Source organism: Actinoplanes sp. 13 (assembly GCF_056134165.1).
Window position 1 is genome coordinate 173,015 of sequence record NZ_JBVYOQ010000003.1, and the last position, 56,355, is coordinate 229,369.

The window sequence follows — 56,355 nt, forward strand, 5'->3', positions numbered from 1 at the left end:
GCGTGGCGCTGCCGTCGAAGACCTCGGAGAACTGGGTCCTCGCGGGTGACCTGTTCACCAACGGGCTCAAGGAGGCCGGTTTCCAGGCTGACGTGCAGTACGCCGGCGCCTCCACCACGGTCGCCGACCAGCAGGCCCAGATCACCGCCATGGTGACCAAGGGCGCGAAGGTCATCGTCATCGGCGCGACCGACGCCGCGCAGCTGGCCTCCCAGGTCCAGCAGGCCAAGCAGTCCGGCGCCGTGGTCATCGCCTACGACCGCCTGATCACCAACACCGGCGACGTCGACTACTACATCGCGTTCGACAACTTCAAGGTCGGCCAGCTGCAGGGTCAGGCCCTGCTGGACGGCATGAAGGCCAAGAAGCCGACCGGCCCGTGGACCATCGAGCTGTTCTCCGGCTCGCCGGACGACAACAACGCCGGCGTGTTCTTCGACGGCGCGATGGACGTCCTCAAGCCGCTGATCGACAAGGGTGACCTGGTCGTCGGCTCCGGCCAGAAGGACGTCAAGCAGACCGCCACCCAGGGCTGGAAGGCCGAGAACGCCCAGAGCCGGATGGACTCGCTGCTGAACTCGGCGTACGCCGGCAACAAGACGCTGGACGGCGTGCTCTCCCCGAACGACACCCTGGCCCGCGCGATCATCACCTCCGTCAAGGGCGCCGGCAAGCCGGTCCCGGTGGTCACCGGTCAGGACTCCGAGGTCGAGTCGGTCAAGTCGATCGTCGCCGGCGAGCAGTACTCCACGATCAACAAGGACACCCGCAAGCTGGTGGCCGAGACGATCAACATGGTGAAGACCCTGCAGGCCGGCAACGAGGCGACCGTCAACGACACCAAGTCGTACAACAACGGTGTCAAGGTCGTCCCCGCCTTCCTGCTCGAGCCGGTCATCGTGACCAAGGCGAACGCCGCCGAGGCCTACGCGAACGACCCGAAGCTCGCCCCGCTCACCAAGTAAGCAGTCCGCATCGCCAGGGTGTCCCCGCCGCGTGCGGGGGCACCCTGCGTGTCTTTCAGGGAGGTCGTGGCCATCACGCCACAGGAGGCGATCCGCCGGCGGAACCTGGGCGCGCTCCTCCGGTACGTGCATCTTCGCGGCGCCACCTCACGCGCCGAACTGACCGCCGGGCTCGGGCTCAACCGCAGCACCATCGGCGCGCTGACCGCCGAACTGGCCGGCGCGGGGCTGATCCGCGAGGAGTCGCCACCGGCTTCCGGCCGGGCCGGACGGCCGTCGCTGGTCGTCCGCGCGGACCCCACCACCTTTCACGCGCTCGCGCTGAGCTGCGAGGTGGACCGGCTGCGTGCGGCGCGCATCGGCCTCGGCGGCGAAATCCTTTCCCGGGGTACGACCGAACTGCCGCCGGGCACCTCGTTCCCGGCCACCGTCGACCTGCTCGCCGGTCTGGTCCGGCAGCTGCGATCCCCCACCCGCGACAGCATCCTCGTCGGATACGGCATCGCGCTGGCTTGCGAGGCACGCGACACCGACGGCGCGATCCACTTCCGGCCCGCGCAGGAATGGACCGACCCGGCCCTCGGCGACGCGCTCGGCCGGGCCCTCGGCACCACCCTGCCCTGCCAGGCCGGCAACCTGGCCGACCTCGCCGTCCGCGCCGAACACGCCCGCGGCTCGGCCCGCGGCCTGCACGACGTGATCTACCTGCACGGCGACGCCGGCATCAGCGCCGGCATCCTCACCGGCGGCCGCGGCACATCCCGGTGCGGCGTCTTCGGCAGCCAGGTCGGCCACATGGTCGTCAACCCCACCGGCCGACCCTGCCGCTGCGGCTCCCGCGGCTGCTGGGAGACCGAGATCGGCGAGTCCGCCCTGCTCCGCCACTTCGGCGGCCCCAGCGGCGAGGCCGTCACCACGGCTGTGCGCTCCACCGACCCCGAAGTGCGGGCCGCCGTCCGCAGCACCGCCGAATGGCTCGGCCACGGTGTCGCCAACCTGGTCAACATCCTCAACCCCCAGGCCGTCGTCTTCGGCGGCGCCCTGCGCGAGATCTACCGCGCGGGCGCCGGCCATGTCCGGGGGCGGATGAGCGACATGACACTGCCGGCCTTCCGCGAACACCTGCGCCTGAGCGTCCCGGTGCTGGGGGACGACGCTCCACTGATCGGGGCCGCCGAGCTGGCCTTCGAGCGGCTGCTCAACGATCCGCTGAGCGCCACCCAGAACTGACCGTCCCGCCCCTTCACCCGCCGTCCGCGTCCAGGGGCCGCACGCCACCACCACTGCCGCGCGCTGCCACCGCTGTCGCCCGCGGGATGGCCGGTGGGCCGGCTCAGCTGGATGAGCGCCGGCCGGTCCGGCTTCGGAGTGTGCTGCCGGACCGGTGGGCCGGGCGGCATCTGCCAGCGGCGCCCGGCCCCGACCGGTTCCCGTGGATCAGCCGCGGGAGCGCGGCAGGCAGCACTTCTTGTACTTGCTGCCCGAGCCGCACCAGCAAGCCGCGTTCCGCTCCGGCGGCCAGGAGACCTGCGCCGCCCCCGCGGCCAGCGAGCGCGCATAGGCGGACCGGGCCGCCGGATCGGCCGGGTCGCCGTGCTTGGCCAGGCCGTCCGCCGTGCCGGTCGACAGGGTGAGTTCGGTGCGGCCGGCGGCGGCCAGCCGGACCAGCTCGCGTTCCAGGCGGGCGCGGTGCTCGTCCCAGTCCGCGCCGTACGCCTCCGGGAGCGGGGGCAGCCGGTCGAACTCGGCCCGCGGCCAGAACAGCAGGTCGCCGCCGGGCTCGGTGGCCGTGCGGGTGGCCGCGCCGGCGAGCCGGGTCTCCAGCCGATCGGCGAGGTTGTCGTGGGTGTCGTGCGGGAGGCCGAGGGTGTGGCGGATCCGGTGGCGCTGCTGAAGCAGGAACAACAGCAGTCCGGCATCGTCCGCGTCGGCCGGCTCGGCGGGTTCGTCGGAAGCGGCGCGGTCGGCGAGCGCGGTCCGCACCGCCTCGGTCAGCCACTGCTCGGCGAGCTGGTTGCGCCCGCCGACGGTCAGCGCCACGCTGATGTAGGCCGCGGCGTCCGGATAGCGGGTGAGCTGCGGGCGCAGGTCCTCCAGCTCGGCCAGTGCCTCGTCCGCGCGGCCGGACCGGAACAGGATCCGGGCCCGCAGCGCCCGGGCGGCGCCGGTGCGGTTGTCGTCGCGTTTCGCGTCCGCCTCGAGGCCCTGTTCCACATATCGGAGCGCGGCGTCGAGCCTGGACCGGCTCTCGGCGATCTCGGCGGCGAGGGTGAACGCGTACCCGGCGTCCTCGGGGTCGGCGAGTCGCCCGGACCCGGCGGCGGCGGCCAGCTCGGCGGCGAGGCCGAGCGGGTCGGCCGCGCCGAGGGCCGAACGCCGGATGTCATCTAGGTCTGCGCTGGTCGGATCAGCTCTCAAAGCCACACCGGAACGCTACTGCCACCGGCGCCCCGCGCGCTGTTGATCTGCATCTCATTACGGCGGCCGGCCTGTCCGTGGTGGACAGGCCGACCAAGGGTCAGATCGTCACCCGCGCCGGAGCCCGCCGCTGGGTGGTGGTGCCGTCGCCCAGCTGCCCGTTCTCGTTGTTGCCCCAGCACCACAGGCTGTCGTCGGTCCGGACGCCGCAGCTGTGGTAGCTGATGGCGAAGTCGTTCGCCCAGGTGCCGGTGCCGCTGACCCGGGTCGGGGCGTACCGGTTGACGGTGGTCCCGTCGCCGACCTGCGCCATCATGTTGTTGCCCCAGCACCACAGGCTGCCGTCGGTCCGCGAGGCGCACGCCGTGTTGTCGCCGGCCCGCACGTCGGCCCAGGTCGCGTCGGTGCCGACCCGGATCGGGCTGGTCTGGTACGTCGAGTTCCCGCCCAGCTGCCCGTACCCGTTCTCGCCCCAGCACCACAGCGACCCGTTGGTGCGTGTGGCGCAGGTGAAGGCGTACCCGGCGGCCACGCTGCTCCACGTCGTCTCGGTGCCGACCTGTGCCGGCGTGGTCCGGTAGCTCAGGATGCCGAGACCGAGCTGGCCCATCGTGCTGTCGCCCCAGCACCACAGCGTCCCGTCCGTACGCGTGGCGCAGGTGTGTGCGTATCCGGCGGTGACGCCGGCCCAGTTGGTGGCCGTGCCGACCTGCACCGGCGCGGTCTCGATGTAGTTGGTCCCGGTGCCCAGCTGCCCGGAGCGGTTGAAGCCCCAGCACCACAGCGTCCCGTCGGTGCGCACCCCACAGGTGTGGCTGTCGCCGCCGCTGACCGCCGTCCAGGTCGCCTGGCCGACGCGCACCGGCACGGTCCGGTTCGTGGTGGAGCCGTCACCGAGCTGGCCGCGGGTGTTGCGGCCCCAGCACCACAGCGACCCGTCGGTCTGCTGGGCACAGCTGTGCCCGGTCCCCGCCTCGATGCCGGCCCAGGTGGTGGCGGTCCCGATCCGTCCCGGGGTGCTCCGGTTCACCGTGGTGCCGTTGCCGAGCTGGCCGCTGTAGTTGCCGCCCCAGCACCACAGGCTGCCGTCCGCGGGGATCGAGCAGGTGTAGGCGTACCCGGCGGCGACGCTCGCCGGCGCCGGGGCAGCGGCGGCAGCCGGGCCGGCCGTCGCGGCGAGACCGAGCGCGGCGACGCCGAAGGTGGTCGCCGCCGCGGCCACGAGGGTCCGCACCGCACGCCGCCATCGAGCCCGTGGCCGCCGGTCCAGTTGTTCTGCCATGCCGTCTCCCAACGTCGATGCCGAACCGGGCGGCCACCACCATCCTGGGAGCGCTCCCACCGGTTGCACAGTTCATATCATCGACGACACGACATTGACCAGAAACAATGCCGAAAAAAGTCCCGGCGGGCTAAGCGGACGTCGGGGGTGGCCGATCAGGAGGGGCGGCGGGAACGCCCGGCCCGGCGGAAGCCATGGATCCCTGAAGGTCACATCCACCCGCCGGCCGGGTGCCCACGACGCCGCGCTCCGAGATCCGCGGCCTGCGGCAGGCATGGCTTCCGGGTCAACCGGGTAGCCAGCCGTCATGCGAGACGACAACTACCCGGCGCCGGTGTCCGACCCGGAGGCCGAAGGGCTGCCGGGCACCGCCGACGACGACTCCACGGCGTACGACGACGTCGACACCGGGCGCGTGGCGGACGGCCCGGACCCGGCCGCGCTGCCGGCCGAGCGCCCGCAGGCAGTCGACCGGTTCGGCACGACCGCCGAGGAGCAGCTGGCAGGCGAGTCCCTCGACCAGCGCCTGGCCCAGGAGGAGCCGGACGTGCAGCCGGAGGATCCGCTGGACTCCCCCGGCGCGCCGGCCGACGAGGCGATCGACGAGCAGGGCGCGGCCCAGGCCCGCCTGGACGCCGACGTCTACGGCGAGAGCCCGGTCTCCGACCCGAATTCGAAGGTTTCCCTGTACGACTTCGGTAAGCTCGACGGAACCACACCCGAGCCGGTCGGCCGCCTGGTCGAGCCGGACGCCGGTTCGGGGTACGACACCGAGCCGGACAACGTGGCCACCGACGCCGGAGCGGCCGGCGGTGGCGCCTCCGCCGAGGAGCTCGCCATTCACGAGACCGAGGCGCCCGGCTACCACTGAACCGACTGTCAGAGGCCGCGGTGCACCACCACGTCCGCGGCCTCCGCCAGGTTCAGGCCGCCCTCACCGGCTTTGATGCAGAGGTCCAGGTACGCGTCCTCGAAGGCGCACCCCTTCCCGGTTCTGATCATCTCGATGGCGAGCCGGATGGTGGCGCGGATGTTGAGTGCCTCGGCGTACCCGGTGACCAGCTCCCGCCCGCCGGCGTCCAGGGCGGCCAGATGGCGCTCGTCGACGGCCTCCTCACCCCCGTGCACCGAGCAGACGCCGTCGATCAGCGGCGCCATCGCCGCCTCGTCGTGGCTGAACACGTTGAGCACAGCGACGGCTTCGCCGCGCCCGGCGAACAGCGGCACCGAGACGGACGCGCGCAGGCCCATGCCGGGCGCCGCCTGGTGGAAGCCGGGCCAGTCCACGGTCGTGGCGTCGATGTCGGGCACGCCGACGGGGGTGCCGCTCCGCAGAGCCTCGACGCACGGGCCGGCGCCGTCGGCGTACTGCGCCGCGTCCACGGCTCGAATCAGGTCATCGCTGACGGCCACGGTGGTGTAGCTCTCCCCGCGCAGCGCGGTGACCGACGCGTACGCGGCGGCGGCCACCCGGGCGACGGTGAGCTTCACGATGTCCGCGAGCTGGGCGTCGACACTCGGCGAGTGGTCGGGGGTCGCCGCCAGAGTCATCATGGCGGTGGTCAGGGCGCCGTGCGCGGGCGGGTGCGGGTCCGTGTCGCGCGAGGACTGCGCCATGTCTTCCTCCCGTGGGAATCTCGGATGAGACGCCGAGATACCCGTCTCCGCCCGGACTACGCGCCCGGGTCCCAGCCGGTCAGGCCGGCACCGCGGCGGTCTCCTCCAGCAGCGACGGCCGGGAGGGACGCCAGCCCAGCACGCGCCGGGCCTTCTCCCCCGACGCCTGCTGGTCGAGGAGCAGCGCCCGGCCGAACTCCCCGAGCCGTTCCACGGTCGCCGCCGGATCCTCCGGCGTCACCCGCCCGCCGAGCCCGCGCCGCCTGCTCGCCGCCTCGCCGAGTTCCCGGACCGTCGGGTTGTGCCCGCCGCCGCCGATGAACTTCTCGCCGAGCGGCCCGCGTTCCACCGCCGCGACATAGAGCTCCGCCAGGTCGTCGACGTGCACCGTCGGCCAGTGCTGGGTGCCGTCACCGATCAGCGGCACCGCGCCGTCGACGGCCGGCGCCTCGGTCACCAGCCGGGGAATCCCGCCGCCGCCCCCATGGACGATGCCCGGTTCGATGAGCACGGCCCTGGACAGGGTCCGCTGGTCCAGTGCCGTCCGCCACGCCACGATCGGCGGCGCGGCGTTCGGTGACTGCTCGGTGATCGCCGCGCCGGGACCATAGACCCACACCCCGCCGGTACGCACCAGCACCCCGTCCAGCCCCGCCAGCACCGCGTCGGTGAACGCGGCCTCGGCCGCCGCGCTGGTCGCGTCACCGGGGCTGGCCGCGTGCACCACCCCGTCGGCCTTCGCCGCCAGCTCACGGACCAGCGCGGCATCCCGCATGTCCCCCACCACCGGCTCGGCCCCCGCCGCCCGCACCCGTTCCGCCGCTGCTTCGCTGCGCACCAGAGCCGTCACCGCATGCCCGGAAGTGATCAGAGCGGTCCGCACCGCGGAGCCGATGTAGCCGGTAGCACCCGTCAGAAGAATGTTCATGCCAGAAGCTTCGCGCCGCGAACTGATCGTGTCCAACGAATGCTCTTGATGACCACGATCGTCCACAGCGATAGGGTGTGCCGCATGGAGCAGCGCCAGTTGGAGTTCTTCATCGCGGTCGCCGAGGAACTCAACTTCACCCGGGCCGCCAAGCGAACCCACGCCGTCCAGTCCACCGTGTCCGCCAGCATCCGCGCCCTCGAACGCGACCTGGGCACCCCGCTCTTCGACCGCAGCACCACCCGCGTCGCACTGACCGCCGCCGGCCGCGCGCTGCTGCCGGAAGCCAAGACCGCCCTCGAGTCCCTGGACACCGCCCGCGCCGCCGTCGAAGGCGCCGGCCAGGGCCTGCGCGGCAGCCTGCGGGTCGGCACCCTGGCCGGCCTCACAGCCGTGGACCTGCCCACCCTGGTCGGCGATTTCCGCAAACAACACCCTGGGGTACGCCTACACCTCACCGTCGCCGCCGAAGGAAGCTCAGGCCTCCTCGACGCCCTCCGCGCGCACCGCCTCGACGTCGCCTTCGTCGGCGTCGACACCCTGGGCGTCGAAGGCATCGACCTGACCCCGCTGGCCGAGTTCCAGCCCCGGCTCCTCGTCCCCGCCGACCACCCCCTGGCCACAGCCACCCACGTCTCCCCCGGCGACCTGGCCACCGAGCCGTTCATCGACCTCCCCACCGGTTACTGCAACCGCATCCGCTCCGACAACGACTTCCGCAGAGCAGGCCTCACCCGAACCATCGTGGTGGAGGTCAGCGACCTGACGACAGTGCCGAGGTACGTAGCGGCAGGTCTAGGCGTGGCCCTGGTCCCCCCACTGCGCACCGAGACCGGAACCACCGTCATCGCCGTCAACCTCGACCCACCCGCCACCCCGTGGACCCTCGCAACAGCCCGCCCGGCCACCCTCCCCCCAAGCCGAGCCCTACAGGAATTCCTGACCCTGATCCCCGCCCACACCACAACCACCGGCGAGTACTGACAACAACGGCAACCCCAAGGGAACCGCAGTCCGGCAAGGCCCATCGTCAGCGCCGGTGCGCCAATAGGTGATCATCGCTATGAAGTCGGCGCCCGTTTACCCTCTGATCCCCGGTCTGCGTGCCGATATGATCCGCCGGGAGGGCCGATGCGGGAGACGACGCGGCGGGCGGTGCGCCTGCTCGAACAAGCGCAGACCGGCGACGCGACGACCGCGCTCGCCGAGGCCGAGGCCACCCTTCGGCAGGTGACCGGCGACATCGCCGACGGTCCGGCCTGCATGCATTTCGTCCGGGCGGTCGCGTTCCTGGCGCAGGGCGACCCGCACGGCGCCATCGCCGCGGCCGACCTGATGCTGCACGCCGCCGCCCGGGAGGAGAGCGGTGGCTGGCAGGCCGCCGCCCTGGGCACCCGCGCCTGGCAGCAGCTGCGGATCGGGGAGGCCGACGCCGCCCAGCACAACGTGGACGAGGTGCTGCGCGATCTGGTCACCGCCGAGGCGCTGGTCGCCGGCGAGCCGGATCTGGTCGCCGCGGTCAACGCCCGGGTCGCCATCGCCATCGGCTATTACGAGCTGCGGCTGTACGAGCTCGTCGAGCCCCAGTTCCGCACGGCGTACGAGATGAGTTGCGCCGACGCCGAGCAGAACGGCAACCGGGCGATGTGGCTGCTCAACCTCGCCGAGATGCACCTGCGCTGGGCTCTGGAGCTCTATCAGGTCGGCCAGGTCGCCGAGGCCGAGTCGCACACCGCCGAGGCCGAGGGGTACGCGCGGCGCGCCGCCGCCGAGGTGGACGGCGCGGATGCCGACACGTGGCGGGATAACGCCCTGCTGTTCGCCGCCTGCGCGGGCGCCGACCGGCAGGACCCGGCGGGCGCCGCGGTCGACATCGAGCGCTACACCGAGCTGCTGGTGCGGCGCGGGTTCACCGGGCCGGCGCTGACCCTGTCCCGGCCGTTCCACGCGGTGGCGCTGAGCCGTTCCGGGCGCACCGGCGAGGCTCTGCGGGTGATGGCCGAGGCGGTCGCCGCCCTGCCGCCGGACGTCGAGTGGCTGGTCGCGGCCAGCACTTTCCGCACCCAGGCGGTGCTGATGGTCAATCAGGGCTCCCGGGACGCCCGGGCCACCCTGGCGTACGGTGACACGCTCGCCGCCGCGCTCTGGCGGCAACGGTTGAACACGCTGCACGCGGCGCGCACCATGCACGACCTGGAGGCGATGCGCGAGCAGCACGACCAGATGGCGCGCGCCGCGGAGCTGGATCCGCTCACCGGCATCGCGAACCGGCGGGCCTTCGACCGGGCCCTGGCCGAGTCCCAGGCCGCCCCGGACGCCGCCGGCCACCGCGTCGCGGTGCTGATCATCGACACCGACCGGTTCAAACAGATCAACGACACGTACGGCCACCACGCCGGCGACGTGGCCCTGCGCTCCATCGCCGCCGCGCTCGCCGCGAACGTCAGCGACCGTGACGTGCTCGCCCGTCTCGGCGGCGACGAGTTCGCCGTCCTGCTCGACGACACCGACGTCCGGACCGCCGCCGGCGTCGCCGAGCGGATGGTGCGGGCGGTCCGCGACATCCCGAACTGCGCGGCCACCCTCAGCATCGGCGTGGCCGGCTGTCACGCGGCCAAGCTGGAGGACACTCTCACCCGCGCCGACCAGGCGATGTATCAGATCAAGCGGAACGGCGGGGATGGCGTCCGGGTGTGCGCCGCGGACACCGCCGCCCGCGCCGCCTGACCGCAAGTGGTCCCGCCCGCAACCCGTGTGTGAAGTTCGGGCTCGATTCAAGCCCGAACTTCACACACAGAATTCTCTGCGGCGTGGGCGGAGGAGCAGCGAGCTGGAGCTAGCCGGCCGAGCAGGAGACGATGCGCGGCCGGGCGCTGCTGTTCCCGTTCATCATCGTGGTGAGGCCGAAACTGTTCCCGCTGCCGTTCGGCCGCACGGTCACGGTGCCCCCGCTCGACGAGAACGAGCCGTTCCCCGTGGTGGTGACCTGCTGCGGTGCGGTGACAGCGACCGCCACCGTCCAGGTGGCCGAGCCGCTCACGCGGACCGTGGTGTTGTAGCGGTCCCCCCACACCGTCCCCGGCGTGATCGTGGCAGTGCATGTCGGCGTCGTCGAGGTCCAGGGACGCGACGACCCGCAGACGGGCCGGGTCGTGCACGGCAGCCACCCAGTCGTCGAGTGTGCTGGACATCGGCGTCTCCTCGGCCGGACGGAACGTCAGAGGCGGGCCTCCAGGGCCCGGTAGGTCACCAGCCTGATCTTCGCGCCCCGCCCGGCGACGCGGGTCAGATCGCCGATCTCCATCATCGCCTCGGCGGCGCGGATCAGTTCGGCGAGGTTCTCCACCGGGCGGGCCAGGCTCAGGCGCCGGCACACCGCGGACCAGACCGCCTCGGCCACGTCCGGTCCCATGCTGCGGCCGAAGTCGGCGATCAGCGTCGCCTCGGTGGGTGCGTCGTAGTTCCAGCCAGAGATCGTCACGACCCCTCCCCCAGCCCGTCAGCCCCTGACCCCGGTCATCCCATTACACCTCGCCGCAGGCTCTTGATCAGCGGGAACGCGGAACAGGGGCAGTTCGGCACCGGTTATCGGGAGCGACCGGCTGGCCCGGCGTCCGTAGAATCGCCGCATCATGGATTTTCTGCTGGGTGTGCTCGGCGCAGTCGCGCAACAGATCGCCGCCCACGCGGCGGATGCCCTGGTCAAACGACTGGGGTTCCGGGCCGGGAGCGGCGACCGTGATCACCGCGAGGTGGCCCGGGCCACCTCGAGCCGGGCCGCCGCCCTGCGCTCGCGCGAGTTGCGGGCGCTGCCCGAGCACGAGTGGCAGGCGGCCGTGCTGGCCGTGCGGGACTCGCTGCAGGCGGCCGGGCCGATCACCGAACAGACCATCCTCGCGGCCAACCTGCACGCAGACGAGTTGCGGCGGCGGATCGAGCGGGCGTCGGTGGAGGTGCGCGACCGTGCCGGGCTCAGCGACGCCGGGCTCGCCGCCTACCAGCGGATCCTGACCACGGTCTGCGCCGAGCTGATCGACCACGTCCGGCGGCAGCCGGAGTGGGAGGCGGCGGTCGAGATCGGCGTCTTCGACCGGTTCGAGCGGGTGGAGCGCACGCTGATCGAACTTCCCGACCGGCTGCGCCGGGAGCGCGACGAGGCGTCCTGGGCCTTCGAGGAGAACTATGTCGCGAAGGTGCTGCGCGAGCTCAACCAGGTCGAACTGTTCGGCGTGGCGATGGGCCGGCGGGCGGAGAACTATCCGCTCACCGAGGCCTACGTGGCGATGAAGGTCGCGCGGGCCGGCGGGCACGACGGCGACTACACCGGGTCCGGCATCGCGGTGGCCGATGCCCTGGCCACCGGCTCACGGGTGCTGCTGCGCGGCGGCGCGGGCGCCGGCAAGACGACCCTGCTGCGGTGGCTGGCGGTGACCGAGGCGGGGCGGGCCGGTGGGCGGCGCCTCGTGCCGATCTTCCTGCCGCTGCGCCGTCACCTCGGGCAGACCCTGCCCGAGCCGGACCGCATGGTGCTGGCCGCCGACGACCTGATGGCCGGCGAGATGCCGCCCGGCTGGGGCAACGCCCTGCTGCGCTCCGGACGCGCGCTGCTGCTGGTGGACGGCCTGGACGAGGTGCCGACGGGCCGCCGTGAACAGGTCAGAGCCTGGCTGAGTGAGCTGGTCGCCACCTATCCCGAGGTGCGCTGCGTGGTGACCACCCGGCCGTTCGCGGTGGAGACCGGCTGGCTGGCCGAGGACGGCTTCGTCACGTACGACCTGCTGCCGATGAGCCGGCGCGGCATCGCCGAGTTCCTGGAGTTCTGGCACGACGCGGCCGGCCGGCGTGACGGGGCCGACGGGGCCGCCCGCAAACGGCTGGCGGAGGCCCGGGAGAAGCTGGCCGGCGTCCTGGAGACCAACACCGAGCTGCGCAGACTGGCCGGCAGCCCGCTGCTGTGCGGGCTGATCTGCGCGCTCGCCCAGAAGCCGTACGCCCGGCTGCCGCAGGACCGCAAGGGCATCTACGAGGCCGCGCTCGATCTGCTCCTGGAGGACTGGGACGAGCAGAAGAAGCCGCACATCGGCCAGGGGCTGTCGCTCGAGAAGGCCGAGCAGGTGGTGCTGCTGCAGCGGCTGGCGTACTCGTTCGTCCGCAACCAGAACCTGCTGATCGGCACCGATACCGCGGTGCAGCGGATCAGCGGGCACATGGGCGGCCTGGGCTCGCACGACACCGATCCGTCGCAGGTGCTGCGGTTCCTGCTGGAGCGCACCGGCGTGCTCAGGGTGCCGGAGGACGACAAGGTGCAGTTCCTGCACCGGACGTTCCGCGACTTCCTGGCCGGCCGGGAGATCGTGGACGTCGGTGACTTCGACTACCTGCTGCAGAACGCGCATCTCACCGAGTGGTACGACGTCGTGGTGATGGCAGTCGCGCACGCACCGCGGCGGGAACGCGACCGGCTGCTGTCCGAACTGATTTCCCGCGGCGACCGGGACCCGCGGATCCGCGACCGGCTGCACCTGATCGCCGCCGCCTGCCTGGAACAGGTGGTCGTCACCAACACCGACGACGTGCGCCTCCAGGTGGAACAGGCAGCCCGGCGGCTGATCCCGCCGTCCGGCCCGGACGAGGCCGAGCTGCTGGCCCGCGCCGGTTCCTTCGTGCTGGAACTGCTGCCGGGGCCTGCGGGCCTGACCGGGGACCAGGCCGCCGCGGTGATCCGGGCCGCCGCGATGATCGGCGGCACCGGCGCCTGGGAGCTGATCAAACAGTTCACCGACGTGCCCAAGCACCGGGTCATCGACGAGCTGCTGCGGGCCTGGCGCGAGTCCGACGACCGCGCCGAGTACGCCCGCGAGGTGCTGGCCGAGGTCGACTTCGGCGACCACTATCTGGATCGGCACGGCTGGCGTGAGGTGGTGCACCTGGAACACCTGCGCCGGCTGTCGTCGGTGGCCGTCCGCGGCGACGTCAAGCAGTTGTCCCTGCTGGCCGGGATCCGCTCGCTGCGCCGCCTCAAGCTGATGCAGAACGACGTGGTCACCGACCTGTCGCCGCTGGCCGGGTGCCGGTCCTTGGAGACGCTCGAGCTGATCGGGTGCAGTGCGCTGCGGGACCTGTCCGGCACCTCGGTGCGGTCCCTGTCGGTCTATCAGACGCCGGCCGATCTTTCGACGCTGGTGGCGCCGAACCTGCGGCAGCTGTCGATCCGGCACCCGGCCCTCCGTGACGGCCTGCACGAGCTGCCCGCCGCCCTCGATCTGCGGGTGCTGGCGGTGACCAACCGGGCCGGTGACCGGCGGCTGACCGGCCTCGACCGGTTCCCGAACCTGTGCTGGCTGTCCGTCACCGGCGAGCTGGACGATCTGGACCTGGAGGCGCTCGCGAAGTCGTCGGTCTCTGTGCTCACCATCGTCCGGCCACGCTCGCTGGGACCGCTGGCGGCGCTGGCGGGCACCCGGGTCGCGGCGCTCTGGGTGATCGATCCGCCGGCGGGCGAGCCTGTCGAGGAGCTCGCCGCGGCCCTGCGGGACATCAGCGTGCACACCGGTTCGGCGCCCGCCGGCTCTCCCGGGTAGGTGTCCGGGGCGGCCGGCGTGATCATGGGCGACGGTCCTCAGGTCGGGGTCCGCCGTGCCGATGCTGGCGGCCATGAGAGCTGTGGGGTTGTGGGGAGCGGCCGCGCTGCTCGTCGTGCCGGGCGCCGCCCACGCCGCCCCGGCCCCGGTCACCGTGGGCGGGGTCCTGGAGCGCACGGTCGCCGACGTCTTTCCCGGCGGCACCGAGTCCACGGTCGTGGTGACCCGTGACGGCACGACGATCGCCGTCCCGGACGGCATGGCCGGCACCGTCCGCTCCGGCGCGCGGGTCACTGTCACCCGTGACGCGGACGGCACGGTCACCGGGGTGACCGGGCCGATCTCGATCGCGGCCGCACCCGGCGTCGCCGGGACGCATCACCTCACGATCGTGCCGCTCTTCTGGCAGGCCGGCGCCGCCCTGCCCGGCACGGCGCAGCTCGAGGCCCTGGCCGCCCAGGCCGACGCCTACTACGACTCCTCCACCGGCGGCGCCGTCCGGTTCATGGTGGACCGGATCACCGCGCCGCGGCAGGTGGCCGCACCGGCCGGCGCCTGTGACCCGGAAGCGATCCAGAGCGCCGCGCGAGCCATCGCCGGCGACACCACCGGCGACCGGTTCCACCATGTGGTGGCCTATTTCCCGGCGCAGCCGGCGTGCGGCTGGTCCGGTCTGGGCAACCTGGGACCGGGCCGCCACGGCGACGGTTTCGTCTGGCTCAACGGGACCACGAACCCGCTGGTCCTCGGCCACGAGCTGGGCCACAACATGGGCCTGCGGCACAGCAACGGCCTGGACTGCCGATCCGGCGCCGGCTCGCGGGTGCCGCTCTCCGACCACTGCGAGGTCGAGGGGTACGCCGACCGCTGGGACATCATGGGCAATCTGGCCACCGGCCAGCTGAGCGCCGCACACCTGGACACGCTCGGCGTGCTGCCCGGCGGGACCGAACAGCTCACCGGCGACCGTCAGGTGGTGCTGGCCCCGCTCACCGGCGGCACCGGGCTGCGGCAGGTGACCTACACCGCGGGCACCCGCACCTACCGGCTGGAGTACCGCGACGGCGGCGGCCTCGACGAGCGCCTCGGCACCGGCACCGGGCTGGCGGTCCGGCTCGTCGACAGCACGCTGACGGGTGGCTTCGACCGCGACCAGAACATGGTCTCGTTCCACCCGGACGAGCGGGTCCCGGTGCTACGGCCCGGGGAGGGCTGGTCGGGACCGTTCAGCCTCCGGGTCGGCGCCCCGACGGCCGCCGGCCTGCCGGTCACGTTCACCCGGGCCGTCGACACCGAGGCGCCGTCGGCGTTCACCTTGCGAGGCCCGGCCTCATCGACCACCGGCACCGTGCCGGTGAGCTGGACACCGGTGACCGACAACAGCGGCGTCGCCACGGTGTCGCTGCTGGTCGACGGCAGGACGGCACGAACTGTCCCCGGCACAGCGACGACGGCGACCGTTCCCGTGCCCGACGGCACCCACCGTCTGCAAGCGGTCGCCACCGACCTCTACGGCAACAGGGCCACCACCCCACCGGTCTCCGTCACCGTCGACGGCACCGCACCGAAGGGCGACCCCTCCCCCACCGCGCGACTGCGCCCCGGCGGCACCGCCGGCACGACAAGCCTTCCGGTCACCGTCTCCTGGGGCCTCACCGACCACAACGGTGTCGCCCGGCAGAAGATCGCGCAGCCACCGGCCGGCTGGACCACGCTCGACCCGTCCGCCCGGCAGACCACCGCGACGGTCCGGACCGGCGCCCGCACCCGGTGGCAGCTCTCCGTCGCCGACCGGATCGGCCACAGCGGCACTGTCACCGGCCCGTGGACCACCGGCACCCTGGACAGCGGCCGGACCGCCCGCACCGGGACGTGGAAGACCGTCAAGGGCAGCGCCCTGCTCGGCGGGAGCGAGCACACCACCACCGCCAGGACCGCGACCTTCACCGTCACCGGCACCGGCCGGTCGTTCGGCTGGGTCGGCACCCGCGACAAGGCCGGCAGCGACGTCGACGTCTACGCCGACGGCACGAAGATCGGCACCTTCAGCCAGTACGCCGGGCGGGCCCAGCACCGCACGGTCCTGTACGTCGTCACCTGGCCGAGCGCCGGGGCGCACACCGTCAAGCTGGTGAACCGGGCCACCGGCGGCCGGCCGAGGATGAGCGTCGACGCGTTCGCCGTGCTGTCCTAACCCACCATCGAGCGGGCGATGACGAGCCGCTGGATCTGGTTGGTGCCCTCCACGATCTGCAGCACCTTCGCCTCCCGGAACCAGCGCTCCACCGGGTACTCGCTGACGTAGCCGTACCCTCCGAGGACCTGCACCGCGTCGGTGGTGACCCGCATCGCGACGTCGGTGGCGAACAGCTTCGCCTTCGCCGCCTCCACCGAGAACGGCCGCCCGGCGTCCTTCAGCCGCGCCGCGTTCAGCAGCAGCGCCCGGGCCGCGGACACCTGCGTGGCCATGTCGGCGAGCATGAAACCGATGCCCTGGAACCGGCCGATCGGTTTGCCGAACTGTTCACGCTCCCGCGCGTACCCCGTCGCGTAATCCACCGCGGCCTGCGCCAGCCCGACCGCGCAGGCCGCGATGCCGAGACGCCCCGCGTCGAGCGCCTGCATGGCGATGGCGAAGCCCTCGTTCTCCGTGCCGACCAGGCGCTCGCGCGGCACCCGCGCGTCCTCCAGCACGATCTGCGCCGGCGCCGACGACCGCAGTCCCATCAACCGCTCCGGCTGCTGCGGCAGCAGTCCCGGCGTGCCGGCGTCGGCCAGCAGGCAGGAGATCCCCTTCGCGCCCGGCCCGCCGGTGCGCACGAACAGGTTGTAGAAATCGGCCCGGCCACCGTGCGTGATCCACGCCTTCGTGCCGTTCACCACCCACTCGTCACCCTCGGCGACGGCCCGGGTGGTCAGCGCGGCGGCGTCCGAACCGCCCTGCGGCTCGGACAGGCAGTAGGCGCCGAGCAGCTCACCGCCGAGCATGTCGGGCAGCATCTTGCGCTGCTCGTCGCTGCCGAAAGCCGCGACCGGGAAACACGAGAGCGTGTGCACACTGACGGCCTCGGCGATGCCGAGCCAGGTTCCGGCCAGCAGTTCCAGGACCTGGAGATAGATTTCGTACGACTGACCGGCGCCGCCGTCGGCTTCGGGATAAGGGAGTCCGAGCAGGCCGGACCGGCCGATCGTGCGGAGGACGTCCCGGGGGAACTCGCCGCGTGCCTCGAAGTCGTCGACCCGCGGCGCGAGTTCGCGGGTGGCGAGTTCGCGGGTGAGGTCGAGCAGGTCGTGTGCCTCGGGGGTGGGAAGCAGTCTTTCCACGGTCATGGGGTGAGCTTAACGGTCGTTCAGCGCAGCGACAGCCGCAGAAGCCGGTGTGTTGACTTCGGGCTCGCATCGCACCCGAAGTCAACACACAGTTTTGCGGGGTGACCGGGAGTCCGGCGGTTCGTCTGTGCGGCGGGGCGTGATGTTCACACGGTGGACATGCTGTTGTAATGGGAGCGCTCCCATGTGACGATGCGGGTCGATGTTGCGTCGACGTTAGGGATGACATGCGGGCTGGAGCGGCGACCGTGCTTCTGGGGTTGAGCGGGCTTCTCGCCGGGGTTGTGCCCGCGCTGGGCGGGTCGGCGGCGGTGGCCGCCGTGCTGCCCTATCAGGATCCGGCGTTGCCGGTGGCCACCCGGGTCACGGATCTGCTCGGCCGGATGAGCCTGGATGACAAGGTCGGGCAGATGATGCAGTCGGAGCGGGGTGCGACTGCCGCCGGTGACGTCACCGCGTTCCGGGTGGGCTCGATCCTGTCCGGTGGGGGGTCGGCGCCGACGCCGAACACGCCGGCCGGCTGGGCCGACATGTACGACAACTATCAGCGGGCCGCGCTGGCGACGCCGCTGCAGATACCGATCATCTACGGCATCGACGCGGTGCACGGCAACAACAACGTGCCGGGCTCGACGATCTTTCCGCACAACATCGGTCTCGGGGCGACCCGGGACCCGGCGCTGGTCCAGCGGATCGGGCGGGCCACCGCCGAGGAGGTCACCGGTGCGGGGCAGGACTGGACGTTCGCGCCGTGCGTGTGCGTGGCTCGCAACGACCGATGGGGGCGCACCTACGAGTCGTTCGGGGAGAAGCCGGAGATCGCGACGGCGATGACGACGGTGGTGGACGGCCTGCAAGGGGCGCGGCTGGACGGGCCGGCATCGGTGCTGGCCACCGCCAAGCACTACCTCGGTGACGGTGGCACCACCGGTGGGGTGGATCAGGGGGACACGCAGGTCAGCGAGGCGGAGCTGCGCGCCGTGCACCTGCCGCCGTTCGCCGCCGCGATCGAGCGGGGCGTGGGGTCGGTGATGGTGTCGTTCAGCAGCTTCAACGGCGTGAAGCTGCACGGCCACAAATATCTGGTCACCGATCTGCTGAAGGGCGAGCTGGGGTTCAGCGGCTTCGTCGTGTCGGACTGGGCGGGCATCGACCAGCTCGACGGCCGGCCGGGTTTCACCCAGGCCGAGGTGGTCACCGCGGTCAACGCGGGGCTGGACATGGCGATGGTGCCGACCGACTGGAAGACGTTCGCCGGCCATCTGCGCGCCGCGGTGCAGGCGGGGCAGATCCCGATGTCGCGGATCGACGACGCGAACCGGCGGATCCTCACCAAGAAGTTCGAGATGGGGCTGTTCGAGAAGCCGTACGCCGACCGCACCTATGCCTCGACGATCGGCAGCGCCGAGCACCGGGCGCTGGCGCGGCAGGCGGTGCGGCAGTCGCAGGTGCTGCTGAAGAACGCCGGCGGGGTGCTGCCGCTGGCGAAGACCGGCGGCAAGATCTTCGTGGCCGGCAAGAGCGCCGACGACATCGGCAACCAGAGTGGTGGGTGGACGCTGAGCTGGCAGGGTGCCAGCGGGAACACGGTGCCGGGCACGTCGATCCTGGCCGGCATCCGGTCGGCGGTGGGCAGCGGCGCCACCGTGACGTACGCCCGGGACGGCGCCGGCATCGACAGCACCTACCGGGCGGCGATCGCGGTGGTCGGCGAGACACCGTACGCCGAAGGTGAGGGCGACCGGCCCGGTTCACTGGGTCTGGACGCGACCGATCTGGCCACGTTGTCCCGGCTGCGCGCCACGGGCGTACCGGTGATCGTGGTGCTGGTGTCCGGCCGCCCGCTGGACGTCGCCGCCCAGATCGGCGACTGGAACGCCCTGGTCGCCGCCTGGCTGCCGGGCAGCGAGGGCGCCGGGGTGGCCGACGTGCTGTTCGGTGATTACGCGCCGACCGGCAAGCTGCCGGTGACGTGGATGCAGTCGGCGACCCAGCAGCCGATCAACGACGGCGACGGCAAGACACCCCTTTTCCCGTACGGCTACGGGCTCACCTACGCGGACACGCCGCCGCCCGTGGACACCAGCGCACCGGCCGTGCCCGCGGGCCTAACCTCGGCGGGGGTGACCGCCACCGGTCTCACGCTGTCCTGGTCGCCGTCCGCGGACACGGGCGGCAGCGGGCTCGCCGGGTACGACGTCTACCGGGACGGGGTGCTGATCGGATCGCCGGCGACCACCGGTCTCGCCGTCTCGGGGCTGAGCCCGGCCACCCGGTACGAGTTCACCGTGGCGGCACGCGACGGGGCCGGCAACCGGTCCGGCCGCTCGGCGGCACTGGCGGTGACCACCGCGACCGGCGGGACCTCCACGGCGTCGTGCCGGGTGCGGTACACCAGCAACGACTGGAGCTCGGGTTTCACCGGCACGGTCGCGCTGACCAACACCGGGACGGCGGCGGTCGACCCGTGGAGGTTGAGCTGGACCTTCACCGGTGGGCAGACGGTCACCCAGTCGTGGTCCGCACGGGTCACCCAGAGCGGGTCCGCGGTCACCGCCACGGGTGAGTCCTGGAGTGCCGCGCTGGCGCCGGGCGCCACGGTCAGCTTCGGCTTCAACGGCATGCATCCGGGCAGCAACCCGCGCCCGGCCGCCTTCACCCTGAACGGCGCCACCTGCGCCACCGAGTGACCGCGCGCCGAACCCGCGCCGCACGCCCTTGCGGGGAAATGCTGTTCAGCGGGAAAGGATTCTGTCTGATTCGGGACGTTTGAGCGCGGCGTTCCAGTCGCACGGCATGCGGATAATCGTTGCCATGTCGACGTCGGAAACGACGCCTGCTCCACCACCGGCGACGACGGCGCCGCATTCCGGAGCAGACGGGAACGCGCCTTCCGGCGCGCAGCAGAGCAAGCCGAAATTCACCTTTCTCGGCGTGGTCGAGGGCCTTCTGGCACTGGGCACGTTCGTCGGCGCCACCGTCTACGTGCTGATCAATGCGTTGTACGTCGAGTTCTACGACGACTTCGGGATCCGCCCGGAGGACGTCGGCTGGGACCGGCTCACCGTGCTCAGCCGCGCGGCGTGGATAGCGCTGGTCGGGATGGCGGCGGCCGGCCTGGTCGGCTGGATCTATGCGGCCTACTCGACCCGGGACCGGCACACCCGCGCCGGCCGGACGCCCGCGGCATGGCACAACCTTCGTCTGCGGCGGCTGCTCGGCGGCGCCTCGCTGGCCTTCGCCGTCCTCGTCCCGGTGGGATTCGTCCTGGTGGAGATGCAGATCGAGGAGGAGGCCGCGGAGGCGATGCGAGGGCACAGCGGGGACGGCATCAGCCTGATGGTGCCGTTCATCGACGTCCGCGCGACCCGCGCCACCGTCACCTGGCTGGGCGAGCCGGCCAGACGACCCGGCGGGCTCGATGCCGGGCACCTGATGTACCTGGGCCGGAGCCGCGAGAACGTGGCGATCCTGGCCTGCGGGCGGACCACCATCCTGGTGCCCGCCAAGAACGTCGCCGTGCATCTGCTGGTGCGCGAGAGAACCTATTCCGACGCCGAACAGGAACGTCGTTTCATGCAGGCGTGCCCGTGACGATTTCCGTGGCGCCGGCGGTAATGTGAAAAGAGCCTCATGAAGATGCGCCGTGCCTCGGCGATGGTCACCACTCTAATGGTGCTGACCTTTCCTACCGCGTGCAGTGAGAGGTTGAGCGCCGCCAACGGCTATATGTGCAAGATTCGCGAGGACACGAAGGAAGACTCGGTCAACGCGAAGGCCTACGTCGTCAAGACCGGGGCCTCCGCCACCCGGACCCTCACGGTCACGCTCGATCCGCGGACGCAGGACCGGGAGTACACCGCCACGCTGATCTACGACCTGACGGGCGGCGCCGAAGCCGCCAACCGGCTCGGCGTGCAGATCGGCTCGTGGGTGAAGCGGATCGGGCCGTCGGCCCGGGCGGCCGTGGAGGGAACCACCGGGGTGGGCTTCGCCTACGTCCGCAGGGATGAGGACGACGCCGAGGACCTGCTCGGCGAGAAGTGGCCGCCGGGCCGCTGGCACCAGCTGATCCTCAGTCTCGGCGCCCGGGCGTCCGGCCGGACCGAGCCGCTCCCGGCCGGCCTGGCCGGCCGGCTCACCTTCGACGCCCAGGCCAAGGGCCACCTCACCCTCTTCGGCGACGAAGGCTTCAGCGTCCGGCGCTCGGTGCAGGGCCGTTTCGAGGGCAAGCCGCCGGCCGAGTTCCTGAAGCATTTCGGCGTGGCAGGCGACCGCCTGCCCCGGGCCCGGAACGGGCGGTTCGCGATCGCCTACGAGATGTTCTTCGACGCCGGGGCCCGGCCCGAGCGGCTGGAGACGGTCGCCGACTGGCAGAGCGGCAAACGACTCGAACAGGTCACCCGCAAGCTGAACCTGCGCACCGAGACCCGACTCGGCGGACCTGTCGCCAGGCTGCGCCGGGACCCGTTCCGCCCGGTCACCGCCGAGCAGCTGTTCTTCCGGTCCGACCGGCTGTGGTCACGTCTCGCCGAGGCCGGCACGACGACCACCATGACGTACGACGTCGAAGCCGAGGTCGACGACTATCCGCTGGACATCGGCCCGTTCGGCATCGAATATCGGCGAGAGCGGATCAAACGCAAGCTGGTCGAATCCCGGGTCCGCGGGCACGGCGCGCGTCAGGTGTTCTCCTGCACCGGTGATCCGGTGATGCCCGACCCACCGAAGCGGAGCCGCAGGTACACCAGCATCTCCCCGGACCGGATTCCGGAGCCGCAGCCGCCCGTAAAGCCGCAACCATCGCCGAGCGAGCCGGAGACACCGCTTCTCCCGAGCGAGTTCACGGAACCGTCGGTCACTGCATCGGCCGGCGAGTCTCCCGGGACCGGCGCCTCGGAACTCCCCGAGGAATCCCCGGTTCCCACGCCGACCGGCGAGATCACGCCATCCTTCCCGGAGGGCTGACGATCGTCAGGTGTCACCCGGGGTGACCAGCCCGGTCTCATAGGCCAGCACGACAGCCTGGGCACGGTCGCGCAGCGCCAGCTTGGCGAAGATGCGGGCGACGTGTGTCTTCACCGTCGCCTCGCTCAGCGTCAGGGTCCCGGCCAGCTCGGTGTTCGACAGGCCCCGCCCGAGCAGGCCCAGCACCTCCAGCTCGCGCGGCGTCAACGCGGTCAGGTCGCGGTGCACGGCGGGTGGCTGGTCGCTGCCCGGCGACGCGAACCGCTGCACCAGCCGCCGGGTGATCGACGGCGCCAGCAGCGCGTCGCCGGTCCCGACCAGCCGGACGGCGGCCGCCAGGTGGTCCGCGGTGACGTCCTTGAGCAGGAACCCGCTCGCCCCGATCGCGAGCGCTGTGTAGACGTACCGGTCCAGGTCGAAGGTGGTCAGCATCAGCACCCGGCAGGACGGGTCGCGGGCCAGGATCCGCCGGGTCGCCTCCAGGCCGTCCATCCCCGGCATCCGGATGTCCATCAGCACCACGTCCGGGCGCAGCCTGGACGTGGCGGCGACCGCGCCGGCCCCGTCCGCGGCCTCCCCCACCACCTCGATGCCCCGGGCGGTGAGGATCAGCCGGAACCCGGCCCGGATCAACTCCTGGTCGTCGACGATCAGCACCCGGGGGCCGGTCATCGCGGCGCTCCCAACGGGATCCGGGCGCGCACCCGGTAACCCCCGCCGAGACGCCGCCGGGCGTCCAGGTCACCGCCGTAGACAGCGACCCGCTGCCGGAGCCCGAGCAGCCCCCGCCCGGCGCCGGACCCGTCACCCGGGCCGGGCCGGGGATCGCCGGTGAGCACGCTCGGCCCGGTGGTCAGCACCTCGACGCGCAGCGCATGCGGCGCGTAGCGGATGGTCACCTCGGCCTTCCCGCCGGTCCCGTGCTTGAGCGCGTTGGTCAGTGCCTCCTGCACGATCCGGTAGGCCGTCACGTCGATCCCGGACGGCAACGGCAGCGGATCGCCGGAGATCCGCACCTCGACGGGCAGGCCGGCGAAGGCGATCCGGTCCACGAGCGGGCTGAGACGCGTCAGGCTCGGCTGCGGCGCGAAGGTCGTACCCTCGCTGTCGTCGCCTGATTCGCCGTCCGCGGCCGGCGCCAGCAGTCCCAGCAGGTGCCGCAACTCGGTCATGGTGGTCCGCCCGGCGCGCTCGACCTCGGTGAGCGCGCCCGCCGCCTCGACCGGCAGCGTGGTCAGCACCTCGCGGGCCGCGCCCGCCTGCACGATCATGACGCTGACGTTGTGGCTGACGATGTCGTGCAGCTCCCGCGCGATCCGGGCCCGCTCGTCGTCGACGGCCGCCCGGGCGGCGCTCTCCCGCTCACGCTCCAGCAGCCAGCCGCGCTCGCCAAGGGCTCGCGCGTGCCGCCGGCGGGCCCGCACCAGCGCGATCCCCAGCCCGGCCGCGGCGCCGAGCGCCACCGCGAGCGCGATCGCCAGCCACACCATCCCCACGACGCCAACCTTCGCAGACGGCCGCCGCCGGCACATCATCCCCGGCGCCGAGGCGGCTACATCCCCGGGATGACGGCGCCGGCCGGCTGCACCTCCCGGTCGATGCCTTCAGCCGTACGACCTCCGTAGCGTCAGTCCCATGACGACAGACAACCCGGTGGTACGCCTGGACGGCGTCCGCAAGGAGTACGGGGACACGGTGGCCCTCGACGGAGTGTCGCTGGACATCATGGCCGGCGAGGCGGTGGCCGTGATGGGCCCCTCCGGCTGTGGCAAGTCCACCCTGCTCAACATGATCGCCGGCCTGGACCGGCCCACCGCCGGGCAGGTCACCGTGCACGGTGAGCGCCTCGACGAGATGAACGAGACGCGGCTGGCGCTGTTCCGCCGCCACCACCTCGGCATGATCTTCCAGTTCTTCAACCTCCTCGACGACCTGCCCGCGCTGGACAACGTGGCGCTCGCCGCCCAGCTCACCGGCACCGGCGTCCGCGCCTCCCGGAAGCGGGCCCTGGAGCTGCTCGACGAGCTCGGCATCGCGGACCGGCGCGACATCTATCCGGCGGCGCTCAGCGGCGGCGAACGGCAGCGGGTCGCGGTGGCGCGGGCGCTGATGAACCGGCCCGCGCTGCTGCTCGCCGACGAGCCGACCGGCGCGCTGGACAGCCGGGCCGGCGAGCAGGTGATGGACCTGCTGCTGGACCTCAACCAGATCGGGCAGACCCTGCTGATCGTCACCCACGACGAGCGCCTCGCGCACCGCTGCGCGAGCCGGCTGGTCGAGCTGGCCGACGGCCGGATCGCCCGCGAGTCCGCCCTGGACCGGGTATGAGAGCCGAGATCGTGGTGCCGGAGCCGGCCGGGACACGGCGCGCGGGTGCGGGCGGCGCCGTCTGGACCGCCGCGCGGGCCGCCGTCCGGCGCCGGCGCCTGCAGACCTTCGTGATCTTCCTGGTGGTGCTGCTCTGCACCACCACCGTGGTGGTGGCGCTGGCCCTGCTGGATGCCGCGTCGGCGCCCTTCGACCGGGCCTTCGACCGGCAGCGGGGCGCGCACGCGATCGCCGCCTACGACCCGGCCCGAGTCACCGGCGACCGGCTCACCGCGGCCGGCGACGAAGTGGCGGCGGCCAACGGGCCGTTCGGGCAGGTCGTCCTCGAACCGGAGACCGAACGGCCGATGCCGGGCGTCAACGGCCCGATGACCGTGGTGGGCCGGGCCGATCCGGGTGGCGCGGTCGACCAGCTCGACCTGTGGCGGGGCCGGTGGCCGTCCGCGCCGGGCGAGATCGTGCTGAACGAGGTGCCCCAGACCGAGGCGTTCGACCTGGGCATCATCGACGAGACGTCGACGGTGACCGCGGGCGGGACGACGTTCACCGTGGTCGGCTGGGCGCACAGCGTCAGCGGCTCGGCGGACGGCTGGGTGACACCCGCGCAGGTCACCGCGCTCAAGCCGACCGGGATCCAGATGCTCTACCGCTTCACCGGCGACGTGTCCAGCCGCGCCGCCGTCGACCAGCGTCTCGCCGGGGTGACCACGGGGCTCCCCGCCGGCGCGCTGATCGCGGCCCAGCCGTACCTGGTGATCAAGGAGCGGGTCGCCGCGCAGCCCGGCACGTACCTGCCGTTCCTGGGCACCTTCGGGGTGCTCGGCCTGCTGGTCGCGTTGATCATCGTGGGCAACGTGGTGAGCGGCGCCGTGGTCTCCGGTTTCCGGCACATCGGCGTGCTCAAGGCGCTCGGTTTCACCCCGCGCCAGGTGGTCATCGTCTATCTGACCATGGTGATGGTCCCGGCGCTGGCGGGCGCGGTGCTGGGGACGGTGCTCGGCACGCTCGCGGCCCGGCCGATGCTCACCGACACCTTCCGGGGACTCGGCTTCGGGGAGGTGGGGGTGCGGCCCTGGGTGTGGGCCGTCGCGCTGCTGGGCGTACCGGGCATGGTCGTCCTGGCCGCCCTCCTGCCCGCCTGGCGCGCCCACCGGCTCTCCGCGGCCGAGGCGATCAGCGCCGGCAGCATGCCGCGGCGCGGCCGCGCGCTGCGCATTCAACGGGCCCTTTCCGGTACGCGCCTGCCGCGCTCGGTCAGCCTCGGACTCGGCCTGCCGTTCGCCCGGCCGGCCCGCACCGCCCTGACGATGGCGTCGCTGCTGCTCGGCGTGGTCACCGTGACGTTCGCGACGGGCCTGTCCGACTCGATCATCCGGGTGGCCGAGATCGGCGACCGCTCCGGCGGGGGCATCGGGGTCCGGGCCAGCCAGCTCGGCCGGACCTCCACCGCGACCGACACGGAGACCGAGGCGATGCTGCGCGGTCTGCCCGGCGCCGCACGCGTCGCGGTGTCGCTCGGCCGGGAGGTGACGGTGCCCGGCGACAACGAGCCCGTCCTGATCAATTTCGCCCGGGGTGACGTCGCCGAGATGGGTTACCGCGAGCAGATCCTGGAGGGCCGATGGCTGGCCGGCCCGAACGAGGTGGTGGCGCCCAGCCAGCTCCTCAACGAACGCGGCCTGCGCGTCGGCGACCGGCTGACCATCGAGATGCGGGGCGTGCGCAGCGAGATGACCGTCGTCGGCGAGACGGTCCGGGGCTTTCCCGGCCCGGAAGGCTTGTTCGCGCAGTGGCGGGACTTCCCGGACGCCGAACCCGTCGACTTCTTCTATCAGGTCCAGGTGGCCGACGGCACGGACATGCAGGCGTTCGCCGCGGCAGTCAACACGGCCGATCCTGGCCTGTTCGCCTGGGTGAACAGCGGCGGCAGCGACTTCGCCGTCGTGGTGACCGCCTTCTCCACGGTGCTGGGGTTGCTGCTGGCCGCCGTGGCCGCCCTGGGCGTCCTCAACACGGTCGCGCTCAACGTCCACGACCGGCGGCGTGACCTCGGCATGCTCAAATCGATCGGGATGACACCACGGCAGGTGGTGACCATGACCGTGACGTCGATGGCGGTACTGGGCGTGGCCGGCGGGCTGATCGGGCTGCCACTGGGCATGATCGCGCACGGGGTGGTCGTCCCGCTCGCCGCGGACGCCGCGAAGATCCGCCTGCCGGAGTACGTGCTGGCAGTCTGGTCCCCCGGCACCGTCATCCTGATGCTGCTCAGCGGGGTGCTGATCGCGGTGCTCGGCGCTCTGCTGCCGGCCCGGGCGGCGGCCCGGCTGACCATCGCGCGGGTGCTGCACAACGAGTGACCCGGCCGCGTCGCGCGCTCGGCTCGCATCCGGCCGGATGCGGCGACCCCGGGGCGTGTGGACGTGCGCCTTCCGGGTATCCAGCCGCAGCGAGAATGGGGGGTGTGCCTGAATGACGGCCGGACACCAGGACACCGGGCTTCGCCAGGTCGGCGAAACCATCGCGCGGGACGGCGTGTACCTCCAGTTCGTGCCGCAGCCGGCACTCCTGGAGACGTGCTGGTACACGATCGGCCTGACCGGCCACGACCATCCTGAGCTGATCCTGTACGGATTGCCGCCGGACCTCGCGCGACCAGCCCTGCGCACCGCCGCGGGCGACGTCATCGCGGGCCGGCGGTCGTTCACCGGCGGGCAGCACGCCGACGACGTTCTCGACGGACACCCGGCCGCGTTCGTCACGGTGATCGAACCGGATCGCCACCTGCCCGTCGCCGCGCAGTTCTACGCCGGCACCGCCGTGGAGGCGCTGCAGATCGTCTGGCCGGACCGGCACCACCGCTGGCCCTGGCAGCCCGGCACGCAGGTCGCCGACATGCCGGTCCTCGGCCGGTATGCCGCCCGGGGCTGACCCGGACGCCCGGTGATTCGGTCCACAGTCGTCGAACTTTTCGTCGCCCGACCCCCGACCGCCCCCTTCTGTTCGCTCTCGTGACGCGGCGGGATTCGTCCGCTGTCTCTACACTGCACCGGTTCGTCAATGATCACGGGAGCAGTAGATGGTTCTTCGCACGTTGACCGCGGCCGCGCTGGCCCTCACCGCCGGCCTGGCGTCCGTGGCGCTCAGTTCACCGGCACACGCCGCGGAGGCTCAGCCCGACCTCAGGACTGCCATCGCGTTCAGCCAGGAAACCGGCAAGGTCGGCGACACCGTCACCGTCACCGTCACCGTGTCCAACAACGGCACCGGGACAGCCGAGGACGTGTCGGTGCGCCGGGAATGGGAAGACGCCCTGACCTGGACGTCCCCCGCGCTCGCGGACGGCCCCGCGTTCGACCTGGCGGCCGGCGAGTCGAAGGTCCTGACCCGCACCGGAACCATCCCGGCGGGAGCCCTCGCCGACGGGTACGTCCAGGTGTTGTACTTCTTCGCCCCGGCGAACACCGACAAGAACATCAACGACAACATCGCCTCGCGCAGCCTGCGGGTGCCGGGCCAGGTCGGCGACTACACGGTTCGCATCATCGACGCCGGGACCGGCGCCGGTGTCCGCGGCGCCGTTATCGGGGTCACCGAACTCTCCCAGAGCCCCGGCGCCTTCTCCGCGCGGATCACCAGCGACGCCGCCGGGAACGCCGAGCTGAAGGGCGCGCAGGTCGGCCGTTACGAGCTGAAGGTCACGCCGCCCACCGGCTGGACCACGGCCACCGCCGGCACGGCCCAGGTCAGCATCACGGCGAAACCGGGCAGCTACACGTTCGAGCTGAAGCGCAACGGCCAGCCGACGGCCGAGCCGAGCCGCCCGACGCCGTCCACCTCCGCGGGCGGCGAGCAGCCGGGCGGCCCGGCCACGGTGAACCCCGCCGCGTCCGCCTCCGGCGAGGCACCCGGGGCCGGGGGCGGGGCCGGTGCGGGCGACGGTGGCCTGCCGATCACCGGCGCCGACACGACGGTGATCGTCGTGGCGGGCGCGGGCCTGCTGGTCGCCGGCGCGGTGGCGTTCCTGCTCACCCGGCAGCGGCGGACCCGGTTCACCAGCTCCAGCTGACCGTCCTCCGCACCGTACGGCCCACGTTGTCGGGTGACAGCGTGGGCCGTGCGCCTGTCAGTCGGCTGACGACCTGCGCCTCGATCGATTGACGAGGTAGTGGGCGACGGCGAGCGGAACGATGCCCGCCGGATACCAGCTCAGGTCGACCGGGTCGAAGTGGGCGCCGAGGACCAGCCGGGCCGCCGTGCTGCGGGCAGCCAGGTCAGCGGGAACGCCGGTCAACTGGAGACACTCGACCGCCCAGCACCAGGCCCAGGCCATCGCGCCGGCGGCCCACGGCGAGCGGCGCGGCCAGAGGAACAGGACCCCGACGTACGCCGTCGAGGCGTAGAGAGCGGTCCCCGCGTGCTGCCCGACGGGGCCCGTGCCGGCCGGCGACCCGCGTACGGCGAGCCCGGCGATCACCAGGCCGGCCGCCGCGGCGAGCATCAGCAACCGGAACCGGATACAGGTGATCGCCACCGGGGAATCGTAGGCGGCGCCGGGTCGGCGATGATGAAGGCGTGACGACGAGGCCGCCGACGCTGTTCCTGACTGTGGGACTGCCGGGCACCGGAAAGACCACCGCCGCCCGGCGCATCGAGAAGGAGCGGGCAGCGCTCCGGCTCACGAAGGACGAATGGGTGCGGGCTCTCTACGGGCCGGAGAATCCGCCGTCGGCGACGGACGTGATCGAAGGACGGCTCATCGAGATCGGGCTGCGCGCTCTCCAGCTGGGCACCGACGTCGTGATCGACTTCGGCCTCTGGAGCCGGGACGAGCGCTCCGCTCTGCGGCGCGCGGCAGCGGACCTGGGCGCGACGGTGGAGATGTACTACTGCGAACTCTCCCCCGCGGAGCAGCGGCGACGGCTCGATCAGCGGCAGGCCGAAGCACCGCACACGACGTGGCCGATGTCCGACGAGGAACTGGCCGGGTGGGCGGCCGCCATCGAGATCCCGACGCGAGGTGAGCTCGACGGCAGTGAGCCCGCCGGCGACCCGCCGGCCGGGTTCGCGACGTGGGACGAGTGGCGCGGACACCGCTGGCCGCCGTCGGTCTCCTGACCGCTGCTGCCGAAGGTCAGCCGGGGTCGATCCGGGCTGCCTCCCGCCGGGCGCGGCGGTGCAGGTACCGCTGCTGCTGGAGGCTCATCGTCCGTTCCGCCGCGGCTTCGAAGCCGGCCCGGGCGGCGGCGTGGTCACCGGCCATCGCGTGCAGGTGGGCCCGGACGGCGTGCAGCCGGTGGTCCGCGTCGAGGGAGTCGCCGAGCCCGGCGATCAGCCTCAGCCCGGCCGCCGGGCCGTCGCGCATCGCGACCGCCACCGCGTGGTTGAGCGCCACCACCGGGTTGGCCGAGATCCGGAGCAGCACCTCGTACAGCGCAACGATCTGCGGCCAGTCGGTGGCCGCACTGCTCGGCGCCTCGTCGTGCACCGCCGCGATCGCCGCCTGCAGCTGGTACGGCCCGATCCGGCCGCGGGGCAGCGCGTCACCGACCAGGGCGACACCCTCGGCGATCAGGCCGGCGTCCCAGCGTGCCCGGTCCTGCTCGTCCATCGGGATCAGCGCGCCGTCGGGGCCGGTGCGGGCGGGCCGCCGCGCGTCGGTGAGCAGCATCAGCGCCAGCAGGCCGGTCACCTCCGGGTCGGCGGGCAGTTGCCGGTGCAGCAGGCGGCCGAGCCGGATCGCCTCGGCGGCGAGATCCGGGCGGGTGAGGTCGGGACCGGCCGTCGCCGCGTACCCCTCGTTGAAGATCAGGTAGAGCACGTGCAGGATGGCGCCGAGGCGCTCGGCCCGCTCGGCCGGCGGTGGCATCAGGAATCGTTGGCCGTGGTCGCGGACGGTCTGCTTGGCCCGGGTGATCCGGCGGGTCATGGTCGCCGCGGGCACCAGGAAAGCGCGGGCGATCTCGCCGGTGGTCAGGCCGCCGACCGCGCGCAGCGTCAGGGCGATCTGCGCCGGTGGCGACAGAGCCGGATGGCAGCACAGGAACAGCAGGACCAGCGTGTCGTCGGTGTCCGGGGCATGCTGCTCACCGACCGGCCGCCACTGTTCCTCGCGCCGGCGGCGGGCCTGCTCGCTGCGCAGCAGGTCGGTGAGGCGGCGGGCGGCGACGGTGATCAGCCAGGCGCGCGGGTTGTCCGGTACGCCCTCGGCGGGCCACTGTCCGGCGGCCGCGAGCAGCGCCTCCTGCACCGCGTCCTCGGCCGCGTCGAAATGGCCGTACCGCCGGGCCACGGCGCCGAGGACCTGCGGCGCCTCGGTGCGCAGCAGGTCCTCGATCCCGCGCTCAGCTGAGGTCACCGGCGCCCTCGAGGATCGGGCGTACGTCCACGTGCCAGCTCTCACCGAGGGTGCCCGGGCCCGCCGCCAGCTGCACGGCGATCTCGGTGGCCCGGTCGAAACCCGTGCACTCGACGATCGTCCAGCCGGCCAGGACCTCCTGCGTCTCCGCGTACGGCCCGTCGGTGACCACCGGAGCACCGGCCCGCAGCGTGACGCGGCGGGCGTGCACCGGCGCGGTCAGGCCGCGGGCCTCGACGAACTCGCCGGACTCCACCAGCCGCTGGTTCCACGCGGTCATGAACTCGTGCAGGCCGGCGGCCTCGTCACCCGACAGCGCGCCGTCGCCGGCCTTGCCGGAGAGCCGGTCGTAATCCTGCTGCGATCCCGTCATCATGATCATGTACTTCACGGTCACTCCTCTGCTTCGACGATTGCACGAGGGACGTCGGAGCCGCCGCACGCGTCCGGACACGGCACCACGCCCCGACGTACCGGGCATGACGAACCGACTGGCCGGCGCGGCCATCATCACCTATCAGATCCTCCTGGCGGCCATCATCCTGCTCCGCCCGGAGATCAACCCCACCCACAACCCCGTCAGCGAGTACGCGATCGGCCGGCTCGGGTGGGTCGCGGTCCTCGCCTTCCTGGTGGCCGCCGGCGCGTACGCCCTGCTCCTGCTCGCCCTGCGCCCGGTGGTCCGCGGCCGGCCGGGCCGATATCTGCTGGGCATCGCCGCGCTGGGCACCTTCGGTGTGGGCGTCCTCGTCGCCGACCCGGTGGTGACCCCCTGGCCGGTGATGACGACCGCCGGCCGCCTGCACGTCATCTGCGGCCTCACGGCGATGGTGTCACTGCCGTTCGCCGCGCTGCTGATCAACGGCGAGCTCGCCGGGCGTCTGCCGGCCGCCGCCCGGGTACTCCGGTGGACGGGATGGCTACCGCTGGCCGGACTGATCCTGCACGCCCTCCTGGCGACGGTCATCCCACCGGAGGGCTGGCCGCCGCGGCTGCTGTTCCTGACGTACGCGATCTGGCTGTTCACCCTGACCCGTGTCGCAGATGCTCAGATGTTCCGCCGCCGGATCGAAGCGGCCGAGCATGTGGGCCGCTGAGTCCCGGGTTCCGGCACAGGCTTGTCGGCTCGGCGAGCCCGGCGGATGTGAATCGTGGCATCTCTTCTTGTCCCCGTCCCGCAGAGCCAGTTGGCTCGTCAGCATGGCCCGGATCGCCTACGACCACACCGACGCGGCAGCGTTCGCATCGACGCGGCACCTCGGTGACGCCGGAGCCGACCAGTGGCGGGCCGCCATCACACGGCTCGTCGATCCTCAGCCGGGCGTGCGGCTGCTCGACCTGGGCGCCGGCACGGGCAGCTGGTCCCGAGCGTTCTCCGCCTGGTTCCCGGGTATCGACGTGACCGCCGTCGAGCCCTCGGCAGCAATGCGTGAACGCTCCGTCCACCGGCCCGTGGTCGCTGGTGACGCCGCCGACATCCCGCTGCCCGACGCCAGTGTCGACGCCGCATGGATCTCCACCGTCATCCACCACATCCCCGACCTGAACGCCGCAGCACGCGAACTACGGCGCGTCCTACGGCCCGTCGCGCCGGTGCTGATCCGGTCCGCGTTCGCCGGCCGGCACCAGGCGATCACCCTGTTCCGCTACTTCCCGGAGGCGATCCGGGTTCTGGACACCTATCCCACCGTCGGCCAGGTCGAAGCCGCCTTCGCCGGCGAGGGATTCACCACCGTCAGCCTGGAGCAGATCCCACAAATCACCGCCGGATCGCTGCGCCAGGCAACGGCCGCGCTGCGCCGCGAGGCACACACCCCGCTGCAGCTGATCACCGATGAGGAATACGCCGCCGGTGTGGAGCGCCTGCGCCACGCCGCGCTCACCGGCAGCGGGCCCGTGATCGACGCTCTGGACCTCCTCGTCCTACGCCAGGAGGGCTGCTCCTCGACCCGCGAGTAACACCCGCTCGCGGAGCCGGTCGAAGCCGGCGCGGCCACACATCTGTCGTTGGAGCATCTCGATGCGGTTGACGTTGCCTCCCACAGCTCCGGCCCGGTCACCAGCCGGCTGCGGCGCGAAGCGCCTCGGCCACGGCGCGCGGGGAACCGGTGCTCGCCTCGACGACAGCGTCCTCGATGGCCGCCGTCCGCAGGATGTGGTCAAGCTCGCCGGCGCGGTCCAGGAACCAGGCCGGATCGTGCTGCTCCCGGTGCAGCAGACGGGTGCGGACCACGCTCAGGTCCACCGCGAGGCGGCAGACGGTGAGGGGGACGCCGAGCGCCGACTCGTAGGCGTCCCGTTCCGCCCTGTTCTCCAGGACGCCGGCCAGGATCAGGCGGCGCATGCCGGCGTCGAGGTAGTTGCGGCTGACCGCGCGCAGGTTCCGCAGGGCCATGCCGGTGTTGAAGGGATCGTCCGGCGGGGTGGGCCAGGACCTGCGCAGCCAGTCGACGTCGATGACGGCGTACGGGATCTCGGCCTCGGCGAGCAGGTCGCCCAGCGCGTCCGCCGCCGACGTCTTGCCGGAGCCGACGGTTCCGTTGATCAGCAGCGCCCGGGGCTCGTCCACCGGTCGAGGATAGAGTCTTGCCAGCCTGGTGGTGCATGTCGGTTCTCAGTGCGGCGGGGCCCGCCGCCGGTGCGCGGCGGGCCCGTGCCCGGCTCAGTCGGTGGGGGTCAGGCCGGTCGAGGCCCGGAACGAGCCGTCCATCTCGAACGGCACCGACTCGTGTTCGTGCGTGACCAGCCAGCGGCCGTCGATGCGGCGCAGCCCCAGCGTCACCCGGAACCACAGGGTGAAGCCCTCCGCCGAGCCGCGCGGCACCGCGGTGAGGCAGTCGAGGCTGGTCGCGAACGCCACGTCGCCGTCCGTGGTGATCTCCAACCGGGTCACCTCGCGGCGTGGCGGCGTTTCGAAGGTGGCCATCCAGGCCGCCAGCGGCGCCGGGTTCCGCGCGTCGCCGGGCTGGCGCAGCGGCGGGGCGAGGTTGAACTCGACGAAGGTGGGCGCGTAGTACGACAGGATGGCCTCGGCGTCACCTTTCGCCAGCAGTGCGGCCTTACCCTCGATGACTTCCCGGATCTCGTCCATGACAGGTCCTTCCTTTCTCTCTTGCCCGGGATGTCGAATCCGGGTGGGCCGGTTTCGACATCCCGGGCAACAGCGAAGGAGAGAAACCGTGAAATATCTGATCCTGATCCAGTCGAACCCGCAGTCCCTGGCGGTCTGGGAGACGCTGACCGAGCAGCAGCGGACCGACTTCGGGCTCGGCCACCTGCGGCTGACCGAACAGATGCGCGGGGCCGGTGTGCTGGTGGCCGGTGAAGGGCTGGGCGACCCCGCCCTGGCCACCCAGGTCTCCGTACGCGACGGCCGGACGATCACTTCCGACGGTCCGTACGCGGAGGTCAAGGAGCACCTGGCCGGGTTCTACCTGATCGACGTCGCGGATCTGGACGAGGCGGTCGCCTGGGCCGCGAAGGCGCCGGACGCCGCGTACACCCGGGTCGAGGTCCGCCCGGTCCTGGACATGAGCACCTGGGAGATCTGACATTGGCACCTGGGAGATCTGACATTGGCACCTGGGAGATCTGAGCGGATGGGGGCTGTGCTGTGACCGCGCTGCCGGACCTGCTGCGGGAGTGCGCGCCGCAGGTCCTGGCCGCGGTGGTGCGCCGCTACGGCGACTTCGAGGCGTGCGAGGACGCGGTGCAGGAGGCGCTGATCGCGGCCGCCCGGCAGTGGCCGGAGACCGGCGTCCCGGAGCAGCCGAAGCACTGGCTGATCACCGTGGCGGGCCGCCGGCGGGTGGAGTTGCTGCGCAACGAGACGGCCCGCCGGCGCCGCGAGGAGGCGGTCCGGCACGAGCCCGAGCCGCGGGTCCGTGGCGACGACGAGCTGACGTTGCTGCTGCTCTGCTGCCATCCCGCACTTAGCGTGCCGGCGCAGGTCACGCTCACCCTGCGGGCGGTCGGCGGGCTCACCACCGCGGAGATCGCCCGGGCGCTGCTGCTGCCGGAGGCCACCGTGGGCCAGCGGATCAGCCGGGCCAAGCAGCGGATCCGCGACACCGGCACCCGGTTCGAGATGCCCGCGGCGGGCGAGCTCGGTGAGCGTCTCACCGCGGTCCGGCACGTGCTCTATCTGATTTTCAACGAGGGCTACACGGCGAGCTCCGGCGACGTCCTGAACCGGGTGGAGCTGACCCGGGAGGCGATCCGGCTGACCCGGCAGCTGCACCGGCGCCTGCCGGACGACGGCGAGGTGGCCGGGCTGCTCGCGTTGATGCTGCTCACCGATGCGCGCCGGCCCGCGCGGACCGGGCCGGACGGCCGTCTGATCCCGCTCGCCGAGCAGGACCGGAGCCGTTGGGACGCGGCGGCGATCGCCGAGGGCGTCGCGATCATCACCGGCGCGCTGGCGCGGGCCCCGATCGGCCCGCTTCAGCTGCAGGCCGCGATCGCCGCGGTGCACGACGAGGCGGCGCGGGCCGAGGACACCGATTGGCCGCAGATCCTGGCGCTGTACGGAATGCTGCGCGCGCTGGCGCCGAGCCCGATGGTCGAGCTGAACCGGATCGTGGCCGGCGCCATGGTCGACGGCCCGCGGGCCGGGCTCGCCGCTCTCGACGAGATCGCCGCGGACCCGGTGCTGGCCCGGCACCACCGGACCGCGGCGGTGCGGGCCCACCTGCTGGAGCTCGCCGGTGACCGGGCCGCGGCACGGGAGCAGTACCGGCTGGCGGCGCGGCGCACGCTCAGCCGGCCGGAACAGCTCTATCTGGAGTCGCGGGCCCGGGCCTGTCTCACTTGACCGGGATGGTGGTGGTCACGGTGGCCTGGTCGATCTCCGAGACGCGCAGGGTCATCGTCACCTTCCAGTCCCCGGGGTACGGGAACACCAGGTTGCCGAGTCCCTGGTTGTCCAGCAGCGGGCCGACCGGGTTCTCGATCGGCTCGATCCCGCGCTCCGGCAGGGCCGCCGTGACCTTCCACTCGACCACCTCGAGCGGCTTGCCCTCCGGCGTGTAAGCGAAGGCGTGCAGCGTGTTGTACTCCCCCACCTGGGCCGGGAACACCTCGAACTGCACGGCGTAGAGCTTGCTGTTCAGCGTGGTGACGAAGCCGCGGGCCTTCGCGGCGGCCTCGGCCTCCACGTCGACGGTGCGGGCCGGGTTGGTCTGCACCAGCACGGCCGTGGCGGCGAGAACCATCGCGGCGAGGCCGGCCTCCACCGCGACCGCCCGCCGCAGGCGTCCCGGAGCGGTGGCGGCGGTCCCGCGCCGGACCAGCTGCCGGGAGATCGCGGCGACCGCCAGCAGCAGCGCGAGCAGACCGGCCTTGGCCAGCAGCAGCCGGCCGTAGTCGGAGTTCAGCAGGGCGTCCACCGTGCCGGTCTGCACGACGCCCTGCAACACCCCGCCGGCGACCAGCCAGTACACGCAGATCGCGGCCCACCGCGACCACGACGGCAGGATCACGCCCAGCTCCCGCGAAGCCGCGCGGCGCAGCAGGAACGTCGCCAGGACGGCGAGGCCGCCGAGCCAGATCGCCATCGCGGCGACGTGCACCAGGTCGGCGGCGATCAGCAGGGTGGACTGCGGGGACGCGGCCGGGTGCCCGGTCAGCGGCCAGGTCAGCATCCCGGCGGCGGCGACCACGGCCAGGGCGATGCCGGCCGGGCGGCCGGGCCGGCGGCGGATCCGCGACACTGCGACCGCGAGCGCGGCGACGATCGCCAGGCGGGTGAGCAGCCAGAGGCCGTACGAACTGGTCAGCACCTGTCCCAGCTCGCCGGCCGAGACGTCCAGGATGCCTGCGCCGGACGAGGCCGGCGCCTGCAGCCACAACCCGCCGAGCGTGCTGACCGTGATCAGGCCGAGGCCGGTCCGGGCCATCAGCACCGGGCCGCGCCGGGACAACCGCCCCGGGTACCAGAGCGCCAGCAGCATGATCGGCCCGGCGGTCAGCACCAGGCCGGCGTAACCGAGGTACTTGGCGATCGGGGTGGCCACGGCGACCGCCGGGTCGACGCCGTCGTTCAGCTCCGGCGCCGGGCCGTCCGACGGCGCGCCGACCGAGAACGTGTAGGCGCCGGAGACCGGATGGCTGTCAGCCGAGATGATCCGGTAGCTGACCAGGTAGGTGCCCAGCGGCCGGTCCGGCACCCGCAGGCCGATGGTCAGCCCGGCGGCGGTGGGCACCGGGTCGCCCGTGTTGATCCGCTTGCCGTCCGGGCCGAACACCCGGGTCCGCCCCGGGATCACCTGGACGGTCTCGCTGAACACCAGCGTGACGCTGGTGGGAGCGGTGTCGATCACCGCGCCCTGCTGCGGGGCCGCTTTCGCCAGCACCGCGTGCGCGCTCGCCGGGGCGGCCGGCGTCAGCGACAGCAGAGCCCCGATCATCGCCGCAAGCAGGCACCAGACAACACGAACGCGGCTCACAGCAGGCTTTACGGAGGGGGAACCCCGATGGTTCACGGCGACTGCACCACACTTGTCATCTCGGGCCGCGGATGGTTCCCGCGATTATGCAGACCACTAATGTGGTGCGGGTGACCAGACCACTGCTGGCAGTCGACGCGCCGAGTCTGTACTTCCGCGCCTTCCACGGGATCCCGGAGAAGGCGGCGCAGACCCCGGCCGGTGAGCCGGTCAACGCGATCCGCGGCTTCCTGGACATGCTCGCCCAGCTGATCCGCACCCGCCGGCCGGACCGGGTGGTGTGCGCGCTGGACGCGAGCTGGCGGCCGGCCTGGCGGGTGGAGCTCGTCCCGTCGTACAAGAAGCACCGGGTTGCCCACGGCGAGGTCGAGGAGGTGCCGGCCTCCCTGGAGCGGCAGGTGCCGGTGCTGCTGGAGGTTCTCGCCGCGATCGGCATCCCGGCGTTCGGGGTGGACGGCTACGAGGCCGACGACGTGCTCGGCACGCTCGCTGTCGGGCAGCCCGCCCCGGTCGAGGTGGTCTCCGGCGACCGCGACCTGTTCCAGCTGGTCGACGACGCCCGCGGCACCCGGCTGCTCTACTGCGGCCGCGGCGTGGCCAAGCTCGAGGACGCCGACGAGGCGCTGGTGCAGGCGAAGTACGGGGTGCCCGCCCGGTGGTACGCGGACTTCGCCGCGATGCGCGGCGACCCGAGCGACGGCCTGCCCGGGGTGGCCGGCGTCGGCGAGAAGACCGCGGCCCGCCTCATCGAGCGGTACGGCGGCGTCGAGCAGATCCTCGCCGCCCTGGACGACGCGGACGCCGGCTTCGCTCCGGGCGTACGCCTCAAGCTCGACGCCGCGCGGGATTATCTGGCCAGGGCCCTGCCGGTCTGCAAGGTCGCCCACGACGTGCCGTTGCCGGATTTCGATCCGGCCCTGCCGAAGGCCCCGCGCGAACCGGACGCGCTGCTGGCCCTCGCCGAGCGGTGGAACCTGGCCGGCTCGGCCCGCCGTCTGGTGGACGCCCTGGCCGGCTGAACGGTTGCCGCCCGGTTGCGTCCGGCGCGGGCCTCTCAGATCCGCGCCCGGAACTCCGATACGCGGGACAGCAACCCGCCGTCCCACGATCGGAGTACGCCTTGTCGACGCGAGCCGTTCGCGTGTGCTTCGGCGCCTGGATCCTGGCGATCACCGGCCTGTACTACGCGCTGCCGGACGCCCACCTCTACACCTGGGCGGCGCTGGGCTACTCCTGCGCCGCGACGGTGCTGGTCGGCGTCCGGCTGAACAAGCCGGAGCACCGGGCCCCGTGGTACCTGATCAGCGCCGCCCTGGTGTCCTTCACGACCGGTGACTCCTGGTACAACCTGCTACTGGCCGTCGGCGCGGAGCCGGGCTACCCGGGTCTGGCCGACCTGTTCTTCGTGCTGGTCTACCCGCTGCTCACGGCGGCGCTGCTGATGTTCGTGCGGGCCCGCGCCGGCGGTGACAACGACCGGGGCGCGCTGCTGGACGCGCTGGTGCCGACAGTCGGCCTCGGCCTGCTCGCCTGGGTGTACTGGATCGCCCCGTTCACCCGCTCCGAGCACCTGTCCCTGCTGCAGAAGCTGGTCTCGGTCGGCTACCCGCTCGGTGACGTGCTCGTGCTGGCGATGATCCTGCGGATGCTGAGCGGCGGCGGCCGCCGTGGCGGAGCGGTCACCACGCTGGGCATCGCGATGGTCGGCCTGCTGGTCTCCGACGTCTTCTACGGCCAGTCCCAGCTGAACAGCGCCTGGGCGCTGGGCGGCCCGGTCGACCTCGGCTGGATCGTCTTCTACAGCCTGATGGGTTATGTGGCGCTGCAGCCGTCGATGCGCGGCCTGACCCAGCCGGCCGGGCAGTCCCAGCACGAGATGGGCCACCACCGGCTGTTCTGGCTCGCGGCTGCCGCGCTCATCGCGCCGGCCGTGCTCGCGGTCGAGTTCATGCAGGGCGCCGAGATCGAGATCGCCCGCGGCGGGGTGGTCGACGCCCCGGTGATAGCCGGCGCGGCCGCGGTGATGTTCCTGCTGGTGCTGGCCCGCGTCTCGGACCTGGCCGCGGCCCAGCGGCAGGCCGGCGCCCGGGAGCGCGCGCTGCGCCAGGCCGGCGCGACCCTGTTCGCCGCCAGCACCGAGCAGGACGTCGCGAACTGCATCGAGAGCGCGGCGGCCCGGCTGCTGCCCGAGGGCGAGCCGTACCACCTCGAGATCCCCCAGGACGTCTTCCCCGGCGACGCCGAGGTGCAGGTCCGGCTGCTGCCCGCGGCCGAGCTGCCGCACGGCAGCAGCGGCGGGTTCGCGCACGCGCTGTACTGCACCCAGCCCCTCCCCGGCGGCAGGTACGGCGTCATGGTGATCGGCGCGCCGCAGCCGGTGCTGGAGGCGGTACGCCCGTCCTTCGAGACGCTGGGCGCGCACATCCAGGTCGTGCTGGAGCGCATCGCCCTGACCGCGGAGGTCAGCCGTCGCGACACCGAGGCGTACTTCCGCACGCTGATCCAGGCCGCCGCCGACGTCATCCTGATCCTCGACGACGACGGCACGATCCGGTACGCGAGCCCGCCGGCCGACGCCCTGTTCGGCCACGGCGACCCGACCGGCGCTCCGTTCGCCGACCTGTTCGCCGCGGACTCGCAGGAGGCCCTCCGGGAAGTGATGACGCGGATCGCCCGCTGCGCCGGAGACCTGGACAGCATCGACCTGGCCGCGGACCGCGGCGGGCGGCGGGTGGAGATCGAGTGCGATCTGCGCGATCTTCGCCAGGATCCGACGGTACGGGGACTCGTGGTCACGTTGCGTGACGTGACCGCGCGGCGCCGTCTCGAGGACGACCTCTCCCACCAGGCCTTCCACGACTCGCTGACCGGCCTGGCCAACCGCGTGCTGTTCAAGAACCGGCTGGAGCAGGCGGTCAGCGTGGCCGACCGCGACGGTGCCACCCTCGGCGTGCTCTTCGTCGACCTGGACGACTTCAAGGAGGTCAACGACACGCTCGGGCACGCCGTCGGCGACCAGCTGCTGCTCGCCGTGGCCCGGCGGATCTCCGCCGTCATCGGCGCCGGCAGCACCGCGGCCCGCCTCGGCGGCGACGAGTTCGCCGTCCTGGTGGAGCAGAGCGACAGCGCGGACGCCGCCGAGGACCTGGCCGCGCTGCTGGTGGCCGCGCTGGCCGAGCCGATCGAGGTGACCGGCGCCGACGGCGTCGTGCACCAGGTCAGCGGCGCGGCCAGCATCGGCGTCGCCACCAGCCGGGACGCCGACGGGGCGACCGAGCTGCTGCGGCACGCCGACCTGGCGCTCTACCTGGCCAAGGGTCTCGGCAAGGGCAGCTGGCAGCGGTACCAGACCGACCTGCACACCGCGATGGTGCAGCGGCTGGAGATGCGCACCGCGCTGCACGAGGCGATCGAGGACGAGCAGTTCGTGCTGCAGTACCAGCCCATCGTCGAGCTGGTCGACAAGCGGGTCACCGGGGTCGAGGCCCTGGTCCGGTGGCAGCACCCGACCCGTGGGCTGCTCGGGCCGTACCACTTCGTGGAGGCCGCCGAGGAGAGCGGCGCGATCGTCGGCATCGGCGCCTGGGTGCTGCGTGAGGCGCTGCGCCAGTTCGCCGCATGGCGCGCGGCTGACCCGGACACCACGTTGCGCTACGTCAGCGTGAACGTGTCGGCCCGGCAGTTCCGCAGCCCGGACTTCGCCGACGTGGTCCGGCGGGCCCTCGCCGACGCCGGCGCCCGCCCGGAGTGGCTGCTGCTGGAGATCACCGAGAGCCTGGTGCTGCGCGACGCCGACAAGGTGGTCGGCGACCTCAAGGCGCTGCGGGCGATGGGGGTGCGGGTCGCGATCGACGACTTCGGTACGGGCTACTCCTCCCTGAGTTACTTGCGGCAGATGCCGGTTGACGTGCTGAAGCTGGATAAATCGTTCATCGACGACATCCTGACCAGCCGTCAGCAGCACGCCCTGGTCGACACGATCGTCACGCTGGCCCACAACTTCGACCTCGCCGTCGTCGCCGAAGGCATCGAGGAGGCCGGCCAGCACGCCGCGCTCGACACCATGGGCTGCCAGTACGGGCAGGGATATCTGTTCGCCAAGCCGCTGTGGCCGGCCGAGATCCCGGCGCTGGCCCTCGCCCCGGCGGTTGTCACAGCCTGAGTCGGATCCTCGACAGTCCCGCCGCTCACCCGGGAGTGGTTCCACCGATAACCACTGGCGTGCGGCGGCGGGACGGGGCAGGGTCGCAGGTGTGCTGAACAATCCCGTGTGGGCCGCCCTCGCCGGGCCGCAGGCGTGTTTCGCCGAGGCATCCGGCGACGCCGCCCGGTACCTGCCAGAGATCAACCCGTTCTGCGCCCTGCGCGACGTCAGCGACCCGGCCGCCTGGCGCGACCTGGCCACGCTCACCGACCAGGCCATGCTCACCGCACCGTCGATCACGCCGCACGCCGGCTGGGAGACCACCGACGTGATGCACGGCATGCAGATGGTCGGCCAGAGCATGACCGGCGTCGAGGACCCGGAAGCCGTCCCGCTCACCGAGCACGACGTGCCGGAGATGCTGGAACTCGTCGCCCGCGCCCAGCCCGGCCCGTTCCGGAAGCGGACCGTCGACCTCGGCGGCTACCTGGGCATCCGCGACTCCGGCGGCCGGCTGATCGCGATGGCCGGCGAACGCTTCCGGATGCCCGGCTGGACCGAGGTGAGCGCGATCTGCACCGACCCCGACCACCGCGGCAAAGGCCTGGGCGCCCGGCTCACCATGGCCGTCGCGGCACGCGTCCTGTCCCGCGGCGAGTTGCCGTTCCTGCACGTCAAGGGCGACAACGACAGCGCCATCCGGCTGTACGAACGCCTCGGCTTCGAACACAGCGGCGACGTGGTCTTCGCCTCGTTCCGGCACACCGGCCGGTCCTGACGCCGCGGGTTGCGCGATGACCTTGCCGAACGGGACACTGCTGCCGTGACGGACGCTATCGCGGACAAACTGAACGCCGCAATCCCGCACTCGGCCCGGGTCTGGAACTACTGGCTCGGCGGCAAGGACAACTTCGCCGCCGACCGGGCCGTCGGCGACCAGGTCGCCGGCGTCTTCCCGGAGATCGTCGACGCGGCGCGGCACACCCGCGCCTTCCTGCGCCGCTCCGTCACGTTCCTGGCCGGGGACGCCGGGATCCGCCAGTTCCTGGACATCGGCACCGGCCTGCCGACCGCCGACAACACCCACGAGGTCGCGCAGCGTGTCGCCCCGGACGCCCGGATCGTCTACGTCGACAACGACCCGCTGGTGCTCACCCACGCCCGGGCGCTGCTGAGGAGCACCCCGGAAGGCCTCACCCAGTACATCGACCACGACCTGCGGGACACCGGCGCGATCCTCGCCGAGGCCGCCCGGATCCTGGACTTCGACCAGCCGGTCGCGCTGATGATGCTGGGCGTGATGGGCCACGTCGAGGACCCGGCCACCGCCCGTGAGATCGTGCGGGCGCTGGTCGCCGGTCTGCCGCCGGGGAGCTACCTGACGATGTCCGACGGGACCGCCACCAGCGAGCGGGTGATCGAGTCCCACCGGCAGTACAACGAGAGCGGCGCCGTCCCGTACCACCTGCGCGAGGTCGCCGACTTCACCTCCTTCTTCGACGGCCTGGAGCTCGTGGAGCCGGGCGTGGTCCCGATCCCGCTCTGGCGCCCCGAGTCCGGCGATCGTCCGGCCGTGGACGGGTACGCGGGGGTGGCCCGCAAGGCCTAGTCGCCAATTCCGTTCACCGAAAGACCGATACTCAAGATCATTGGGTACGGGCGAGGCTGTACCGCGTGATCCATGGCACTGCCACCACGCCCGCCCGCCGGCAGCCCTTGGTCCTGTTCGCCGTGGCCGTCCTGGCGCTCTGCAGCGTCGGCATGATCGTCATCGGCATGCGCGACCGGCCCGCGGAGCCGTCGTGGGCCGACGGACGGCCGGCGGCTCCGGAGCGGACGCCCGGCGCGTCGTACCCGGTGCCCGGCTCTGCCTCGCCGTCGCGGATCGGCCCGCCGGCACGCAAGCTGTCCGCGAAGCCGTCGGTGAAGGCGCCGGCCAAGCCGTCCGCGCGGCCGTCGAAGACCACCCGGAAGCCGGCCTCGAGGCCGCCGGCCGCGCCCAGCACGGCGCCCACCAGCGCGGCGCCGCCGGTCGCCCAGTTGCTGGCGGACTGCGGGCCCGAGGGTGCGCGGGCGCAGACCCGGTCCGGTCTCCCGCTGGTCTGCACCACCCGGCCGTGGGACCAGGCCCTGCGCTGGCGCCTCGGCTGATCCCGCACGCGCCCCACCACGACCTCACGCCACCGTGTGAAGTTCGGCCCCCATAAGCACCCCAACCTCACACGCTCCGAGCGGCGGCAGCCGGCGTGGGGAGTTGCGCAACCATACGCACCGCAACTTCACACGCTTCGGTTGGCCACCTGGCTGCAACCGGGGCTTCCTCATGTCGCCTCGACGGGGACCGATCTGACGCGCATCGGACCCGCCGGAGGAGGCACGTTGCGCACCTGGACACCCCGTGTGCCTCCGTCACGCCGGCGGCTGATGCTGCTTGCGGTTGCTTGCCTGCTGGTGCTGGCCGTTGCGGTCGAGGACGGCCGGATCCTGTTGGGTGGGCTGCCGCTCGGCGCGCTCGTGCTGGTGCGGTGGCGGCAGGCCGGGCGGGCCGGCACCGACAGGCTGACCGGCCTGGCCGACGGCGACGTGTTCCGGGCCACCTCGGTCGCGGCGCTCGCTCGGGGCGCCCGGACCGGCAGGCACACCGCGATCCTGGCGATCGGCGTGCACGGACTCGCGGAGGTCAACGACATGCTGGGGCACGAGTACGGCGATCTGGTCCTGGTGCGGTTCGCCGAGGAGCTCCGGGCCTGCGTGCCGCCGTCCGGCGTGACCTGCCGGGTCGGCGGGGACGAGTTCGCGGTGGTGCTGCCCGAGGTGGACCGGCCTGAGCAGGCGTACGACGTGGCCGGCCGGATCGCCGCCGCTCTGGGCCCGGTGGCCGTGAACGGTCACCTGGTCACGCTCGCCGCCGGCATCGGCGCGGCGGTCTCAACGCCCGGCGAGCCGAGCCACGACAAGCCGGGCCACGACAAGCTGAGCAGCGGCGGGCTGGGGCATGACGAGCTGGCGCACCGGGCCGGCCTGGCCATGCAGCGCGCGAGGTCGCTGGGCCCGGACACCCGCTGGGCAATCTGGCAGGAGCCGCCGGCCACCGGCGCCGCGGCCCCGCTCGCGGCGGCCTGACTATCATCGGGGCATCTCCTTCCTGCTGCTGAAACCGGACTGTCTGCGCCTGCGCCGTACCGCCGGCGTGGAGCGCGCCGTCGCCCGTGCGGGCCTGTCGATCAGCTGCCGGCACCGGCTGCGCCTGACACCGGCGGACACCCGGCTGCTCTGGGCGGAGTACACGGACCACGGCCACGTGCTGACCCGCGCCTTCCTCGACCGGTACCTGTGCGGCGGCGAATCCGAGGTGCTGACGCTGCGCGGGCCGGACGCCTTCGAGGCAGCCCGGCGGGTTAAGCGGGCGGTCCGCTCCCGGCACGCGCTGGGCCCGTTCGCCAACGTCGTGCACGCCGCCGAGAGCCGCGGCGAGCTGGCCCGGCAGGGCGGCCATCTGGGCGGGCGGTGCGCCGCCTGCGCCGGGCCGTTCCCCACCGACGGCGAGGAGCTTCTTCCGCGGGTACGACCCACCGGCGCCGATTTCCGTCAGGTCCTGGACGTCCCGCGCCTGGTCGACGAGGTGTGGCCGCGTCTCCAGGTGGATCTGACCGAGCCGCTCCCCCACCGGTTCGACGACGGCGTCGCCGACGCGGCGCTGTGGCTGGGCGCCGACCGTGACCATTCGCTCGACTCCTCGGTGACCGCGCTCTGGCGGGCGCTGCCCGGTGTGGAGGTGGCTCACGCGCTGATGCTCATCCTCTATGCGGGCCGGGTCGGGGGTTTCCCGGTCGCTGTCGGCAGCCGTGACGCCGTCGTCCGGAGCCATCGGGTGCTGGCCGACCACGCGTTCCGTGCCTGCGGGGTCGAGCCGCTGACCACCCGCGCCCCGGCCCGCCGGGCCCGGCAGGCGACGTCCTGATCCGGACGCGGATTACGCCGAACCGGTGGGCTGCCCGCGATCGACTGCTGCTGGTGACCCGGGCGCCCGACTGAGCCGACGCGATGCCTGTCTTGCCCGGTGCGGGCGCGGCGGGCCGCATAAAGTACCCGGATGGCGAACCTCCGTGATCAGATCATCGCCGAGCTCGGCGTGCAGGCCTCCATCAGCCCCGCGGACGAGGTCCGGCGGCGGGTCGACTTCCTCAAGGCCTATCTGCGGTCCACCCCCGCCACCGGGTACGTGCTGGGCATCAGCGGCGGCCAGGACAGCACGCTGGCCGGCCGGCTGTGTCAGCTGGCGTGCGCCGAGCTGCGCGCCGACGGGGTGGACGCCACGTTCGTGGCGGTGCGCCTGCCGTACGGGGTGCAGGCCGACGAGCTGGACGCGCAGGTGGCGCTCGCCTTCATCGAACCGGACCGGTCCGTCGCGGTGGACGTGAAACCGAGCTCGGACGCGGTCGCCGACCGGACCGCGGCCGGCCTGGGCGAGGCGAAGCTGCGGGACTTCGTCCGCGGCAACATCAAGGCCCGCGAGCGGATGGTCGCGCAGTACGCCGTCGCCGGCCAGCTGAACATGCTGGTCGCCGGCACCGACCACGCGGCCGAGGCGGTGACCGGCTTCTTCACGAAGTACGGCGACGGCGGCGTGGACGTGACGCCGCTGACCGGACTGACCAAGCGGCAGGGCGCCGCGCTGTTGCGTGAGCTGGGCGCACCGCAGAGCACCTGGGAGAAGGTCCCGACGGCCGACCTGGAGGACGACCGGCCGGCGTTGCCGGACGAGGTGGCGCTGGGGCTGAAGTACGCCGAGATCGACGATTATCTGGAGGGCGCCGAGGTCACGCCGGAAGTGGCGGCACGGGTCGAGAAGGCCTTCCTGGCGACCCGGCACAAGCGGACCGTCCCGGTCAGCCCGCTCGACGACTGGTGGCGGTGACGGCTCCGGGACGCTTGATAGCGTCGGGGGCATGCGCATTCCCACCGCTGTGATCACCGCGGGTTCGCTCATCGGCGGCTGGCAGGTCGCCCGCCGCACCGGCGTGCGGCCGCTCGGCGGGGCCGTGCTCGCCGCCGGCGGCCTGCTCGCCGGCCGTGAGTGGGCCCGGCGCACCAGCCCGGCTGTGACCGCTGCCCTCGCCGCCGGCTATGTCGGCGCGTTCGGCGCGTCGCACCCGCTTGCGAAGCGCATCGGCTCCTGGCCGTCCGTGCTGGTGGTGTCGGCGGTCACCGCCGCCGTCTCCTACGCCGTGGCCGACCGCCGGGCCCCACGCTGAACAGGCGGCGCCCCGACGGCCGGGCGCCGCTGTGCAAGTGATGCCCGACGGCCGGGGCGCCGCTGATCAGGTGGTGCAGAAGACCTGGTCCAGGAAGCCGTCCACCACCTTGTCCAGGCCGCGCCGCGCGCCCGACGTGAACGCCAGCGACACCTGACGCTGCCCGTCGGCGGAGCGGAACGACCAGCTCTGGTACGCCAGCGCGTCCCCGTCGTTGCCGTACACCTCGACCCCGCACGTCAGGGTGCGCCAGGACAGTCCCAGCCCGTACCGCCCGTCGTCGAAGGCCGGGGTCTTCATGGCTTCCAGCAGGTGGTCCGGCAGCAGGCGCCCATCGAGCAGCGCGGCGAAGAAACGGTTCAGATCCCGCGTCGTCGAGATCATCTCGCCGCTCGCACCCATCACCGACGGGTTCCACCTCGAGAAGTCGATCAGCCCGTCCGGCCCGGGGATGTAGCCGTGCGGGTGCGGGCCGCGGATCTTCGGCGAGGTGCCGGGCAGCGAGGTGCCGCGCAGGCCCATCGGCCGGATCACCCGGCGTTCGATCTCCTGGGCGTACGACGAACCGGTCACCTCCTCGACCAGCCGCCCGAGCACCAGATAGTTGGTGTTCGAGTACCCGTAGGCCGAGCCGGGCGGCTCGAACGCCGGGCCCTGCGCCAGCGCGCGGGCGATCAGCTCGTCCGCGGTCCAGGTGCGCCACCGGTTGGCGAGGAACTCCGGTGACGGTGGCATCGGCAAGGTGAGCCGGCTGTCGTACAACCCGCTCGTGTGGTTCAGCAGTTGCCGCACCGTGATGCCGGGCATCGGAGTGTCGTCCAGCCTCAACCGGCCCTCGTCCACGAGTTGCAGCACCACGACCGCCAGGAACGTCTTGGTGATGCTGCCGATCCGGAACCGCCCGTGCGGCGGGACCGGCCGGGACGTGCCCAGCTCGGCCGCCCCGCTGACGCCACGCCAGACGGGGCGGTGCTTCACCCGTACCTCCGCCAATGCACCCACCGCGCCCGCGGCAACCACCTGGTCCAGGCCTTTCTGCAGGCGGTCCTGCCGCGGCGCGGCAGCAGCCGGCGACGTCAGCACAGCCGACGCGGCCACCGCGGCCGCGATGATCCCCCATGTTCGTCTCATGACAGTCAGCCTCGCGAGCAGGACACCCCAGACACATCGGGGAGCACCCTGGATCATCATCCATTTCCGTCCGGTTCACCTGCGGCGGCTACCCTGCGCCCCACCATGATCTTTCGTCCGCGTCGTGCCCTCGCGTCCCTGTTCCTCGCGTCGCTGGTGGTGACAGCGGGCTGCGTCCCGGAACGCGGAGCCCTCGCCCCCTCCGCGCCGCCGTCACCGCCGTCGCCGTCGCTGTCTGCCGCCAGCGCCGTCCCGGCCGTGCCGCCCGCGGTGCGGCCGAACATCGTGTTCGTGCTGGCCGACGACCTGTCGACGAACCTGGTGCAGTACATGCCGAACGTGCTCGCCCTGCAGCGCGACGGCGCCTCGTTCACCAACTACACCGTCACCGACTCGCTCTGCTGCCCGTCCCGCGCGTCGATACTGACCGGGCAGTACCCGCACAACACCGGCATCATCAAGAACCACGGTTCGGACGGTGGCTTCGAGCTGTTCCACCGGCGCGGCCAGGAGCGGTCCACGTTCGCCACCGATCTGCGCACGGCCGGGTACCGAACCGCCTTCCTGGGGAAATACCTCAACGAGTACGTGCCGCGGCAGACCTTGGTGGACGGCCGGCCGTACGTGCCGCCGGGCTGGGACCAGTGGTTCGGCGGCGGGAGCGACTACGCGAACTTCGACTACACGCTGAACGAGAACGGCACGCTGCGCCGGTACGGGTCGCGACCGCAGGACTACCTGACCGACGTGCTCGCTGCGAAGGCACGCAACTTCATCACCACCTCGGCGGCGGCCCGCAAGCCGTTCCTGGTGGAGATCTCCACGTTCACGCCGCACCACCCGTACCCGCCGGCGCCCCGGGACGCGAACTCGTTCCCCGGGCTGAAGGCGCCGCGCACCGCCGCGTACGGCAAGGTGCCGGTCAACGCCCCGCCGTGGCTGGCCCGGCACTCGCCGCTCACCCCCGCGCTGCACGTCCAGTTCGACAAGGCGTTCCGCAAACGGGTGCAGTCGGTGCAGGCGATCGACCGCATGCTGGGCGACCTGCGAGCCACCCTGACCACCGCGGGCGTCGCCGACGAGACGGTGGTCGTGTTCACCTCCGACAACGGGTACCACCTGGGCGACTACCGGCTCAACGCGGGCAAGCAGACCGCGTTCGACACCGATGTCACCGTCCCGCTGATCGTCGCCGGTCCCGGGGTGCGGGCCGGTCACCTCTCCGCGCTGCCGGTGGAGAACATCGACCTGCGCCCCACCTTCGGCGACCTGGCCGACGCCACGGTCCCGCCGGCCGTCGACGGGCGCAGCATCCGCCCGCTGCTGGCCGGCGAGTCCCCGGTGCAGTGGCGCACCACCGCGCTGATCGAGCACGGCGACCCGGCCACCGACCCCGCCGACCCGGATTACCAGCGCTACTCCGAGAACACGCCGCCCACGTACGACGCGATCCGCACGGCGGAGTTCACCTACGTCGAATACGTGGACGGCAGCCGCGAGTACTACGACCGCCGCTCCGACCCGGTGCAGATGCTCAACCTGGCCGGCAGGCTCGACCCCGAGCGGGTCACCGAGCTGCGGGCCGCCGTGCACGCCCTGGCCACCTGTCAGGGCGCCCGGCAGTGCTGGGCGGCGGGCCGGGTGCTCGACTGATCCTTCGGGTCGGGGCTGCTCGCCGGGCGTGGACTACGATGCCCCGATGACAGCGGTCAGCTCACGCCCCAGTACCGCCGCCCGGTCCGTCACCGGAGGATGGCTGCTGGTGGCCGCACAGTGCGCCCTGGCCCTCTGGTTCGCGTGCAGCGTCTACCTGGCGCTCACCCACGCGGCCAGGTTCTCCGGGTTCCTCTACGTCCCGTCGATCGATGACGCCTATACCGGGGCGGTGGACGTCAGCGGCGGCTGGGCGTGGTCCATGCCGGTGTCCTGGACGCTGTCGATGGCGCCGCTGCTGGCCGGGCTGTCCGTGGTCGCCACCGTGATCCTGCTGATCACCCGCTACGCGCAGGGCCACCGGCTGCTGACCGTGATGCTGGTGGTCGGGGCAGTGATCGCCGTGCTGACCGGGGCGGCCGCCCTCACACCGGACGTCCAGTCGATCGCCGGCTGGCTCGCCGACTGACACCACCCCGCTCGCTCCCGCTGCTGCGGCTGCTTGAGTGTGTGAAGTTCGGGCTCGATTCGAGCCCGAACTTCACACACTCGAACGGGGGTTGGCTGCTTCGAGGCGGGCCGTGGCCTCGGCTCGGACCTGTGCGGGATCTACGCCGAGACGGATCAGGAGGAACGCGGCCGGGCCGCGGGCGTCGGCCAGGGCGGCGACCAGGACGTGGGTGGTGCCGGCGAACGGATGGCGGGCCCGCCGCGCCGCGTGGCTGGCTGATCTCAGGGCGATCAGGGCGGTACGACCGAACGGCACCGACCGCACCAGCCGGTTCCTCGGCCAGCCCCGCGCCGGGATGCCGGTGAGGTCGCCCTCGTCGTGGGTGGGCAGGTCGATCGCGGCCCACAGCGCCTCGCGGTGGCGCACGCCGTGCCGCTGGAGGATCTCGCCCGCCTCGTTGTAGCGGTCCAGCGGCCCGGGCAGCGTGATCCCGGCCGCCTGCCACTGTTCGTGCGCGTCGAGGATCGCCAGCAGGACGTCCGCCGAGGTGACGTGACCGCGCCCGAGGCGGGCCGCGTGACTGCGCGCCTCGGCCTCGACGTCCAGCAGGAGCGGATGGCCGTAGACGGCGCCCCAGCGGTCGTACCGGCGTCGCTGCCAGGAATCCGTCCGGCGCAGCACGAAGTCCAGGAGCCCGTGCAGCGGCTCGTCCCGCGGGTCCCTCGTCCCGGGGACGATCCGGAACGCCTGGAGGTGCTGCACCGCGGGATGCGCGGGCGCGCCGTCGTCACGGTACCGCGGGTCGGTCCGGAGCAGCGCCGGGAGCAGGCCGAGGTCGTCGACCGCCCACGTGCGGGCCAGGTCGGCCGCCGGTCCGGGGCCGAGTGCCAGCACCGCCACCAGCAGATGCCGGGTGTTCACGGTCGGCCGGCCGTCCCGGCTGGCCTCGTGGATCGCCTCGTAGACGGCGTGCCGGGCGGCCGGGCTGAACTCCGGGCGCGACCGGGCCGGGCGGACCCGGAACACGCTGTGCTCCAGCAGCGCGGTGTGGATCGCCAGGCGCAGCAGCATGTCGGTCTCGAACTCGACCTCGGCGTCCAGCCCGGGCACCGGGATCAGCCGCGGCGGCGGAGGCGGGTCGACGGCGCCGCGCCCGCCCCGGCGGACGGCCCGGAAGTCCCACTCCCAGAAGAAGGGCGCTTCCATCCTGGGGAAGGCGGTCGGCAGCGCGGTGTAGTAGAGCAGCAGGTCCGCGCCGACGACCGGGGCGCCGGCCCGCATCGCCCGCCGGTAGGCACGAGCCAGCACGCGCATCAGGCTGTGGGTGGGACGGCTCACGACGGGTGCCATGACCCCGAGTATCAGGATCGATGCAAGCGGCCTTTCTCGGTCGCGGCGCCGGGGTGCGCTGTGTGAGGGTGGTGCGCATGCCCCAACCGGTTCTGCGGACGTCCCGCATGCTGCTCGTCCCGCTCGCCGACCGCCACCTCGAGTGGGAGGTGGAGCTGGACTCCGACCCCGAGGTGCTGCGTTACCTGTTCGGCCGGGCGCGGCCGCGCGACGAGGTGGAACGGGCGCACGCCGAGCGGATGGGCGAGGGCCGGTTGGTCGACGGGCTGGGATTCTGGGCGGCGTTCCTCGGGTCCACGGAGTCGGGCGAGTTCGTCGGGCTGATGATGCTCCCGCCGGCCTTCGACCCGGCGAAGCAGCCGCTGCCGGGCACCGCCGAGTTGGGCTACCGGCTGCGGCGCCGGTTCTGGCGGCAGGGGCTGGCCAGTGAGGCGTCGCGGGAGCTGTTGCGGTACGCCTTCGAGGAGGCCGGGCAGGAGCGGGTGATCGCTCAGACGATGGCGGTCAACGCCGGGTCGCGGGCGGTGATGAAGGCGGTGGGGATGCGCTATGTCCGCACGTTCACGATGCCCTGGGACGAGCCCCTGGAGGGCGCCGAGGAGGGCGAGGTCGAATACGAGATCACCCGCGCCGACTGGCAATCGCGCCCCTGACCGGGCAGCCCGACGGACCGGGCGGCCGGCGGGACCGGGCGGCCTTGACCCGGCAGGTCAGCCCGGCGGGCGCGCGACGAGCCGGCGTCGCAGTGAGATCGCGTGGTGCCTGCGGGACGACATTGGTGCGGTTGGGGACGGTGGTCCACGCGTACGACATCGGTGTCGTCAGTCAGCGACCCCGACGTAGCCGGACACGCGCTCCATGCGCAAGCGCACGAGAAGCTCGCCGGCGACCGCGTTGCGGGCGCCGAACTCGGCGGCGCGGTCCTCGCCCATGTAACGGGCGCCGATCCGGGCCGACCAGGCGCGCATGCCGTCGAGGTCGTCGCTGAGGGTGACGCTGCCGCGGACCATGACGTAGGCGTAGGGCGCCGCCTCCTCGTCGACGCACACCGCTGCTCTCGGGTCGCGGGCCAGGTTGCGGCCTTTCACCGAGGAGGCGCCGGTGTTGAAGACCAGGTCGTCGCCGTCGAGGACGAACCAGATGGGGACCACGTGGGGTGAGCCGTCGGCGCGGGTGGTGGCCAGTTTGCCGGTGCGGGTGCCGTGGCTGAGGAAAGCCCGCCACTCCGCTTCGCTCATCGCTTTCGCCATGACCACATTCTGCCGTGGGCGGCTGCCCCGGCACGGCCGTGCCGGGGCAGCCGACTTCTAGTGGGCGGGTGGGGTGCGGTCGACCAGGACGCGGGCGCAGACCACCGTCACCACCCCCGCGACGACCACCGTGAACAGGCCGATCCGCAGGCTGGTCAGGTCGGCGACGAAGCCGACCAGCGGCGGTGACAGCAGGAAGCCGACGCGCAGCAGCCAGCTGACCACCGTCAGGCCGACGCCCGCCGGCAGCCCGGGCAGCTCGTCGGCGGTGTGCATGGCGGCCGGGACCAGCGTCGCGGTGCCGAGGCCGGCCAGCGCGAACCCGAGCAGGGTGGTCCACAGCGAGGGGAACGCCAGGGCGACACCCATGCCGGCGGCGGCGAGGAGGCCGCCGGCGCGCACGACGGCGCGCTGGCCGAAGCGGTCCACCGCGCGGTCGCCGGTCAGCCGGCCGGCGGTCATCGCCACCTGGAGGGCGACGAAGGCCAGGCCGGCCGCGGCGGCGCCGGTGAGCAGCTCGTCGCGCAGGTAGATCGCACCCCAGGAGGCGCCGGCGTCCTCGACCAGGGCGCCGCAGGCCGCGAGGACGCCGAGCACAGCCAGCATCCGGACGGCAGGGCCCGCCCAGGACCGCTTCGGGGCTGCGCCGGTGGCCGGTGCGGGTTCGGTGGCGCCGTCGGGGCCGGGCAGCATGAAGCGGAAGGCGACCAGCGCGACCAGGCTGAACAGCACCCCGGAGATGCCGAGATGCAGCGGCAGCGCGAGGTCGAGGCCGGCCGCGGCGGAGCCCATCAGGCCGCCGAGGACCGCGCCGACGCTCCACAGGCCGTGGAACGAGTTGACGATCGAGCGGCCGTACCGGCGCTGGACGCGCAGGCCGTGTGCGTTCTGCGCCACGTCGATGACCGCGTCGAGGGCGCCGGCCGCGAACAGGACGACGGCCAGGCCGAAGCCGTTGGGCACGAACGCCGCACAGAACAGGGCGGCGGCGAGCAACACGATGCCGAACGAGGCGACGCGGGAGGAGCGGAACCGCTGGATCGCGGCGGCGGCGAGCAGGCCGGCCAGCAACGCGCCTGCGGGCATCGCGGCGATGGCTGCCCCGAGAGCCGTGTTGGACAGGCCGAGCTCGGCTTTGAGCTCGGGAAAGCGGGGTACGACGTTGGCGTAGAGCGCCCCGTTGGTGAGGAAGACCGCGGCGACGGCGGCTCGGGCGAGCCGTGCCTGGCGAGGCGGGGCGGTGCGGACAGCGGTGGACATGCGTACGATCGTACACACCATGTGTACGGGCGTACACATGGCCGGAATCCTCATGCGCGCCCCGCACGCGCCGATCACTTCCTTCGGTGGCTGCTGACGGAAGTCGGCAGCTGACGACGAAGCGAGAGCGTGGGTGATGGCTGTGCCTGGGCGGGACAATGTCGCGCCGGTGATCCGCCGTGACCCGCTGCTGAACGCGGCCGTGTGGTGGACCGTCATCGGCATGGGACTGCTGCTGGCCCTGCACGGGCACCCGAACGCCCAGGTGAAGACGTTCTGGCTCTTTCAGGTGCCGCTGGACGCGCTGCTCGCGTACTCCTCCTGGCAGGTCGCCCGGATCGCCACCGGCGCGATCCGCCGGTTCTGGCGCATGCTGACGATCGCCGGGACGCTGTTCGTGGTCGGCGACACCACCCAGGCGATCATCTCGATGTTCAGCGAGGGGCAGACGTCCACCGCCGGCGGCACGGTGCAGAGCGTCTGCTTCGGCGTCGGCCTGATGCTGATCGTCACGTTCATGCTGATCCACCCGCACCCGCACCGCACCAAACGCGAGCGGCTGGCGTTCTGGCTCGACTCGGCCACCGTGCTCGTCGGTGGCGCGGTGGTGGCCTGGTGCTTCACCAGCGACCCGGGCACCGTCTCCTCCGACAACCTGGTGCCCATCGTCGCCGCCGGCGCCGTGATCCTCACCGCCGCCTTCGCCTCGGTGAAGCTGATCCTCAGCGGCAACGCGCCGATGCACAAGGCCGCGGCCTTCCCGATGATCGCCTCGGCGATCGTGAACGGCATCGGCTTCTTCAGCGCCGGCAACGAGGCAACCACCGCACTGCCCGCGTACGTCTTCGCGCTCCGGCTGCTGCCGTCGATGCTGATCGCGGCCGGTCCCCGGACCCAGGAGATCATCGCCGGCTTCGACCAGTCCGCGTTCGGCTCCCGGCGGCGCAAGCGGTACAGCCTGCTGCCGTACGGGTCGATCGCGGTCGGCTTCGCCTCGATGATCGCGGTGCTGCGCGACGGCCTGGCCGGCGAGCCGATCCGGGTATGGGGCGTCCTGGTCGGCCTCGGCGTGATCGTGGCACTGGTCGCGGCCCGCCAGCTGGTCGCCTTCCACGACAACACCCGGCTCATCCAGGAGCTCGACGAGACCCTGGCCGAACTGCGCGAACACGAGACCCGGCTGCGGCACCAGGCGCACTACGACGGGCTGACCGAGCTGGCGAACCGCACGTACTTCCACGAGCAGCTCGCCGAGGCCCTCGCCCCGGACCGGACCGGCGCCGTGTCGCTGCTGCTCATCGACCTGGACGGGTTCAAGGCGGTGAACGACACGCTGGGCCACGCGGCCGGCGACGCCCTGCTGGCCGGCGTCGCCGACCACCTGCGGGCGTCGGTCCGCCCCGGCGACCTGGTCGCCCGGCTGGGCGGCGACGAGTTCGCGGTGCTGCTGCGCGACAGCGGGCCCGCGTCCGCCGAGCAGACCGCCCAGCGCATCCTGGAGACGATGAGGACACCGATCATGATCGGTGGGGACGAGGTGCGCGCCCACGCCAGCATCGGGGTGGCCGGCGCGGACGGCGGCGCGGACGCGGAGTCGCTGCTGCGCGCGGCGGACGTCGCGATGTACGCCGCCAAGCACCACGGGAAGAACTGCTGGCGCAGTTACGAGCCGGCGATGGAAGCCGCCTGATACCGCCTGATCCACTCCTGGGTGAGGTGGTCGGCCTGACGGCGGTGCCGCGGCTCCGGAACGGTCACGACGTCGACCCCGAGCCGCCCGGCGATCCGACGGACAGCACCTGACATGTCCGTCGTCAGCTCCTCGTAACTGATCGTGAGAAGCTCGATCCCCCGCCGGGCGAACCAGGCCCGCCAGCCGGCCTGGTGCTCCTCGATCGTGGCGATCAGCGCACGGATCCGCTCGGCGTCGAAGTGCGGCGCACGCCCGGTCACCTCGGCGCCGCTGATCTCACCGCTCCCGCCCTCGAACCACTTCCCCGTCTGCTCGGCGCGCGCCCAGGAGACCGCCTGCGCCACGACGTCCGCACGGAACAGGTGGACGAACAGGGCGCCCACCGAGATCTCGGCGATCTTCTCCTGGTCACCCCACATGACCTTCGCGCCGAACACACCGTTGGGTGTGCTGCCATGGGTGATCGCGGCGCGCAGGAAGTCGCTGCGGGTGCGGTTGGCGGGCAGTTGCCATCGCGCGGCCCAGAGCGGCTCGTCCGGGTCACGGAAATAGGACTGCGGGTGCCCGCACACCCCGGTGGATCCGAGCAGCCCGAGCAGCAGCGAGCTGCCGGTGCGCGGCGTGGCGCAGACGAAATACGAAGTCGGTCGCACCGGACCTGCATAGTCGATCCACGACCGCCGGCCAAGACCGGGCGACGGCCTTCAAAGCCCTTCCCCTTGTACGCACACACCGGCGCCGCCTCGACCGGCCACCCACCCGCCGCACCGCCGCCACCCTCACCACCGCTGCGGGCCGCCGCGACCGCCGCCCGCCGCCACCGCACGCCGCCACTGCCGCGTGCCGCCGCCACGGCCACCCGTCGCCACCACTGCCACTCGCGCGAGGCTCCGCGGGTCGGCTCGGCCGCCGCCCACGCATGATCCTTGGCCCGGGAAACGGTGTGG

The 56,355-nt window shown here is 72.5% G+C and carries 52 protein-coding genes (1 of these 52 running past the window's edge); 33 read left to right on the forward strand and 19 right to left on the reverse strand.

From position 1 onward, the window contains the following. Both AC0NH5_RS08490 and AC0NH5_RS08495 read left to right on the forward strand, forming a co-directional pair. Positions 1 to 965, forward strand: partial view of a substrate-binding domain-containing protein gene (locus AC0NH5_RS08490; protein WP_474401640.1) — the 3' portion only. 151 nt of this gene lie to the left of the window's left edge; only the last 965 of its 1,116 coding nucleotides appear in the window; its start codon lies beyond the left edge, outside the window; its stop codon occupies positions 963 to 965. 66 nt (positions 966 to 1,031) lie between these two features. Then, on the forward strand, positions 1,032 to 2,195 hold the full coding sequence (locus tag AC0NH5_RS08495) for an ROK family transcriptional regulator (protein ID WP_474401642.1): 1,164 nt from the start codon (positions 1,032 to 1,034) through the stop codon (positions 2,193 to 2,195). A 207-nt stretch (positions 2,196 to 2,402) separates the two neighbouring features. On the opposite strand, the gene AC0NH5_RS08500 is transcribed toward AC0NH5_RS08495, so the two are convergent. Then, positions 2,403 to 3,389, reverse strand: a complete 987-nt coding sequence (locus AC0NH5_RS08500; protein WP_474401644.1) for an SEC-C metal-binding domain-containing protein — start codon at positions 3,387 to 3,389, stop codon at positions 2,403 to 2,405. A gap of 94 nt (positions 3,390 to 3,483) precedes the next feature. After that, positions 3,484 to 4,665 (reverse strand): RCC1 domain-containing protein, encoded by a 1,182-nt coding sequence (locus AC0NH5_RS08505; RefSeq protein WP_474401646.1) that lies wholly within the window; start codon positions 4,663 to 4,665, stop codon positions 3,484 to 3,486. Between the two features lie 307 nt (positions 4,666 to 4,972). Here AC0NH5_RS08505 and AC0NH5_RS08510 point away from each other — a divergent pair, with 307 nt between their 5' ends. Beyond that, positions 4,973 to 5,536, forward strand: coding sequence for a DUF5709 domain-containing protein (locus AC0NH5_RS08510; protein WP_474401648.1), 564 nt, complete (start codon positions 4,973 to 4,975; stop codon positions 5,534 to 5,536). Positions 5,537 to 5,544: 8 nt separating this feature from the next. On the opposite strand, the gene AC0NH5_RS08515 is transcribed toward AC0NH5_RS08510, so the two are convergent. Together AC0NH5_RS08515 and AC0NH5_RS08520 are read right to left on the reverse strand one after the other, a co-directional pair. Continuing rightward, complete coding sequence (locus tag AC0NH5_RS08515) at positions 5,545 to 6,282, reverse strand: GAF domain-containing protein (protein ID WP_474401650.1); 738 nt, start codon at positions 6,280 to 6,282, stop codon at positions 5,545 to 5,547. 79 nt (positions 6,283 to 6,361) lie between these two features. Further along, complete coding sequence (locus tag AC0NH5_RS08520) at positions 6,362 to 7,210, reverse strand: NAD-dependent epimerase/dehydratase family protein (RefSeq protein ID WP_474401652.1); 849 nt, start codon at positions 7,208 to 7,210, stop codon at positions 6,362 to 6,364. A gap of 84 nt (positions 7,211 to 7,294) precedes the next feature. On the opposite strand from AC0NH5_RS08520, the gene AC0NH5_RS08525 reads away from it, so the two are divergent. The 3 genes from AC0NH5_RS08525 (at position 7,295) to AC0NH5_RS08535 (ending at position 10,269) form a co-directional block, all read left to right on the forward strand. Further along, entirely contained in the window at positions 7,295 to 8,194 is a 900-nt protein-coding gene (locus tag AC0NH5_RS08525) for a LysR family transcriptional regulator (protein WP_474401654.1), read from the forward strand. A 147-nt stretch (positions 8,195 to 8,341) separates the two neighbouring features. Then, positions 8,342 to 9,937 (forward strand): GGDEF domain-containing protein, encoded by a 1,596-nt coding sequence (locus AC0NH5_RS08530; RefSeq protein ID WP_474401656.1) that lies wholly within the window; start codon positions 8,342 to 8,344, stop codon positions 9,935 to 9,937. Between the two features lie 131 nt (positions 9,938 to 10,068). Then, complete coding sequence (locus AC0NH5_RS08535) at positions 10,069 to 10,269, forward strand: hypothetical protein (RefSeq protein ID WP_474401658.1); 201 nt, start codon at positions 10,069 to 10,071, stop codon at positions 10,267 to 10,269. 158 nt (positions 10,270 to 10,427) lie between these two features. Here AC0NH5_RS08535 and AC0NH5_RS08540 read toward each other — a convergent pair whose 3' ends face one another. Continuing rightward, positions 10,428 to 10,691, reverse strand: a complete 264-nt coding sequence (locus tag AC0NH5_RS08540; protein ID WP_474401660.1) for a hypothetical protein — start codon at positions 10,689 to 10,691, stop codon at positions 10,428 to 10,430. A gap of 151 nt (positions 10,692 to 10,842) precedes the next feature. Here AC0NH5_RS08540 and AC0NH5_RS08545 point away from each other — a divergent pair, with 151 nt between their 5' ends. Next, positions 10,843 to 13,791 (forward strand): NACHT domain-containing protein, encoded by a 2,949-nt coding sequence (locus AC0NH5_RS08545; RefSeq protein ID WP_474401661.1) that lies wholly within the window; start codon positions 10,843 to 10,845, stop codon positions 13,789 to 13,791. 73 nt (positions 13,792 to 13,864) lie between these two features. Further along, positions 13,865 to 15,985 (forward strand): Ig-like domain-containing protein, encoded by a 2,121-nt coding sequence (locus AC0NH5_RS08550; RefSeq protein WP_474401663.1) that lies wholly within the window; start codon positions 13,865 to 13,867, stop codon positions 15,983 to 15,985. Here the strand turns inward: AC0NH5_RS08550 and AC0NH5_RS08555 are convergent. Beyond that, positions 15,982 to 17,121, reverse strand: a complete 1,140-nt coding sequence (locus AC0NH5_RS08555) for an acyl-CoA dehydrogenase family protein (RefSeq protein ID WP_474401665.1) — start codon at positions 17,119 to 17,121, stop codon at positions 15,982 to 15,984. The genes AC0NH5_RS08550 and AC0NH5_RS08555 overlap by 4 nt on opposite strands. 227 nt (positions 17,122 to 17,348) lie before the next feature. Here AC0NH5_RS08555 and AC0NH5_RS08560 point away from each other — a divergent pair, with 227 nt between their 5' ends. From AC0NH5_RS08560 to AC0NH5_RS08570, 3 genes are all read left to right on the forward strand, one after another. After that, a complete protein-coding gene (locus AC0NH5_RS08560; protein WP_474401667.1) occupies positions 17,349 to 19,811 on the forward strand; it encodes a glycoside hydrolase family 3 N-terminal domain-containing protein in 2,463 nt (820 codons plus the stop codon). Positions 19,812 to 19,935: 124 nt separating this feature from the next. Further along, the gene (locus tag AC0NH5_RS08565) at positions 19,936 to 20,715 is read left to right on the forward strand and encodes a hypothetical protein (protein WP_474401668.1); all 780 of its coding nucleotides are present in this window, start codon (positions 19,936 to 19,938) and stop codon (positions 20,713 to 20,715) included. Between the two features lie 39 nt (positions 20,716 to 20,754). Further along, positions 20,755 to 22,089, forward strand: a complete 1,335-nt coding sequence (locus AC0NH5_RS08570; protein ID WP_474401670.1) for a hypothetical protein — start codon at positions 20,755 to 20,757, stop codon at positions 22,087 to 22,089. Between the two features lie 6 nt (positions 22,090 to 22,095). On the opposite strand, the gene AC0NH5_RS08575 is transcribed toward AC0NH5_RS08570, so the two are convergent. Then, entirely contained in the window at positions 22,096 to 22,761 is a 666-nt protein-coding gene (locus AC0NH5_RS08575; RefSeq protein WP_474401672.1) for a response regulator, read from the reverse strand. Next, positions 22,758 to 23,579 carry a sensor histidine kinase gene (locus AC0NH5_RS08580; RefSeq protein ID WP_474402373.1) on the reverse strand — a complete coding sequence of 274 codons (822 nt, stop codon included), beginning with the start codon at positions 23,577 to 23,579 and terminating at the stop codon, positions 22,758 to 22,760. The genes AC0NH5_RS08575 and AC0NH5_RS08580 overlap by 4 nt, the downstream gene beginning before the upstream one ends. Before the next feature lie 145 nt (positions 23,580 to 23,724). On the opposite strand from AC0NH5_RS08580, the gene AC0NH5_RS08585 reads away from it, so the two are divergent. From AC0NH5_RS08585 to AC0NH5_RS08600, 4 genes are all read left to right on the forward strand, one after another. Further along, positions 23,725 to 24,417 carry an ABC transporter ATP-binding protein gene (locus AC0NH5_RS08585; RefSeq protein WP_474401674.1) on the forward strand — a complete coding sequence of 231 codons (693 nt, stop codon included), beginning with the start codon at positions 23,725 to 23,727 and terminating at the stop codon, positions 24,415 to 24,417. Then, positions 24,414 to 26,777 (forward strand): FtsX-like permease family protein, encoded by a 2,364-nt coding sequence (locus AC0NH5_RS08590; RefSeq protein WP_474401676.1) that lies wholly within the window; start codon positions 24,414 to 24,416, stop codon positions 26,775 to 26,777. Before AC0NH5_RS08585 ends, AC0NH5_RS08590 begins: the two co-directional genes overlap by 4 nt. 112 nt (positions 26,778 to 26,889) lie before the next feature. Further along, positions 26,890 to 27,348, forward strand: a complete 459-nt coding sequence (locus tag AC0NH5_RS08595) for a DUF4262 domain-containing protein (RefSeq protein ID WP_474401679.1) — start codon at positions 26,890 to 26,892, stop codon at positions 27,346 to 27,348. Between the two features lie 148 nt (positions 27,349 to 27,496). Then, positions 27,497 to 28,486 carry a CARDB domain-containing protein gene (locus AC0NH5_RS08600; RefSeq protein WP_474401681.1) on the forward strand — a complete coding sequence of 330 codons (990 nt, stop codon included), beginning with the start codon at positions 27,497 to 27,499 and terminating at the stop codon, positions 28,484 to 28,486. A gap of 57 nt (positions 28,487 to 28,543) precedes the next feature. Here the strand turns inward: AC0NH5_RS08600 and AC0NH5_RS08605 are convergent, their stop codons facing one another. Further along, the gene (locus AC0NH5_RS08605; protein ID WP_474401683.1) at positions 28,544 to 28,951 is read right to left on the reverse strand and encodes a ribosomal maturation YjgA family protein; all 408 of its coding nucleotides are present in this window, start codon (positions 28,949 to 28,951) and stop codon (positions 28,544 to 28,546) included. 41 nt (positions 28,952 to 28,992) lie between these two features. Between AC0NH5_RS08605 and AC0NH5_RS08610 the strand changes: the two genes are divergently transcribed. Further along, positions 28,993 to 29,535 carry an ATP-binding protein gene (locus tag AC0NH5_RS08610; RefSeq protein ID WP_474401685.1) on the forward strand — a complete coding sequence of 181 codons (543 nt, stop codon included), beginning with the start codon at positions 28,993 to 28,995 and terminating at the stop codon, positions 29,533 to 29,535. Positions 29,536 to 29,551: 16 nt separating this feature from the next. On the opposite strand, the gene AC0NH5_RS08615 is transcribed toward AC0NH5_RS08610, so the two are convergent. Continuing rightward, positions 29,552 to 30,775: an RNA polymerase sigma factor gene (locus AC0NH5_RS08615; protein ID WP_474401687.1), complete on the reverse strand. Its 1,224-nt coding sequence runs from the start codon at positions 30,773 to 30,775 to the stop codon at positions 29,552 to 29,554. Continuing rightward, positions 30,762 to 31,157, reverse strand: a complete 396-nt coding sequence (locus tag AC0NH5_RS08620; RefSeq protein WP_474402375.1) for a YciI family protein — start codon at positions 31,155 to 31,157, stop codon at positions 30,762 to 30,764. The genes AC0NH5_RS08615 and AC0NH5_RS08620 overlap by 14 nt, the downstream gene beginning before the upstream one ends. A gap of 97 nt (positions 31,158 to 31,254) precedes the next feature. On the opposite strand from AC0NH5_RS08620, the gene AC0NH5_RS08625 reads away from it, so the two are divergent. After that, positions 31,255 to 31,872: a DUF998 domain-containing protein gene (locus tag AC0NH5_RS08625; RefSeq protein WP_474401689.1), complete on the forward strand. Its 618-nt coding sequence runs from the start codon at positions 31,255 to 31,257 to the stop codon at positions 31,870 to 31,872. 103 nt (positions 31,873 to 31,975) lie between these two features. After that, the gene (locus tag AC0NH5_RS08630; RefSeq protein WP_474401691.1) at positions 31,976 to 32,734 is read left to right on the forward strand and encodes a class I SAM-dependent methyltransferase; all 759 of its coding nucleotides are present in this window, start codon (positions 31,976 to 31,978) and stop codon (positions 32,732 to 32,734) included. Between the two features lie 97 nt (positions 32,735 to 32,831). Here AC0NH5_RS08630 and AC0NH5_RS08635 read toward each other — a convergent pair whose 3' ends face one another. Together AC0NH5_RS08635 and AC0NH5_RS08640 are read right to left on the reverse strand one after the other, a co-directional pair. After that, complete coding sequence (locus AC0NH5_RS08635) at positions 32,832 to 33,344, reverse strand: P-loop nucleotide/nucleoside kinase family protein (RefSeq protein WP_474401693.1); 513 nt, start codon at positions 33,342 to 33,344, stop codon at positions 32,832 to 32,834. A gap of 93 nt (positions 33,345 to 33,437) precedes the next feature. Continuing rightward, positions 33,438 to 33,866, reverse strand: coding sequence for a YybH family protein (locus AC0NH5_RS08640; RefSeq protein WP_474401694.1), 429 nt, complete (start codon positions 33,864 to 33,866; stop codon positions 33,438 to 33,440). Positions 33,867 to 33,954: 88 nt separating this feature from the next. On the opposite strand from AC0NH5_RS08640, the gene AC0NH5_RS08645 reads away from it, so the two are divergent. Then, entirely contained in the window at positions 33,955 to 34,326 is a 372-nt protein-coding gene (locus AC0NH5_RS08645) for a YciI family protein (protein WP_474401696.1), read from the forward strand. Between the two features lie 62 nt (positions 34,327 to 34,388). Next, a complete protein-coding gene (locus AC0NH5_RS08650; RefSeq protein ID WP_474401697.1) occupies positions 34,389 to 35,588 on the forward strand; it encodes an RNA polymerase sigma factor in 1,200 nt (399 codons plus the stop codon). Here the strand turns inward: AC0NH5_RS08650 and AC0NH5_RS08655 are convergent. Further along, complete coding sequence (locus AC0NH5_RS08655; protein WP_474401698.1) at positions 35,581 to 37,182, reverse strand: copper resistance CopC/CopD family protein; 1,602 nt, start codon at positions 37,180 to 37,182, stop codon at positions 35,581 to 35,583. The genes AC0NH5_RS08650 and AC0NH5_RS08655 overlap by 8 nt on opposite strands. Positions 37,183 to 37,307: 125 nt before the next feature. Here AC0NH5_RS08655 and AC0NH5_RS08660 point away from each other — a divergent pair, with 125 nt between their 5' ends. The 9 genes from AC0NH5_RS08660 to AC0NH5_RS08700 all read left to right on the forward strand — a co-directional run bounded on the left by AC0NH5_RS08660 (position 37,308) and on the right by AC0NH5_RS08700 (position 46,620). After that, entirely contained in the window at positions 37,308 to 38,240 is a 933-nt protein-coding gene (locus tag AC0NH5_RS08660) for a 5'-3' exonuclease (protein ID WP_474401700.1), read from the forward strand. A gap of 101 nt (positions 38,241 to 38,341) precedes the next feature. Beyond that, a complete protein-coding gene (locus AC0NH5_RS08665) occupies positions 38,342 to 41,383 on the forward strand; it encodes a putative bifunctional diguanylate cyclase/phosphodiesterase (RefSeq protein WP_474401702.1) in 3,042 nt (1,013 codons plus the stop codon). Between the two features lie 91 nt (positions 41,384 to 41,474). After that, positions 41,475 to 42,143, forward strand: coding sequence for a GNAT family N-acetyltransferase (locus AC0NH5_RS08670; RefSeq protein WP_474401704.1), 669 nt, complete (start codon positions 41,475 to 41,477; stop codon positions 42,141 to 42,143). A 45-nt stretch (positions 42,144 to 42,188) separates the two neighbouring features. Further along, positions 42,189 to 42,974 (forward strand): SAM-dependent methyltransferase, encoded by a 786-nt coding sequence (locus tag AC0NH5_RS08675; RefSeq protein ID WP_474401706.1) that lies wholly within the window; start codon positions 42,189 to 42,191, stop codon positions 42,972 to 42,974. 65 nt (positions 42,975 to 43,039) lie between these two features. Next, complete coding sequence (locus AC0NH5_RS08680; protein ID WP_474401708.1) at positions 43,040 to 43,516, forward strand: hypothetical protein; 477 nt, start codon at positions 43,040 to 43,042, stop codon at positions 43,514 to 43,516. Positions 43,517 to 43,789: 273 nt separating this feature from the next. Then, positions 43,790 to 44,488, forward strand: a complete 699-nt coding sequence (locus tag AC0NH5_RS08685) for a GGDEF domain-containing protein (protein ID WP_474401711.1) — start codon at positions 43,790 to 43,792, stop codon at positions 44,486 to 44,488. Between the two features lie 67 nt (positions 44,489 to 44,555). Continuing rightward, positions 44,556 to 45,326, forward strand: coding sequence for a hypothetical protein (locus AC0NH5_RS08690; protein ID WP_474401712.1), 771 nt, complete (start codon positions 44,556 to 44,558; stop codon positions 45,324 to 45,326). Positions 45,327 to 45,458: 132 nt separating this feature from the next. Then, entirely contained in the window at positions 45,459 to 46,283 is an 825-nt protein-coding gene (nadE, locus tag AC0NH5_RS08695) for an ammonia-dependent NAD(+) synthetase (protein WP_474401714.1), read from the forward strand. A 31-nt stretch (positions 46,284 to 46,314) separates the two neighbouring features. Then, a complete protein-coding gene (locus tag AC0NH5_RS08700; RefSeq protein WP_474401716.1) occupies positions 46,315 to 46,620 on the forward strand; it encodes a hypothetical protein in 306 nt (101 codons plus the stop codon). Between the two features lie 66 nt (positions 46,621 to 46,686). Here the strand turns inward: AC0NH5_RS08700 and AC0NH5_RS08705 are convergent, their stop codons facing one another. Beyond that, positions 46,687 to 47,751: a serine hydrolase domain-containing protein gene (locus AC0NH5_RS08705; protein WP_474401717.1), complete on the reverse strand. Its 1,065-nt coding sequence runs from the start codon at positions 47,749 to 47,751 to the stop codon at positions 46,687 to 46,689. A 105-nt stretch (positions 47,752 to 47,856) separates the two neighbouring features. Here AC0NH5_RS08705 and AC0NH5_RS08710 point away from each other — a divergent pair, with 105 nt between their 5' ends. Both AC0NH5_RS08710 and AC0NH5_RS08715 read left to right on the forward strand, forming a co-directional pair. Then, positions 47,857 to 49,404, forward strand: a complete 1,548-nt coding sequence (locus AC0NH5_RS08710; RefSeq protein WP_474401719.1) for a sulfatase family protein — start codon at positions 47,857 to 47,859, stop codon at positions 49,402 to 49,404. A gap of 46 nt (positions 49,405 to 49,450) precedes the next feature. After that, positions 49,451 to 49,873, forward strand: coding sequence for a hypothetical protein (locus tag AC0NH5_RS08715; protein WP_474401721.1), 423 nt, complete (start codon positions 49,451 to 49,453; stop codon positions 49,871 to 49,873). A gap of 72 nt (positions 49,874 to 49,945) precedes the next feature. Here the strand turns inward: AC0NH5_RS08715 and AC0NH5_RS08720 are convergent, their stop codons facing one another. Next, on the reverse strand, positions 49,946 to 51,205 hold the full coding sequence (locus AC0NH5_RS08720; RefSeq protein ID WP_474401723.1) for a Clp protease N-terminal domain-containing protein: 1,260 nt from the start codon (positions 51,203 to 51,205) through the stop codon (positions 49,946 to 49,948). Positions 51,206 to 51,282: 77 nt separating this feature from the next. On the opposite strand from AC0NH5_RS08720, the gene AC0NH5_RS08725 reads away from it, so the two are divergent. Continuing rightward, positions 51,283 to 51,858: a GNAT family N-acetyltransferase gene (locus tag AC0NH5_RS08725; protein WP_474401724.1), complete on the forward strand. Its 576-nt coding sequence runs from the start codon at positions 51,283 to 51,285 to the stop codon at positions 51,856 to 51,858. A gap of 168 nt (positions 51,859 to 52,026) precedes the next feature. Here the strand turns inward: AC0NH5_RS08725 and AC0NH5_RS08730 are convergent, their stop codons facing one another. Together AC0NH5_RS08730 and AC0NH5_RS08735 are read right to left on the reverse strand one after the other, a co-directional pair. Further along, positions 52,027 to 52,455 carry a PPOX class F420-dependent oxidoreductase gene (locus AC0NH5_RS08730; protein ID WP_474401726.1) on the reverse strand — a complete coding sequence of 143 codons (429 nt, stop codon included), beginning with the start codon at positions 52,453 to 52,455 and terminating at the stop codon, positions 52,027 to 52,029. Between the two features lie 57 nt (positions 52,456 to 52,512). After that, a complete protein-coding gene (locus tag AC0NH5_RS08735) occupies positions 52,513 to 53,715 on the reverse strand; it encodes an MFS transporter (RefSeq protein WP_474401728.1) in 1,203 nt (400 codons plus the stop codon). A gap of 169 nt (positions 53,716 to 53,884) precedes the next feature. On the opposite strand from AC0NH5_RS08735, the gene AC0NH5_RS08740 reads away from it, so the two are divergent. Then, positions 53,885 to 55,405 (forward strand): diguanylate cyclase domain-containing protein, encoded by a 1,521-nt coding sequence (locus AC0NH5_RS08740; protein WP_474401730.1) that lies wholly within the window; start codon positions 53,885 to 53,887, stop codon positions 55,403 to 55,405. Here AC0NH5_RS08740 and AC0NH5_RS08745 read toward each other — a convergent pair. Then, a complete protein-coding gene (locus AC0NH5_RS08745) occupies positions 55,378 to 56,061 on the reverse strand; it encodes a Stf0 family sulfotransferase (RefSeq protein WP_474401732.1) in 684 nt (227 codons plus the stop codon). The two genes, AC0NH5_RS08740 and AC0NH5_RS08745, sit on opposite strands and share 28 nt — an antisense overlap. Positions 56,062 to 56,355 lie beyond the last annotated feature (294 nt).

Excerpts from the sequence above, each read along its gene's own strand:
- AC0NH5_RS08505 (WP_474401646.1), bottom strand. The coding sequence starts at position 4,665 with ATGGCAGAACAACTGGACCGGCGGCCACGGGCTCGATGGCGGCGTGCG.
- AC0NH5_RS08510 (WP_474401648.1), top strand. The coding sequence starts at position 4,973 with ATGCGAGACGACAACTACCCGGCGCCGGTGTCCGACCCGGAGGCCGAA.
- AC0NH5_RS08515 (WP_474401650.1), bottom strand. The coding sequence starts at position 6,282 with ATGGCGCAGTCCTCGCGCGACACGGACCCGCACCCGCCCGCGCACGGC.
- AC0NH5_RS08520 (WP_474401652.1), bottom strand. The coding sequence starts at position 7,210 with ATGAACATTCTTCTGACGGGTGCTACCGGCTACATCGGCTCCGCGGTG.
- AC0NH5_RS08525 (WP_474401654.1), top strand. The coding sequence starts at position 7,295 with ATGGAGCAGCGCCAGTTGGAGTTCTTCATCGCGGTCGCCGAGGAACTC.
- AC0NH5_RS08530 (WP_474401656.1), top strand. The coding sequence starts at position 8,342 with ATGCGGGAGACGACGCGGCGGGCGGTGCGCCTGCTCGAACAAGCGCAG.
- AC0NH5_RS08535 (WP_474401658.1), top strand. The coding sequence starts at position 10,069 with ATGCGCGGCCGGGCGCTGCTGTTCCCGTTCATCATCGTGGTGAGGCCG.
- AC0NH5_RS08545 (WP_474401661.1), top strand. The coding sequence starts at position 10,843 with ATGGATTTTCTGCTGGGTGTGCTCGGCGCAGTCGCGCAACAGATCGCC.
- AC0NH5_RS08550 (WP_474401663.1), top strand. The coding sequence starts at position 13,865 with ATGAGAGCTGTGGGGTTGTGGGGAGCGGCCGCGCTGCTCGTCGTGCCG.
- AC0NH5_RS08555 (WP_474401665.1), bottom strand. The coding sequence starts at position 17,121 with ATGACCGTGGAAAGACTGCTTCCCACCCCCGAGGCACACGACCTGCTC.
- AC0NH5_RS08560 (WP_474401667.1), top strand. The coding sequence starts at position 17,349 with ATGCGGGCTGGAGCGGCGACCGTGCTTCTGGGGTTGAGCGGGCTTCTC.
- AC0NH5_RS08565 (WP_474401668.1), top strand. The coding sequence starts at position 19,936 with ATGTCGACGTCGGAAACGACGCCTGCTCCACCACCGGCGACGACGGCG.
- AC0NH5_RS08570 (WP_474401670.1), top strand. The coding sequence starts at position 20,755 with ATGAAGATGCGCCGTGCCTCGGCGATGGTCACCACTCTAATGGTGCTG.
- AC0NH5_RS08575 (WP_474401672.1), bottom strand. The coding sequence starts at position 22,761 with ATGACCGGCCCCCGGGTGCTGATCGTCGACGACCAGGAGTTGATCCGG.
- AC0NH5_RS08580 (WP_474402373.1), bottom strand. The coding sequence starts at position 23,579 with ATGGTGTGGCTGGCGATCGCGCTCGCGGTGGCGCTCGGCGCCGCGGCC.
- AC0NH5_RS08585 (WP_474401674.1), top strand. The coding sequence starts at position 23,725 with ATGACGACAGACAACCCGGTGGTACGCCTGGACGGCGTCCGCAAGGAG.
- AC0NH5_RS08590 (WP_474401676.1), top strand. The coding sequence starts at position 24,414 with ATGAGAGCCGAGATCGTGGTGCCGGAGCCGGCCGGGACACGGCGCGCG.
- AC0NH5_RS08595 (WP_474401679.1), top strand. The coding sequence starts at position 26,890 with ATGACGGCCGGACACCAGGACACCGGGCTTCGCCAGGTCGGCGAAACC.
- AC0NH5_RS08600 (WP_474401681.1), top strand. The coding sequence starts at position 27,497 with ATGGTTCTTCGCACGTTGACCGCGGCCGCGCTGGCCCTCACCGCCGGC.
- AC0NH5_RS08620 (WP_474402375.1), bottom strand. The coding sequence starts at position 31,157 with ATGATCATGATGACGGGATCGCAGCAGGATTACGACCGGCTCTCCGGC.
- AC0NH5_RS08625 (WP_474401689.1), top strand. The coding sequence starts at position 31,255 with ATGACGAACCGACTGGCCGGCGCGGCCATCATCACCTATCAGATCCTC.
- AC0NH5_RS08630 (WP_474401691.1), top strand. The coding sequence starts at position 31,976 with ATGGCCCGGATCGCCTACGACCACACCGACGCGGCAGCGTTCGCATCG.
- AC0NH5_RS08640 (WP_474401694.1), bottom strand. The coding sequence starts at position 33,866 with ATGGACGAGATCCGGGAAGTCATCGAGGGTAAGGCCGCACTGCTGGCG.
- AC0NH5_RS08655 (WP_474401698.1), bottom strand. The coding sequence starts at position 37,182 with ATGATCGGGGCTCTGCTGTCGCTGACGCCGGCCGCCCCGGCGAGCGCG.
- AC0NH5_RS08660 (WP_474401700.1), top strand. The coding sequence starts at position 37,308 with ATGCAGACCACTAATGTGGTGCGGGTGACCAGACCACTGCTGGCAGTC.
- AC0NH5_RS08685 (WP_474401711.1), top strand. The coding sequence starts at position 43,790 with ATGCTGCTTGCGGTTGCTTGCCTGCTGGTGCTGGCCGTTGCGGTCGAG.
- nadE (WP_474401714.1), top strand. The coding sequence starts at position 45,459 with ATGGCGAACCTCCGTGATCAGATCATCGCCGAGCTCGGCGTGCAGGCC.
- AC0NH5_RS08700 (WP_474401716.1), top strand. The coding sequence starts at position 46,315 with ATGCGCATTCCCACCGCTGTGATCACCGCGGGTTCGCTCATCGGCGGC.
- AC0NH5_RS08705 (WP_474401717.1), bottom strand. The coding sequence starts at position 47,751 with ATGAGACGAACATGGGGGATCATCGCGGCCGCGGTGGCCGCGTCGGCT.
- AC0NH5_RS08710 (WP_474401719.1), top strand. The coding sequence starts at position 47,857 with ATGATCTTTCGTCCGCGTCGTGCCCTCGCGTCCCTGTTCCTCGCGTCG.
- AC0NH5_RS08715 (WP_474401721.1), top strand. The coding sequence starts at position 49,451 with ATGACAGCGGTCAGCTCACGCCCCAGTACCGCCGCCCGGTCCGTCACC.
- AC0NH5_RS08720 (WP_474401723.1), bottom strand. The coding sequence starts at position 51,205 with ATGGCACCCGTCGTGAGCCGTCCCACCCACAGCCTGATGCGCGTGCTG.
- AC0NH5_RS08725 (WP_474401724.1), top strand. The coding sequence starts at position 51,283 with ATGCCCCAACCGGTTCTGCGGACGTCCCGCATGCTGCTCGTCCCGCTC.
- AC0NH5_RS08730 (WP_474401726.1), bottom strand. The coding sequence starts at position 52,455 with ATGGCGAAAGCGATGAGCGAAGCGGAGTGGCGGGCTTTCCTCAGCCAC.
- AC0NH5_RS08735 (WP_474401728.1), bottom strand. The coding sequence starts at position 53,715 with ATGTCCACCGCTGTCCGCACCGCCCCGCCTCGCCAGGCACGGCTCGCC.